Below are 57,671 nucleotides of genomic sequence, written 5' to 3' on the forward strand. Positions count from 1 at the left end.
CTGATCACCGTCGCATTCGACGTGCGCCTCAAGTCCTGAAGCGATTCGGCTTCAGTGCCTCACAAACGCCAAAGGGCGACGCCGCTCACGCAGCCGTCGCCCTTCGTTTTTCCAAGGCAATCACCCCAGCATTGCTGCGGCGATCACCCCGCCATCAGACCGCCTGTTCGCCCTCTTCGCCCGTGCGAATGCGAATCACGCGTTCGACATCGGTCACGAAGATCTTGCCGTCACCGATCTTGCCGGTGCGGGCCGCGCCCAGCACGGCATCGATGACCTGCTCGGCCTGCGCCGCGCTCACCACGACTTCGATCTTGATCTTCGGCAGGAAGTCGACGACATATTCCGCACCGCGATACAGCTCGGTGTGGCCCTTCTGGCGGCCGAAGCCCTTCACTTCCGTGACGGTCAGCCCGGTCACGCCGACTTCGGCCAGCGCTTCACGGACTTCGTCGAGCTTGAAGGGTTTGATGATGGCAGTTACGCGTTTCATTGTCGCCTCGATATCTTGATTGGAATGTTCTGCAATTTCGCCCGGCTATTGTACCGGGCCGGGAACGGCACGCCGATGACAGCGCGCCCCGCCCGCCCCGCTTACCGAATTACGCGTGCGGATCGTCAGGCACCGTGTCCAGATCCGCCAGCCACACGACCGACTCCGAATCGCTCGGCGCACGCCAGTCGCCTCGCGGCGAGAGCGAACCGCCCGTGCCGACCTTCGGCGCATTCGGAATGCACGAACGCTTGAACTGGCTCGTACGGAAGAACCGGTCCAGGAAGATGCGCAGGTTGCGCTTGATAGCAACCAGATCGTAGGCGTTGCGCGACGCGTGCCCCTCGTCCGGCCAGCGCCCCTGCGACGCATCGTGCCACGCGCTCCATGACAGAAACGCCACCTTGCGCGGCGCATAGCCGAAGCGCAACGTGTAGTAGAGGTTAAAGTCCTGCAACTCGTACGGGCCGATGAAATGCTCGGTGCGCTGCTCGGGCGCGCCGTTGGCCTTGCCCGGCACGAGTTCCGGGCTGATTTCCGTCTCGAGAATATCGATGAGAACGTTGCGGCGCTGTCCTTCCTTGCTGCCCTTTGCATCCTTGGCGTCCTTCTGCGCTTTGGCCGACGCCGCGCCCCCCAGTTGCCCCGTCTCCGCGACCCAGCGCACGAGGTGCATGATGAGCGTCTTGGGCACGCTGGCGTTCACGTTGTAGTGCGACATATGATCGCCCACACCGTACGTGCACCAGCCCAGCGCCAGCTCGCTCAGGTCACCCGTGCCGATCACAATCGCCCCGAGATGGTTCGCCAAACGGAACAGGTGATTGGTCCGCTCGCCCGCCTGCACGTTCTCGAACGTGACGTCGTAGACTTCCTCGCCCTTCGCGAACGGATGATCGAGGTCCTTCAGCATCTGCATGCAACTCGGACGAATATCGATCTCGCGCGCCGTGCATCCCACGGCTTCCATCAATTCACGCGCCTGACGCAGCGTACGCTCGCTCGTCGCGAAACCCGGCATCGTGTACGCCAGAATATTCGTACGCGGCAGGCCGAGCCGGTCCATGACCTTGGCGCAGACGAGCAACGCATGCGTCGAGTCCAGCCCGCCGGACACACCGATCACGACCTTCTGAATCTTCGACGACGCGAGACGCTGCATCAGCGCCTGCACCTGAATGTTGTAGACCTCGTGGCAGCGCTCGTCGCGACGCACCGCATCGGACGGCACATAAGGGAAGCGCGCAATGGCGCGCGCAAGCGGCAGTTCGGCGTCGCGCGGCAGGGTGACGTCGAGCTTGATCGTGCGAAAGCGTGCCACTTCGTCGGCATGACGGCGCACCGACACACCGAACGTCGTCTGATGCATGCGCTCGCGAGCGAGGCGCTCGAGATCGACGTCGGCGAAGATCAGATGCGACTCGCTGGCGAAACGCGCCGACTCGGCGAGCATGTCGCCGTTCTCGTAGATGAGCGCCTGTCCGTCCCACGCGAGGTCGGTCGTCGATTCGCCCTGCCCGGCCGAGGTGTACAGATATGCCGCGAGGCAACGGGCCGACTGCTGGGCCACCAGTTGATGACGATAGGCCGACTTGCCCACGACCACGTTCGATGCCGACAGGTTGACGAGCACCGTTGCGCCCGCGAGCGCCGCAAACGACGACGGCGGCACCGGCACCCAGACGTCTTCGCAGATCTCGCAGTGAAAGCGCAGCAGCGGCTGATCGGCGGCTTCGAAGATGAGCGCGCCGAACGGCACGTCGTTGCCCAGCAGGGTGACGGTATCGACGCCTGCGTCATCCGCTGCATTGAACTGGCGCGCTTCGTAGAACTCGCTGTAGTTCGGGAGATACGTCTTGGGGACAACGCCGTGAATGCGACCGCGCGCCACTACGACGGCGCAGTTGAACAGGCGCTGCTGCACGCGCACCGGCATGCCGACGATCATCGCGATGCCCAGCTCCCGGCTCGCGGCTACGATCTCGGCCAGCGCAGCGTCGCAGGCATCCTGCAAGGCGCGCTGCTGGAACAGGTCTTCGCAGCTGTAGGCAGGAATGCCAAGTTCAGGGAAGGCGACGAGTACCGCGCCCTCGGCGTCGGCCTGGCGGGCCAGCGCGATGGTCTGAGCGGCGTTGAAAGCGGGATCGGCGACGCGGCACTGCGGCACTCCGACGGCCACACGCGCGAAATCGTGATTGTAGAGATTGAGAAATCGGTTGGTCATGTCGGCGGCTACCATGCATCGCCCTTGTGCCGTGACGTCGGCAGGCATACCTGCAGGCGTTTGCAGCGATGAAGCGGGGCGTAAGAATCGTCAGTATATTACGCGAGGCCCCGCAGTGCCGGGGCCTGCCTTCGACGGCACGATGTCCGGAATACGTCTCGATATGCCCCGAAATCTCTCAGGACGTCGGTCGCTTGAACGGCGTATGCGCTTCCAGCTCACCGATGTGCTCGTCCATCGCAGACGTCTCCCGGTCGAGAAAATCTTCGATGGCCTGCGCGAATCGTTCGTCGGCAATCCAATGAGCCGACCACGTAGGCGTGGGTAACAGACCGCGCGACATCTTGTGCACGCCTTGCGCGCCACCTTCGAAACTGCGCAGCCCGTGCGCGATGCAGTACTCGATGCCCTGCGCATAGCAGGTCTCGAAATGCATGCCGGAGACGAAGTCCGTCGTCCCCCAGTAGCGACCATACATGGTGTCGCCGCTCACGACATTGAGTGCGCACGCGAGCGGCTGGCCATCACGCTCCGCCATGACGAGCAGCAGCGCGTCGGGCATCGTCGCGTGCACCTGCCCGAAGAACGCACGACTCAGATACGGTGAATTCCAGTGCTCACGATAGGTGTTTTCGTAGCACCGATAAAAGAAGTCGAGCGCTGCGTCGTCGATCTGCTCGCCGCGCAGCCAGCGGTAGGTCACTCCGGCCTCGCGCACGCGCCGACGGTCCTGTTTCAGCTTCTTGCGCTTCTCCTGATTCATCTGCGCGAGAAAGTCGTCGAACGTGGCGAAGCCCGGATTTTCCCAATGAAATTGCACGCCCTCGCGCAGCATGTACCCGGCTTCGGTCAGCGCGGCCAGATCGTCGTCGTGCGTGAACAGCACGTGGATGGACGACAGCTCAAGTTGCCGGGCGAACGCAATTGCCCCGCGCGCCAGCGCCACGCGATCCGCCTGTGTGCGCGCAAGCAGGCGCGGCCCGGTCACGGGCGAGAACGGCACGGCGCACAACAGCTTGGGGTAGTACTCGAGACCGTGACGTGCGAAGGCGTCGGCCCATGCGTGGTCGAAGACGTATTCACCACGGGAGTGCGACTTGACGTAGAGCGGCATCGCGCCGACAAGGACATCCTCCGCATGCATGAGCAGATAGGCTGGCTGCCAGCCCGTACGCTTGGCAGCGCATCCCGTCTCGTGCATCGCGTGGAGGAACGCGTGCTGCACGAACGGGTTGTCGCCCGCGAGCGCGTTCCACGCGTCGGCCGGCACGTCTTCAATCGATTGCACTACACGGATGACTGCGTCGCTGCTCACTTCACACCTCGTCTGCGAACCGGCGGCTTGCGTGCGGCCTGCGTGCCGCTTGCTTCCTGCCACTCAGCATTGTCGCCGAACTTGCCATTGGCTTCAGGACGAAGATGTGATGAAAACATAACCTACCAAAAGTAAGTTACCATTGGTAAGTTATTTTTTGAGGAGGAATCAGTCATGCATGCACTCGTTGTCGTCGCCCATCCCGACCCGCACTCGCTCACCCACGCCATCGCCCGACGCGTCGCCGAGACGATTGCGTCTTCGCCTGCCACCAACGGCATCTCACACACTGCCGAGATCGCCGATCTGGCCGCCGAAGGCTTCGATCCTCGCTTTAACGCGGCAGACCTGGCGTTGTTCAACAAGACGCTCGCGGCCCCCGCCGACGTGGCCGCCGAGCACGCCCGTCTGAACCGCGCCGACGCGCTGGTGCTCGTCTACCCGATCTACTGGTGGTCGTTCCCCGCGCTGCTCAAGGGATGGATCGACCGTGTGTTCTCGCAGGGTTGGGCGTACGAAGACGTGGCGCTCGGCAAGTCGGTGAAGAAGCTGCAACGTCTGCGCGTTCATCTAGTCGCCATCGGGGGCGCAGACCAGCGCACGATGGCCCGCCACGGCTACTTCGGCGCAATGAAAACACAGATCGATCACGGGATCTTCGACTATTGCGGTGCCCAGGTGGTCACGTCGGAGTTGCTCCTTGCCTCCGACACGGGCTACCCTGAAGCACATCTCGAGACGGCGAGGACCATCGGACAGAAGGTCTTCCCGTCTCCCACGTGATAACGATGTCTCCGCCCGCGCCCCGGCCCTCAGGTCCGGGGCATTAGCCATTTCGTACGACGACCATGACCCCAACCGCAGACGCCTCGTCGCGCCGACGCATGCCCCGTGAAGCCCGCACCCGACAACTGCTCGACGTCGCGTGGACGCTGATCGGCAACGAGGGCACGGATGCGCTCACGCTCGGACGTCTGGCGGAGGATGCCGGGGTCACGAAGCCGGTTGTGTACGACCACTTCGGTTCGCGCAATGGGTTGCTCGCAGCGCTGTATCAGGACTTCGACGCCCGTCAGACCGTCATCTTCGACGCGGCCGTTGCGGCGGCAAAGCCGACGTTGCAGGACAAGGCCCGCGTGATCGCATCGAGCTATGTGACGTGCGTGGTGACGCAGGGCCGCGAAATACCGGGGGTTCTCGCGGCGCTCGGCGGCTCGGCTGAACTGGCCGCTGTGAAGCGCGAGTACCAGCAATCGTTCATCGCCAAATGCGCGGCGATCTTCGCGCCGTTCGCCAGCCCCGACGGCATCCCGGCCCCCGCCTTGTGGGCGATGCTGGGGGCGGCCGACGCGCTGTCCGATGCCGCTGTCACCGGTGAGATCACCGCCGACGACGCGCAGATGGAATTACATCAGGTCATTCTGACGATGGTGAAGCGCCACAAGCCGTGATGCCAATGCCGCGCTCGTCCCCATAAAAAAACCCGGCACACGGCCGGGTTTTCTTTGCGTCGACGAACGACGCGGCAAGCTTGGCGAAGGGGCAATTACTTCTTCGCGTTCGCAACGCCTTCAGTGATTTCCTTGTGGGCGGCTTCGATGCCTTCCCAGCCTTCGACCTTGACCCACTTGCCCTTCTCGAGCGCCTTGTATTGCTCGAAGAAGTGCTTGATCTGGTCCTTCAGGTAGCCCGGGACGTCGTCGATCGACTTCATGTGTGCCGTCATCGGGCAGATCTTGTCGACCGGCACGACCACGAGCTTGGCGTCCACGCCCGACTCGTCGGTCATGTTGAGCATGCCGAGTGCGCGGCAGCGAACGACCGAGCCAGCCAGCAGCGGGAACGGCGTGACGACCAGCGCGTCGACGGGGTCGCCGTCGCCAGCCAGCGTTTGCGGAATGAAGCCGTAGTTGGCCGGGTAACGCATGCCCGTGCCGATGAAGCGGTCAACGACCAGCAGACCCAGATCCTTGTCGGCTTCGTACTTCACCGGGTCGCTTTGCGCCGGGATCTCGATGATGACGTTGAAATCGTTGGGGAGGTCCTTACCGGCAGGCACGTGGTTGAAGCTCATGATGGCATTCCTGTGAATGAAAATTGGCATGCTGCCGCGCGGCGCGCATGCCCCGCCAACCGGCCGGATGCCACGCCGCCCGACGGCAATCGGGCGCGGAACATTATAGCGGGTTTGCCTGAATCGCCCCGCCGGATCGGTTCTCGTGCAACGACGGCAGCCGGGCCAGCCGTTCAGCCGTCAACGTGCCCACGTTTGCGCAGCCGAGCAGCTGCATCGTCGTGCGCAATTCGTTCAGCAGCAAGGCCAGCACCCCATCCACACCCTGAGCGCCGCGCGCGGCCACGCCATACAGCGGCGCGCGTCCCAGGAGCACGCCCTTCGCGCCCAGCGCGACGGCCTTGGCGACGTCGGCCCCGCGCCGCACGCCACCGTCCATGAACACGGAGATTGCGGGACCGCCCGAACCTGACGCGCCAACGGCGTCGACGATCATCGGCAACGCTTCGACCGGGGCGAGCGTGCTGCCCAACTGGCGTCCGCCGTGATTGGAGACGATGATGCCGTCCGCGCCATGGGCCTGCGCCTGACGGGCGTCGTCCACCGTCAGAATGCCCTTGACCAGCACTTCACCCGGCCAGTGCTTGCGCACCCACGCCAGGTCGTGCCAGCCGAGCGACAAGTCCATCTGACGACTCAGCATCGCCGCGTGACGCGCCAGATCCGCCCGCTCGCCTACGCTCTGGGCGATGTTGCGAAGCTGCGGCGCCCCGCCCACCAGCATCTGCCAACTCCAGTGCGGATGCCGCATGCAGTCCGCCACAAGTCGCGGCGTAAAGCGCAGCGGCAGCTTGAAGCCGTTGCGCGTGTCGTGATCGCGCTTTCCGTGCACCGGGGTATCGACGGTCAGCATGAGCGTTCGAAACCCGGCCTCGCGCGCCCGGCGCATCATGCTCTCGGCAATGCGCCGATCCTGCTGCACATAGAGTTGCAGCCAAAGCTCGCCGTCAGGCACCGCAGCGCGCACGTCTTCGAGCAACGAGGTCGATGCCGTCGACAGCACAAACGGCAGTCCGGCATCGGCGGCTGCACGCGCGAGCAGTTCGTCTGCGCGCGGCCAGAACAGGCCGTTCAGGCCGGTCGGGCCGACGACCATCGGGGCGGCGGCCGACCGTCCCCAGAAATTCGTCTCGCTCGATGTGGCGGAGATGTCCGTCATGACGCGCGGCGCGAAGCCCCACTGCCCGAACGCGTCCCGATTGCGCCGCAGCGCCTCCCCGTCCTCTGCACCGCCTTCCAGATAATCGAAAGCCAGCTTCGTCAGACGGCGCCTGGCCGCCTGGCGGTAATCCTCCACGCAGGAAAACGCGTGCATTGCTCCCCCTGTCTTGATGTTCCGGCGTGCCCCACCGCATGCCCTTGCGCATGCCCTGAAATTGGGCAAAGTTCGCTACTTGGGCACAAACAATTGCATTACAATCACAATCATTACAATCCGAACAACCCGCACACCCATGCCGCGTTCATCCGCCGGGTCGTCGCGCTCTGCCACAGACGCCACCCAATCCACCAGCGACACCGCTTCGAGCACCGCCGCCCCGCGTTCCTCGCTCTTCGTCGGCTCGACCGAGAAGACGTTTCAGGTGCTGCACGCCTTCGACGGTCCTGCGCGGTACATGACGCTGGGCGACATCGCCAAAGCGGCGGATCTGGATCGCAGCGCCACGCAGCGGCTCGTGCATACGCTCGAAGCGCTCGGCTATCTCTTTCGCGTGCCGGAGACGCGTACCTACGGGCTGACGACCAAGGTGTTGCAGTTCTCGTACAACTACATCCGCGCCAACGAACTGGTCGACAAGGCGTCGCCGTATTTGCTCGACATCAGCCGCCGTGTGGGCGAGACGACCAACCTGCAAGAGCTGGACGGTCACGAGATCGTGTTCGTCGCACGCTTTCCCGGACAGCATCTGGTGAACATCGATATCGTGGTCGGCGCGCGTCTGCCCGCGATGTTCACGGCGTCGGGCATTGCAATCCTGTCGCGTCTGCCCGAAGCACGCGTGCGTGAAATACTCTCGGGCACGGCGCTCGAACCGATGACGCCGTACACCCTCATCGACGAGAAAAAGCTGCTCGAACGGATTGCGCAGACCACGCGTCGTGGCTACGCCATCGTCGAAAACGAAACCGTGATGGGCGACATCTCGGTCGCGGCCCCGATCACCGATCACGACGGTCACGCCGTCGCGGCCATCAATATCTCGGTGCCGACCTCGCGCTGGACGCGTGAGCGCGCAGAAGCCGAACTCGCCCCGCACATTCAGGTCGCCGCAACCTCGATCTCGAAGTCACGGCTGTCGACGTTCCGACGCTAAGCGCGCTCAGGTGCTATCAGTTGCCATCAATTGCAATCGGGCGGTGACACGCGTCACCGCCGTCACACTTCAACGTCCTTCAAAAATCGCCAGCTGACGCGCCAGTTCCTCGCGCAGTTCGGCCGACAGCGCCGGTGCAGGCGGCACCAGCGGTGCGAGCATCGCCGGTGCGTTCACCCCGATCAGATCCATCACCGACTTCATCGGCCCCGGGTTCGTCTCGGCGAACGCCAGATTCATCAGCGGAATCAGCGAGCGGTGCAGCGCCAGCGCGTCGGCCGTCTTGCCTTCGGACGCGAGCGAGAAGATGCGTTGCCACGCCGTCGGCAGCAGCGACGCCGTCACCACGATCCCGCCGCGTGCCCCTGCGGCCACATGCAGCGGGAACAGCGTGTCTTCGCCGCTCAGTACGGCAAACGACTCGTCGACACCGGCGATGGTGCGCAGGAAATGCCACATGTCGGTGTTGCAGGCCTTCATGCCGATGATGTTCTCGTGGCGCGACAGCTCATGCAGCACTTCCGGTGCAATCGCGATACGCGTGCGATACGGGATTTCGTAGATGAGGATCGGCAGCGGCGACTCGTCCGCGTAGCGCAGGAAGTAGTCGCGAATACCGGCTTGCGTCGGGTTCGTGTAGTACGGCGTGAGAACCAGCAGACCGTCGGCACCGGCAGCGGCGAAGTCGCGGCCCGCTTCGATGGCGTCGTGATAACCGGGATCGAGCACACCGGCGATCACCGGCACGTCGCGGCCGTGTTCACGCACTTCCTGCGCCGTGAGTTCAGCCATGCGCACGCGCTCGGCGCGCGACAGTGCACCGTACTCGCCCGTGCCGCCCAGCGGCACCACGCCGTCGATACCCTGCGCCAGCAGGTAACGCATGAGCGCGCGTGCGCCTTCGATGTGGATCGTGTCGTCGGTGTGTACCGGCGTGGGGATGGCCGGGAAAATGCCCTTCAGTTGTGCGGAGCGAAGCATGAGTTAAACGTCCGTGAATCGTGAGTTTGTTGGGGCGGATACCGCATCCGGGCTTCAGGTCGCGAGGCTGCGCCGACGCAGTCGCTCGGCCACCCAGATCAGTGCGGCGATAAAAAGGAACAGGCACGTGGAGACAGCGGCGATCACCGGCGAGATCTGCATCGTGATCTCATCCCAGAACTGCTTGGGCAAGGTGGTCGACAGGCCACCCGACGTGAACAGCGCAATCGTGAGTTCGTCGAACGACGTCGCGAACGCGAACAGGAACGACGACAGCAGACCTGCACCGAGAATCGGGAACGTCACCCGGCGCAGCGTCGCCCACGGGCGAGCGCCCAGGCTGTACGCCGCCAGATCGAGACGCGTGTCGTAGTTGCGCAGCACCGCCATCATCGTAATGACGACGTACGGCACCGCCACCACGGTGTGCGCGAGCGTCAGCCCTACGCTGGAGCCGACCAGACCGACCTTCGCGAAGAAATAGAACACCCCGACGGCGAGGATCATGCGCGGCACAACAATCGGTGCGAGCACGAAGGCGAGCATCGCCGACTTGCCTCGCATGCCACCGCGTACCAGCAGGAATGCCGCCGGTGTGCCGATCAGCATCGACAGCAAGCCTGCACCGATGCCCACGAGCATCGAGCGCGTGACCGCCTGCATCCACAACGGCGAATCCCAGATCTGCTGATACCACTGCAACGAGAAGCCCTTCGGCGGCCATGCCAGACCCGAGGCCGAATCGAACGACATCGGAATCATCAGCAACGCGGGCGCCGCGAGAAACACGACCAGCAGGAAGACGACCACGCGCAACACAACACCGTCGCCTTGTTCCGCTTGCGCTGCGCGCCCTTTCGGGAATGCGCGCAGCAACAGATCGGTCGCGGTGCCGAGCGTCGCAAGCACCTTCTCGCCGAGCGTGCGTGTCCAGCCGCCACGGCGCTTGCCTGCCTTCACATCCCCAGCGCCACCGGCCATCGTCGACAGACCGACCATGCGGTCGTAGACGAAGAACACCACCAGCACCACCGCGAGCAACAGCACCGAGATCGCACCGGCGAAGCCCCAGTTCAGCGCCTGCATCACCTGATCGATGATGAGCTGCGTGATCATGGTTTCGTGACGGCCGCCCAGCAGCGTCGGCGTAATGAAGAAGCCGATGGACGTGACGAACACCATCAGCGCACCGGCGGCCACGCCCGGCAGCGACAACGGGAAGTACACGCGCCAGAACACCGTGCCGGGACGCGCACCCAACGTCGAGGCCGCGCTCGGCAGACGCCGGTCGATGTTCTCCATGACGGAGAGCATCGTGAGCACAGCCAGCGGCATGAGCGCATGCACCATCCCCAACACCACGGCAGGGAAGCTGTAGAGCAGCGACAGCGGCTGATCGATTAGCCCGAGATCGAGCAAGGTGCGGTTCACGACGCCGTTACGGCCGAGCAGTACGACCCAGGCGAACGTGCGCACGAGAAAGCTCGTCCAGAACGAGAGCAGCAGCCAGAACAGCAGGCGTTGCTTGCGCGCGCCACTGAGCGTGGAGAGCCGGTAGGCAATCGGATACCCGGTGAGTACCGCGAAGAAGGTCGTGTAGAGCGAGACCTTGAGCGTGATGAGCAACACCTCGACATACACCGACGAGGCGAACAGCCGCTGATATTCGGCAAGCGTGAAGCCGCTCTCACCGCGAATGCTCAGCAGCAGCAACTGGCCGACCGGATAGATCAGCATGACGGCCAGCAGAATGACGATCGGTGCTGCCATCAGCAGCGGACGCATGCGCGCGCGCCAGCGCGCCCGGCGCGGGGCCGGTTGAGCGGGTTGTGAGGACGAAGGACGGACCACGGCAGATGCACTCATGGCTTACCCCGCAATCGCCACGGCGTCGTCGGCACGCCACGCGAGGCCGAGCGTCTGACCGATTTCGAAACGGTTGCCCTGGCGGCGCGTCGGGAACGCGGCCACGAGCGACTTGCTCGCGTCGCCGCCCGTCACCGTCGATTGCAGATACAGCTTCGTCATGCCGCCCGTGACCATGATGTCGGTCAGCTTCGCCGAGATCGTCGCCATGCCTTCACCGGCAGCGTCCGTATCGTGCAGATGCAGGTTCTGCGGACGCAGCATCAGCTTGACCGTGCGGCCCTGCTCGACTTGCGGATCGTAGACCATCGCGCCTGCGCCGTTCGCGGCCGTCACGCCCGGCATGGCCACGCGCACCTGATCGCCGGTGCGCGTGAGCACCGTCGCATCGAGCAGGTTCGACTCGCCGAGGAAGTCGGCCACGAACACGCTCTTCGGACGGAAGTACAGATCGTCGGGCGTACCGAGTTGTGCGATCTCGCCCGCGTTCATCAGGCAGATGCGATCGGACATCGTCATCGCTTCTTCCTGATCGTGCGTGACGTAGACGATGGTGGTGCCCAACTCCCGGTGGATGCGCTTGATTTCGAGCTGCATGTGATCGCGCAGCTTCTTGTCGAGCGCGCCCAGCGGCTCGTCCATCAGAATGATCGACGGCCGATAGACCATGCAGCGCGCGAGTGCAATGCGCTGCTGCTGACCACCGGAGAGTTCGCGCGGATAGCGCTCCGCCACATGCGGCAGATGCACCATTTCCAGCGCGTTCATGACCATCTTGCGAGCCTGGGCGGCATCGGTGCGACGCATCTGCAACGGGAACGCGATGTTCTCCGCCACCGTCATGTGGGGGAACAGCGCGTAGTTCTGGAACACCATGCCGATGTCGCGCTCGTACGGCGCGCCGTACGTGACATCGGTCCCATTGATGCGGATGGCGCCCGCATCGGGCTGCGACAAACCGGCGATGAGCGAGAGCAAAGTGGTCTTGCCCGAGCCGCTGGGGCCGAGCAAGGTCAGGAATTCGCCCTGGGCGACATCGAGGTCGGTCGGCGCGAGAGCGACGAAATCGCCGTAACGCTTGGACAGGCCCGAAACTTGAAGATTGGCAACGGTCATGAGATCAGCACCCCAAAAAACATGAAACGGAACGGCAGGTGAGGATCAGGTCAGGATCCAGCGGTTAAAACGTTCGAGCGCAACGCTCTGGTTCTGTTGCCAGAACTGGGCGTTGATGTGCACACCGCTCTTCATGTTGTCCGGGAAGGTCGGGCAGTTCTTCGCGATTTCCGGCTTCACGTAGTTGAACGCTTCCGGTTGCGTCATGCCAGCCGGGAAGAACTTGACCAGTTCCGCCTGATGCTTCGGATCGCTCGCGAACTTGATGAACTCACGGCAAGCGGCGGCGTTGGGCGTGCCCTTGAGAATCGACCAGTTGTCGACACCCCAGATGTTCTGGTTCCACACGATCTCGACCGGCACGCCATTGGCCTGTGCCGACTGCGCACGCGAGGCCCACGTAGCGACCATGTCTACTTCGCCCGAGCCGAGCATCTGCTCGACCTGCGCACCGGTCGTCCACCACACGGCGACCTGCTTGGCGATCTTGTCCAGGCTCTTGAAAGCGCGGTCGAAGTCGCACGGATATACCGAGCCCGGCGCAACGCCGTCGGCGAGCAGGGCTTGCTCGATGGTGTCGAACGGATACTTGCGAATCGAACGGCGGCCCGGGAAGTCTTTCACGTTCCACAGGTCGGCCCATGACGTCGGCGCCTTGCGGCCCTTGAACGCGTCGGTGCGATAGGCGAGCACCGTCGAGTAGACGTTGGTTCCCACGCCGAACGGCGACATGTATTGCTTCGGAATCTTCGCGATGGTCGGGTCCGATTCCAGACCGTGACGCTCCAGATACTCCTTGCCGCCCGACGTGAGCAGCAGAATCGCGGGCTGGCTGATCTTCGCCATATCCCACGTATAGCTGCCCGCTTCGACCATGCTCTTGATCTGCGCGGTCGGCTCCGCATTGGCCTGCACGCCGACGACCTGGATGCCCGTCGCCTCGGCGAAGGGCTTGTAGTACACGGCGTCGTACGCCTTGGTGTAGATACCGCCGTCGTCACGCACTACGATGCGCTTGGAGGCGGCGCGCGAAGGCGTCCACACGAACGGGAAGGCGACGGCAGCCGCGCCGACGATGGCCGTCTTCATGGCCGTGCGACGGCCCGGTTGTGCGAGCGTCGCTTCGCCTTTCTTGGTGGTATCGAGCGGGCTTGCGGAGGTCTTGCGTTTCATCATGGTCTCCGGACTTGACTGGGAGGGTGGGCGCGGCGACGGACAGCGGGCTTGAAGAGACAGCCGCCGCCGCGCGCGCAGTTATGGCAAAACAAACAGCAAAACTTGAAAAACGTGTGTGTGTGAATTCGTGCGCGATGCTTACGGAACGAGACGCCCCGGATTGAACAGCTGGTTCGGATCGAGCGCCGCCTTTACCGTGCGCATCAGCGCCAGTTCGGCGGGCGCCTTGTAGCGCTGCATCAGCGGCAGGCCCGTTTGCCCGACGCCATGCTCGGCGCTGAACGTGCCCGACAGACGCGCCGCGACATCGTTGACCGCAGCGCGCATCGCGTCGCCCATGGCCGCGCTGTCGGTCAGCGCCGCCCACGCATCGAACGAGAACATCGGAATGAAGTGGACGTTGCCGTCACCCATGTGGCCGACGATGGCGATGTCGAGCCCCGGCACGATGGCGTGCACGGCGCGCGTCGACGCGTCGATGAATTCGGGCACGCTCGACACCGGCACGGCACAGTCGGTGGTGAGACCGATGGCAGCCTTCTTGTTCGCCTCGCTCACGCTGTGGCGCACTTCCCAGAGATCGGCGCGCTGCGTTTCGTTCGCGGCGATGACGGCGTCTTCGACCAGCCCTTGTTCGATGGCTTCGCCCAGCGTTTCGGTAAGCACCGCTTCGAGGCCCTCGGCATCGCGCGTGTCGCCCAGTTCGACAAGCACATGCCAGGCATGGGCACCGCTAAGCGGATTGCGGCGGTTCGGCACATTCGCCAGCACCAGATCGAGCTGGTGACGGTTCATGATTTCGAACGCGGACAGACGTGAGCCGCAGGTGTTCTGGAACATGCCCAGGATCTGTTGCGCGGCGGCCGGATCGCGCGGCGCGAACCACGCGAGCGAGTGATGCGTAGGCAGCGGATGGAGCTTGAGCGCGGCCGCCGTGACGATGCCGAGCGTGCCTTCCGCGCCGATGAACAGATGCTTGAGATCGATGCCGGTGTTGTCCTTGCGCAGCGCGCGCAGACCGTCCCAGATCGTGCCGTCGGCCAGCACGACTTCGAGACCCAGCACGTTCTCGCGCGTGTTGCCGTAACGCAGCACGCTCGTGCCGCCCGCATTCGTCGAGAGCGTGCCGCCGATCTGGCACGACCCTTCCGCCCCGAGACTCACGGGATACAGACGTCCGACGTCGGCCGCAGCATCCTGCACGGTTTTCAGAATGCACCCAGCCTCGACAACCATCGAGCCGTTGGCCGCGTCGACCTGACGGATATGGCGCATGCGCGCCAGATTCAGAATGACCGGTGCCGGGCCGTGGGTCGGCGGCACTGCGCCACCGCACAGGCTGGTATTCCCGCCCTGCGGGAGGATCGATACACCGGCTGCGGCGCACAGCTTCACAATGTCGCTGACCTGTTCGGTGGACGAAGGCAGCACGACACACAGCGCCTCGCCCCGATAACGGCCGCGCCAGTCTTCCGTGTAGCCCGCGGTATCCGACTCGCTCGTGAGCACGGCGTCCGCGCCAAGCGTGTCCAGCAATCGGGTCAACAGCGTCTCTTGGGTCACAGCGTCGTTCATCACCTGCCTGCTCCTGAATGCTTCGGTTCGACTGTGTCGCCGGGTCTGTCCGTGATTGAACCGACGCGCCGCAGCGAGCTGTACTGCCATGCCAGACGCCCGTCTGGCGATTCGATGTGATCAAGGATAGGCGAGAAAAAATTGCAATAAAATATCTTTAATTGCAATGCGCTCATTTTAGGTGTTTATGCGGATGCGACCGATACGACGGTCAATGGCCTCGTGAGTTAAGTGATAATGGCCCCACCCTTTACACGAGGTGCAGTCGACATGCCCGAAGCCACACACTTCATCGGCAATCGCTGGGTCGCCCCCGCCAAGCGCGGCGGTACTTCCGCGATGTCTCCGCTATCCCCGCTATCCCCGCTGTCGGCCAATACGGCCAATACCGTCATTGCCGTCATCGATCCCTCCGACGGCCTGCCCTTCACCGAAATCGCCCGCGGCGACGCCGAAGACATCGACCGTGCCGTGAGTGCGGCGCGCGCCGCCTTCAACGGCGACTGGGGTCGTACCGCCGCCGCCGAGCGCGGGCGCACGCTCTACGCATTCGCCAGCCTGCTCGCCCGCCATCAGGAAGCACTCGCCCAACTCGAAGCCCGCGACACCGGCAAGCCGCTGAAACAGGCCCGCGCCGACGCCGCCGCCATCGTGCGTTACTTCGAGTTCTACGCCGGAGCCGCCGACAAGCTCCACGGCGAGACGATTCCCTATCAGCAGGGATTCACCGTCTTCACGGTGCGTGAGCCGCACGGCGTGACCGGTCACATCATTCCGTGGAATTACCCGTTGCAGATCTTCGGACGCAGCGTGGCCGCCGCGCTCGCGACAGGCAACGCCTGTGTGGTCAAACCGGCGGAAGACGCATGTCTCTCGCTGCTGCGCGTGGCGGATCTGTCGCTCGAGGCCGGGTTGCCGCCGGGCGCGCTCAATATCGTGACGGGCTACGGGGCCGAAGCCGGTGCAGCGCTGGCACGGCATCCGGGCATCGATCACATCTCGTTTACCGGCTCGCCCGCCACCGGCACGCTGATCTCGCAGATGGCCGCAGAGAACCACACGCCGGTGACGCTCGAACTCGGTGGCAAGTCGCCGCAGATCATCTTCGCCGACGCCGATCTGGACGCCGTGATGCCGGTCGTCGTGAACGCCATCGTGCAGAATGCAGGGCAAACCTGCTCGGCGGGCAGCCGCCTGCTGGTGGAGCGCGATGCGTACGAGGTCGTCCTCGCACGACTGGCCGAAGCGTTCGCGCATCTTCGCGTCGGGCCGTCGCATGACGATCTCGACCTCGGTCCGCTCATCAACGCGAAACAACAACAACGCGTGTGGGACTTCCTCTCCGAAGCACAGCACGACGGGATTGCCGTGATGTCGCAGGGTGAAGTCGTGGGCAGCGCGCCGGAGGCGGGCTTCTATCAGGCCCCGACGCTGCTGCGCGACGTCCCCGACACGCACCGCCTCGCACGCGAGGAAGTCTTCGGTCCGGTGCTCGCGGCGATGCCGTTTGCCGATGAAGCGGACGCCGTGCGACTCGCCAACGGCACGCTCTACGGACTCGCGGCCGGTGTCTGGACGCGCGACGGCGCACGTCAGATGCGCCTCGCCCGCGACATTCGCGCCGGTCAGGTGTTCATCAACAATTACGGCGCAGGCGGCGGTGTGGAACTGCCCTTCGGCGGCATGAAGCACTCCGGCCACGGCCGCGAAAAAGGATTCGAAGCCCTTTACGGATTCACCACGCTCAAGACCGTCGCCATCCGGCACGGGTAATTTGCTTCCTTTGCGCTTACTTCGCACTCACTTCGCACTCACTTCGCACTTCGGAGACAAGGCATGCGTTTGCAACAGAAAGTGGCTATCGTGACGGGCGCCGGATCGGGATTCGGCGAAGGCATTGCCAGGACGTTTGCGCGCGAAGGCGCGGCGGTCATCGTGAACGATCTGAATCGTGAAGCGGGCGAGCGTGTGGCCGGAGAGATCGTCGAGGCGGGCGGACGGGCGGTTTTCGTCTACGGCGACGTGTCGCGCGAGGAAGATCACGTCACACTGCTTACCGAGGCGGTGGCGCGCTTCGGCAAACTCGATGTCGTTGTGAACAATGCGGGCACCACGCACCGCAACAAGCCACTGCTCGAAGTCACCGAAGCCGAGTTCGACCGCGTCTATGCGGTCAACGTCAAAAGCATTTTCTGGAGCGCACGCGCCGTCATCCCCTACTTCCAGCAACACGGCGGCGGCGTGATGATCAACATTGCCTCGACGGCGGGCGTGCGTCCTCGCCCGGGCCTCGTCTGGTACAACGGCAGCAAAGGCGCGGTGATCACCGCAAGCAAGGCGATGGCCGCCGAGTTCGGCCCGCAGAACATTCGTGTCAATTGCGTCAATCCGGTCATCGGCGACACGGGTCTGACCGCCGAATTCATGGGCGTGCCGAATACGCCCGAGAATCGCGCCAAATTCCTCGCAGGCATTCCGCTCGGCCGCTTCTCCACGCCGCAGGACATCGCCAACGCGTGCCTCTATCTCGCCAGCGACGACGCCGCCTTCATCACCGGCGTGTGTCTCGAAGTCGACGGCGGCCGCTGCATCTAGCGCAGCTGCATCAATCTGCGCGCATACCGTTTCCAGCAGTCCGTAGCACCCGTAGTTGTCGCACCACAACATAACGACAGACAACACAACGTCAAACCGGAGGAGATCCGTATGAACAGCGTTCCGACGCCCCCCTCGCCCATGGCCGACATGGCCTCGGCGGACTTTGAAGCGGCCACCTACCGCAAGGTCGGCTGGCGGCTGATTCCGTTTCTGCTGCTCTGCTATGTCGTCGCTTATCTCGATCGCGTGAACGTGGGCTTCGCCAAGTTGCAGATGGTGGGCGACCTGCAATTCTCGGAGACCGTGTTCGGTCTCGGCGCGGGCATCTTCTTCATCGGTTACTTCATCTTCGAAGTGCCGAGCAACGTGATCCTGCATCGCGTCGGCGCGCGCGTGTGGATCGCGCGCATCATGATCTCGTGGGGCATCATCTCCGGCGCGACGATGTTCGTCACCACGCCGTCGATGTTCTACGTCATGCGCTTCCTGCTCGGCGTGGCCGAAGCGGGCTTCTTCCCCGGCATCATCCTTTACATCACCTACTGGTACCCGGCTTCGCGGCGCGGACGCATGACGGCATGGTTCATGACGGCCGTGGCGCTCTCGGGTCTTATCGGTGGTCCGCTCTCGGGCTGGATCCTGAAGGACATGAGCGGCGTGAGCGGCCTCGCGGGCTGGCAGTGGATGTTCCTGATCGAAGCGATTCCGTCGGTGATCATCGGTATTGCGGTGCTGTTCGTGCTCGATGACCGGATTCGCGACGCCAAGTGGCTGAACGACGCCGAGAAGTCGATGCTTGAGCGCAACATCGCGAGCGACGTGCTCACCAAGGAAGACCTGCCGCTGCGTCAGGTGTTCTCGAGCCCACGCGTGTGGATGATGAGCCTGATCTACTTTTCGTTCGTCATCGGTCTCTACGGTGTGGGCTTCTGGCTGCCCACGATCATCAAGAGCACCGGCGTGACCGATCCGTTGCAGATCGGTTTGCTGACGGCGATCCCGTACTTCTTCGCAGTCATCGCAATGGTCGTGGTGGGCCGCCGTTCGGATCTGAAGGGCGAGCGTCGCTGGCACATCGCGATTCCGGCGTTCCTCGGCGCAATCGGCCTGTTCCTGTCGACGGTGTGGAGCCACAACACGCAACTCGCCATGGTCGCGCTCACGCTCGCTACGATGGGGATCATGATCGTGCTGCCGCTGTTCTGGAGTCTGCCGACGGCATTCCTCGGTGGCACGGCAGCGGCCGCCGGGATTGCGATGATCAACTCGCTGGGCAATCTGGCGGGCTTCGTCGGCCCGTATCTGATCGGCTTCCTTAAGGACGCCACGCAGAGCACCAACAGTGGCATGTTCCTGCTCACCGTCTTCATGATTCTGGGCGGATTGCTGACGCTGGCAGTGCCTGCGCGGCTGGTGAACAAGTAGCAGGCGTGGCCGATAAGGCGGTGGCGAACGGGACAGATCACCTGACAAAACGTCGTCTCAATCGTCGAGACCGAGGCGCCGAGGGGCTTCTGGCCGCGTGGCGCTTGCGGGAGTAACATACTTGGCACATTTAGCGTGAATCAGGCCGTCCCTACCGGGGCGGCTTGTTTTTTGCTCCCCCAAGCATTCGTCATTCTCCGCTCGTATGTCCGCCAACGACTCACAGACGACGCCGGCCGGCGTCTCGCTCACGCCCGCCGAGGTCAAATCGATCCTCACCGGTCTGCTGCTGATCATGTTTCTGGGTTCGCTCGACCAGACCATCGTCGCGCCCGCACTGCCGACCATCGCGCGAGACCTCGGCAGTTTCGACGCCGTGTCGTGGGTCGTCACCGCCTACCTGCTCTCGTCCACGGCGATTACGCCCATCGTGGGCAAGCTCTCGGATTTGTTCGGACGCCGTGTCGTCATCGCCGCGAGCGTGACCGTCTTTCTGGTCGGATCGGTGTTGTGCGCACTCGCCCCCTCGATGCTCGCGCTGATCGTCGCGCGCGGCGTGCAAGGGCTGGGCGGCGGCGGATTGATCGCCCTGTCGAACACGGTGATCGCCGATATCGTCTCGCCGCGCGAGCGCGGTCGCTATCAGGGCTATATCTCGGGGATGTTCGCGGTCTCCGGTGTGGCCGGGCCTGTCACCGGCGGGGTGTTCGCCCAGTACCTCAACTGGACGCTCATCTTCTGGATCAACATCCCGCTCGGTCTGCTCGCGATCTATCTGAGCGATCGTGCACTGCGACGCCTGCCGCGACGCGAAGGCAAACCGAGCATCGACTATCTCGGCTCGCTCCTGCTGATCGTGTCGACAGTCTGTCTGCTGCTTGCACTCACATGGGGTGGACACCGCTACGCATGGCTGTCGGCGGAAATCGGCGGTCTGGTCGCCGCGACGGTGATCGTGGGCGCGGTGTTCCTACGTCATCAACGTACGGTGCGCGAGCCGCTGCTGCCGGTCGCACTGCTCGCCAACCCGGTGTTTCGTATGACGTCGACCATGGCCGTGCTGGTGATGATGGTCAACATCAGCATCGGCATTTACGTGCCGCTGTATCTGCAATTGCAGCGGGGCGAGTCGGCCAGCAGCTCGGGGCTGATGTTGATTCTGCCGTTGCTGGGCATCGTTGTCGGTGCGCTGAGTTCCGGGCACTACATGCGTCAGACGGGGCATTACAAGCGTCCGCCGCAGATCGGTTTGCCAGTGGCGTTCGCCGGGCTCGCGATCATCGCACTCGGTGTGCAGTCGCTGCCGCTCACGGTGATCGGCATTTGCCTCGGCCTCGTGGGCATCGGCTTCGGCTCGGCGATGCCGGTCATGACCGTGGCGACGCAAAACGCCGTCGCGCCGCGCGACATCGGCATTGCAACCGCCGCGCATGCGTTCTTCCGTGCCTTGGGCGGGATGATCGGCGTGGCGATGTTCGGCGCGCTGATCGTTGGCCTGCTGGTCGCGGGCGACAACGGCAGCGCACCGCGTGAGTTGACCGACTTCCTGCGCCCCGGCGGCGCCCCCGCCGGGATGGAAGACCATCTGCGGCTGGCGTTCGGTGCGTTCTTCGGCGGCAGTGCCGTGATCGCCGCACTCGCCATCGTCGCCCTCGCACGACTGCCGGAACTGCCGCTGCGCCAAAGCTCGGGCAACGAAGCGACCGCCATCGAGTAAGTCGCCCGCCCGCGATTGCCGATACAAACTGTCGGTACAAACCGTCGATACAAACGACAACGCCCGCTGTACGCGGGCGCTGAGGCAACTCCTTTGCAAACCGGGCCGTTGCAGGCCCGACAACATTCACGCCGTGGCACACGCCCGGTAGTGACGATTCGCCTGATCCATCTGACCCAGCCCTTCGAAAAGCTGTGCGAGCGCCAGATGCAGACGCTGTTGCAGGTGTCGGTCGTCCGTATGACGCAGCGCCCCTTCGAGGAACGTTTGCGCCTTGCCCCACAGACGCTGATGCTGGCACAGCTTGCCCAGCGCGTAGAGCAGATCGGGATCGTTCGGATGACGCTGCTGCCACGCCTCCGCCTTCTGGATGAGCGGCAAGGCGTCGGCACCGGCGCACTCGGCATAGCGGCGCAGCAGACGACCATCCCAATGCTCGGCCAGCGCAGCTTCGACGATGTCGCGTGCTTCGCGCGGACGATCCAAAGAAATCAGCAGTTCAGCGGCAACGTCGGCGGTCCGCGACGAGGTACGCGCGTCGGCAGGCAGTTCTTGCCAGCATTTGAGCAATGCATCCGCATCATGGCGATGGTCGCGCAGAATGCCTTCGCTGGCCGTCTGCTTGAGCTTCGCCGCCAATGCCGGGTGCAGCGCCTCGCGCTTTTCCAGCACCTTGAGCAGATTGAGCACCTCGGGCCAGTGCTTGAGATGCTGATGGGCACGCAGGGCGACGAGCTGCGCCTGCATGCGACGTGCGCCCTGCGCACGCATTTCCGTCAGCGCTTCGAGCGCGCCCTCGGCATCGCGCGTGTCGACGCGCAATTCGGCCGTCTGCAACAGGCGTGCCTCTTCGAGATTCGCCCCTTGCGCTTCCGTCAGCCACGCATCGCGTCGTGCGAACTCGCGCATGCGATGCGCCGCACGTGCGCCGATGATCGCGGCCACGCCACGATTGTCGTCCTGTTCGGCCGCTTCGCGTGCCGCCTTCTCTGCGCGCGTATAACGTCCCGCAAAGAGGTTCGCCACGGCATCGCGCAGCGCAATGTTCGCGCGACGACTGCGTTGGCGATTGCGATACGCGGCCACGCGCTCCGGCATCTTGTAGATGTTGCGCAGCACGCGAATGATCACGTACAGCGCCACGAACAAGGCCAGCAACGCCAGCACGAACAGGTTCAGCGACACGTCGATACGGTACGGCGGCACCAGCATGACCACCTGTCCGTGATTGAACGTGGCCAGCACCGCGAAGCCGGCCGCTACCGCAAACAGGAGCGTCAACCAGATCAGTCCTCGCATGCCCGGCTCCTTACGGCTTTTCCTTGACGTCCTTGACCTGACCGATGGCGGTCAGGCTGGCGTCAAGGGTCGGCAGTTCGATGGTGCGCGAGCCCGAGTCGACCTGATCGAGCAGCGTTTTGACGGCGGCGATGCGGCGCGACTTGGCATCGAAATACTTGTCGAGCGCAGCCTCCGCGACCTGCACGTCGCTATGCACAGCCGACGCGTTGCGTGCGAGCAGCGCCAGACGGGCGTTGAGCAGACGCAGCTTCAGGTTCGCACGCAGGAACGCGCCCTGCTCAGGCGCCACGAGCATCACGTCCGGATCGTCCAGACGGCGCACCTGCACCAGTTGCTTCAGGCTGCCGAGCATTTCGCCGCTCAGGCGGAGCCACGTCGCTGTCCAGCCGGTCTCGCCCGCGCCGCTGGGGCCGGTGCCGTCCGCCTTCGGTGCCACACGCTGCTCCTCGGCCTGCAACGGCAGCGTGTCGATCATGGCGATGGCCTGATCGAGCTTGCCCGTGAGTTGCGGCAGATCGGCGGCCGGTACGGCCTTCAGGCGGTCGATGTCCTTCTTCAACGCATCACGCACACCGGCGAGTTGCGGTGCCCCCGTGCGGGCCAGACGCGCGTCCGCTCCTTCGAGCGCAATCAGCGCCCCGCGCACGTTGCCCGTCAGTTGAAGCTGTTGATTCGCACTCGTGACGATCTGCTCGGTCTCGGCCAGCACCCATTCGTCGCGGTTGTGCGCGAGTTCCTGATAAAGCTGTTCGAGCGCCGCCTGCTGGCCACGTGCGTCGGACACGCGTCCCTCCAGCGCGGTGAGCCGGTTCTGAAGATCGCGCTGATTGTCGAGCGCCTGCGCGGTGCGTACCTGCGCCTGCATGACTTGCGAGTCGCCCGCTTGCTGACGACGTGCCATCTCCTGTTGCACGCGGTCGAGCTTTTGGTTGAGCGACCAGCCGCCGATACCGGCCCCCGCCGCGACGAGCACGAAGAGCAGCCAGGGCAACGCCGCCCCGGAACCTCGACGCTTCTGCGGCGGCTCGGGTGGCTGCCACGCAGGCGGGCTGCCGGCCGTGCTGTACGTCGCACCGCCGGTCGCTGTGGAATGTGCCGTCGGGCCGGTCGACGCCGACGGGTTCTGGGAAGACTCTGGAACGCGATTATCTGTCGTCATGCTTGACTTGAATGGGATCCGCCCATGTTTTGAGTGCGGCCAGCAAGTTGTCGTCGCCGGGCGCGCACTGCGTAATCCTATCAAACCCCGCGGAACGCGCGGCATCCGCGATGCGGGTATGTGATGTAAAGCACGGTGCACTAAGGATCTGCGCGAGCACCTGCGGGGTGCCCGGCGTATGCACGCCGTCGCGGGTGCCGTAGCGTGCAGCCAACAGTGTGCTCAGATGCCGGACCGCTTCGGAGCTGGTCAGCACCCACGCGCACCGCTGTGGCGAGACGAGCCGGGCTTCGAGTGCGGCCCACGTGGTGGCGTCCGGTTCGGGGGCTCGACGCGTGTACGCGCTCACGATATCGACCTGCGTACCATTGGCCCGCAGCGTGTCGGCCAGCAACTCGCGCCCGCCGTCGCCGCGCACCAGCAGCACGCGGCGACCGGCCAACGCCGGCAGATCCAGCTGTTCGAGCAACGCTTCCGAGTCGAAGCGTGCCTCCGGACCGCCCGGCGGGACGATCACGCGATGCATCGGGGCCGCAATACCCGCTTCGGCCAGTGCCTGCGCACTGCCAGGGCCGACGACGGCCACCGGCAGCGTCTCGGGCCAGCGCACGGCGGTCTCGCTATTGTCTGCCCCACCGCCAGGGGATTGCAGTTGCACTCGTCGCGCCAGCGCGTGCGACACGGCGTTAGGTGAGACGAAGACGGCCAACGCGTACGACGCCAGCGAGCGCAGCGCATCGTCCAGCGCTGCAAGCGCCGCCGGATCGGCCTGCGCCGCAATGTGCAACAGGGGAAATTCGAGCGTATCGATGCCCTCGGCGTGCAGCCGTGCGGCCAGCGACTGCGCTTGTCCGTCCGGCCGCGTCAGGATCGCGCACGGCGCGACCGGCGATGCGACGGCCCGAAGGTCGGTGCCAGCAGCATCGACGTTGGAGGACGGAGCCGGCGCACGCGGCGCTCGCGACGTCAAACGGCTGCGTCCTTCGGCTCGGACGGCGGCACCAGCGCCAACCCGCCCGCGTCGATCAGTTCCTGCGCCACGCGCTGCCCCAACGCCTCGGCACCCGCCACGTCACCCTGTGCGATGCGCCCGGCGCCTTGCGCGCGAAGCACGGTCGCCCCGTCCGTCGACGCAATGAAGGCACGCAGCGCCAGTTCGCCCTGCGGCGAGAACTCGGCGTAGGCGCCCAGCGGCACCTGACACGAGCCGCCCAGCGCTCGCGAGACGGCGCGCTCGGCACTGACCGCCAGCGTAGTGTTGGCATCATGCAACGGTGCGAGCCATTGCAAGATTTCGGGACGTCCGGCGCGCACCTCGATGCCCAGCGCCCCCTGACCGGCGGCTGGCAGGCTCGCTTCGGTCGGGATGATGGCGCGGATGCGGCCGCCCAGCCCAAGGCGCTTCAGGCCTGCCGCCGCAAGGATGATCGCCGCGAAGTCGCCCCGATCCAGCTTGCCCAGACGGGTGTCCAGATTGCCGCGCAACGGCGCGACCTGGAGATGCGGATAGCGGGCGCGCAGGCTCACCTCACGGCGCAGGCTCGACGTGCCGACCACCGCCCCGGCGGGCAATGCATCAAGGCTGTCGTAATCGTTGCTGACGAAGGCGTCGCACGGGTCTTCGCGCTCAAGCACAGCAGCCAGCGTGAAGCCGTCCGGCAGTTGCATCGGCACATCTTTGAGGGAGTGGACGGCGAGATCTGCGCGACCATCGGCCAGCGCCAATTCGAGTTCCTTGACGAATAGCCCCTTGCCGCCGACCTTTGCGAGCGAACGGTCGAGAATTTGGTCACCGCGAGTGGTCATTCCGAGAATACTCACGTGACACTGCGGATATAATTTGTGCAGCGCGTCACGCACGTGTTCGGCTTGCCACATGGCAAGACGGCTCTCGCGCGATGCGATCACCAGGGTTTCAGGAGCAGCGAAGTTCATTCAGCAACCGCGTGAAGACCAAAAGAAAAAATGGTAACACGCTTGACCGGCCCGAACGGCTGGTCTCGAGAGGAGCGACATGAAGAGCAGCGCAAAGGCGAAAGCCCCGAAAGAGGGCCTGGCCAAGTCGGTCGGCAAGACGTCCCCCGCGAAGGCAGTAGCCGCGGTTTCATCCCCCCCATCCAAGCGCTCGGGCCAGAAGGCCAACGGGCAGGACAAGTCCATCTCCACCGCTGCTGCGCCCAAAGCGCGCCGCTCGCGTGAGGACAAGGACGCGCCGCTGCGTGAGGACATCCGCTTTCTCGGCCGCCTGCTGGGCGACGTGCTGCGCGAGCAACAGGGCAGCGATGCCTTCGATCTGGTCGAAACCATCCGCCAGAACGCGGTGCGCTTTCACCGCGAAGGCGACCGCAGCGCCGCCAAAGCGCTTGATTCGCTGCTCAACGGGCTGACCAACGAGCAGGCCATTCAGGTCGTGCGCGCCTTCAGCTACTTCTCGCACCTCGCGAACATCGCCGAAGACCGCCACCACAACCGCCGCCGCCGCGTGCACGCGCTCGCGGGCAGCCGTGCCCAGCAAGGCAGCCTGAGCGCCGCGCTGCAAAGCCTGAAGGACGCCGGGCGCGACGACCCCGCCACGCTGCAAGCCTTCTTCGCCAGCGCGCTCATCGTGCCGGTGCTCACCGCTCACCCGACCGAAGTTCAGCGCAAGAGCATTCTCGACGCCGAGCGCGAAATCGCCCGTCTGCTCGAACATCGCGACGACGCCCTCACGGAGCGCGAGTCGTCACGCAACACCGATTCGATGCGCGCGTACGTCACGACGCTGTGGCAGACCCGCATGCTGCGTAGCTCTCGTCTGACGGTGGCCGACGAAATCGAAAACGCGCTGTCGTATTACCGCAGCACGTTCCTGTCCGAAATCCCGGCGCTGTACGACGACGTTGCCGCAGAGCTGCACGATGCCGTACCGAGCGTGCGCTCCGAGGGGCTGGGCCGCTTCCTGCAAATGGGTAGCTGGATCGGCGGAGACCGCGACGGCAATCCGAACGTGACGGCGCAGACGCTGCAGTTGGCGATCACGCGTCAGGCGACGGAAATCTTCGCGCATTACCTCGAAGAGGTGCACTTGCTGGGGGCGGAGTTGTCCGTCTCGCAATTGCTTGCAGGTGCGAGCGATGCACTGCTCACGCTGGCCCGCCGCTCGCCGGACGACTCGCCGCACCGCACCGACGAACCTTATCGACGCGCCCTCATCGGCGTGTACGCGCGACTGGCAGCGACTGCGCGCGACTGGGTCGGCCACGTGCCACATCGCGGCGCCGTCGGCAACGCCAGTCCGTATCACGACGCCAGCGAGTTCATCTCCGACCTGAATACGGTCGTCGCCTCGCTCATGGCGCACCACGGCAGCGCGCTGGTCTCGCAGCGCCTCGGGCCGCTCGTGCGCGCCGCCGAAGTGTTCGGCTTCCATCTCGCGAGCATCGACCTGCGTCAAAGCTCCGACATTCACGAAGCGGTCATTGCCGAGTTGTTCGCGAAGGCCGGCGTCCAGGCGAATTACGCCAAACTCGACGAGAACGAAAAGCTTGCGCTGCTGCTGCGCGAACTGCGCGAGGCGCGTCCGCTTTTCTCGCCGTACCTCGACTACTCGCAACGCACCCGCGACGAACTTGCCGTCTTCTCGGCGGCGCGCGACATCCGCGCCCGCTTCGGCGCGCGGGCGGTTCGCAACTACATCATCTCGCATACGGAAACCGTAAGCGATCTGGTCGAAGTGATGCTGCTGCAAAAGGAGACGGGACTCTTTCAGGGCGCGCTCGACAGCGACGGCGGCGACGGTGCGAAAGCCATCGCGTCGAAGGTCGGCCCGATGGTCATCCCGCTGTTCGAGACGATTGCCGACTTGCGCAACGCGCCCGTCATCATGCGGGAGTTCTTCGATATCCCCGGCATGTCGAACGTCGTAACCCAGCAAGGCGGCGAGCAGGAAGTGATGCTCGGCTACTCCGACAGCAACAAGGATGGCGGCTTCCTCACGTCCAACTGGGAGCTGTACAAGGCCGAACTGGCGCTGGTGCATCTGTTCGAGGAAAAAGGCATTCGTCTGCGTCTCTTCCACGGCCGGGGCGGTACCGTCGGCCGTGGCGGTGGCCCGACCTATCAGGCCATTCTCTCGCAGCCGCCGGGCACCGTGAACGGCCAGATCCGCCTGACGGAGCAAGGCGAGATCATCGCCAGCAAGTTCGCGAACCCGGAGATCGGACGCCGCAATCTCGAGACCATCGTCGCCGCCACGCTCGAAGCCACGCTGCTGCCAAGTCTGAACCAGCCGCCGCGTCTGGCCGCGTACGAGCAAGTCATGCAGACGCTCTCCGACACGGCCTTCAAAGCGTATCGCGATCTGGTCTACGAAACGCCGGGCTTCACCGACTACTTCTTCTCGGCCACGCCGATTGCCGAAATCGCCGAGCTGAACATCGGTTCGCGTCCGGCGTCGCGCAAATTCTCCGATCCGAAGAACCGTCGCATCGAAGACCTGCGTGCGATCCCGTGGGGCTTCTCGTGGGGGCAGTGCCGCTTGCTGCTCACCGGTTGGTACGGCTTCGGCAGCGCCGTGAGCGCGTATCTGGACGGCGACGGCAGCAAGGCAGACGCCGCCGGTCGCGACAAACGTCTCGACACGCTGCGTCAGATGGTCAAGCGCTGGCCGTTCTTCGCGAACCTGCTTTCCAACATGGACATGGTGCTCGCCAAGACGGATCTGGCCGTGGCATCCCGCTATGCCGAGCTCGTGGCCGACGAAAAGCTGCGCAAGCGCGTGTTCAACCGGATCGTCGGCGAGTGGCAGAGCACGTCGCAGGCACTGGCGCTGATCACCGGGCACGACGAGCGCCTGGCGGACAACCCGATGCTCGCGCGCTCGATCAAGAACCGTTTCCCGTATCTCGACCCGCTCAATCACTTGCAGGTCGAGCTGCTGCGGCGTCACCGCGCCGGAGAGTCGGACGAGCGCGCGCGTCGCGGCATCCATCTGTCGATCAACGGCATCGCAGCGGGCCTTCGCAATACAGGCTGATCCGACGTCGATCTCCCCTGCACCGGCCCCGCCTGCGAGGCCGGTGCAGGCAGTTTGCATGGGGGCGCACGGCCGGTGGACCTGCCGCTCCTTGGGAATCTCCCCAACGACAGGCGTCCGATAGGACGTTATATTTCGACCCATTCGACCAGATTGCCGGGGGGCAACCATCATGCATACCGATTCGATCGGGCGATCCAAACACGTAACCTTCACACGACGGGCAACGTTGTTCGTCACTTCTACCTTGCTGGGACTGGGTGTGGCTACGCACGTGGCGTATGCGAACCCGGCCTTAGTTGTCACCCCAGCCGTCACCCCAGCCGAAACGTCAGCGCCATCGCTCACTGAGTCGAACGCCAGCGCCCCGCCTTCGCATACGCTGGCGGCCGCGCCGCATGGCGTACGCGGCTTCGCAGTGCGTCTGGTGTCGCAGGCGATGGCGGGTGCGCCCGCTCATCCGTCACGCGAAGCAAAGCCGCGCCCTGTCGTCGACCCGGTGCTCGATCCGCTGATGAACGGCATTCTCAAGCGACTGGCGATCGGCGAGGCCGTGGCACGTAACAAATTCGGCACGGGCAAAGCCGTGCAGGACACAGCGCGCGAACAGGCGCTGCTCGACAGCATGGCCGAGCAGGCCCCCCAGTACGGCCTCACACCTGCGCAGGCCCGCACCTTCTTCCGTCTCCAGATCGACGCGGGCAAGCTCGTGCAGACGGCGTTGCTGGCCCGCTGGGCGCGTGACGGCCATGCGCCGGGCGAGCCGGTGGACCTTGGCACGCGCCTGCGTCCGGCGCTCGACAAGCTGGGCACCTCGTTGCTGCACGACCTCGGCCGTCTGTGCGCCCTGCCCGACGACCCGACGCGTCTGGCGCGCATCCATCAGGCCCGCGAACGCATCGCCCGCGCGGCGAAGCTCGAAGCGCTGCAACGGGCGGCGTTCGACGAAGCGACGTCCGGCCTGTGTCTATCGGCCCCGCCGCGTCTCTGGACGCTCTCGATGGTAGCCACGTCCCACTAGACCGAACGGACAAGATCGCCGCGCCCGCCAGTCGTGGCCCGGGCGCGGCGGCTGTATAATCGCGGTTTGCCGTGCTTTGCCACGGTTCCGCTACGTTCCACGTTTGGCCACGCTACGACAATGACCTCCCAACTCCACAAGAAAGGCGAAGCCTGGTCGGCACGCTTTTCCGAACCCGTTTCCGATCTCGTCAAGCGCTACACCGCGTCGGTGTTCTTCGACAAGCGCCTCGCGCTGTTCGACATCGAAGGCTCGCTCGCCCACGCCGACATGCTGGCGGCGCAAGGCATCATCAGCGCACAGGATCTGGCCGACATTCAGCGCGGCATGACGCAGATTCGCGGCGAGATCGAAGGTGGTCAATTCGAGTGGCAACTGGATCTCGAAGACGTCCACCTCAATATCGAAGCACGCCTGACGGCCCTGATCGGCGACGCTGGAAAGCGCCTGCACACGGGCCGCTCGCGTAACGATCAGGTCGCGACCGACATCCGTCTGTGGCTGCGCAGCGAGATCGACAACATCGGCACGCACCTCGGCGACCTGCGCCGCGCGCTGCTGGATCTGGCCGAACAGCACAGCGCCACGATCCTGCCAGGCTTCACCCACCTGCAAGTCGCACAGCCGGTGACGTTCGGTCATCATCTGATGGCCTATTTCGAGATGTTCAGCCGCGATGCCGAGCGCATGCTCGACGTGCGTCGTCGCGTAAACCGTCTGCCGCTGGGCGCGGCGGCGCTGGCCGGCACGAGCTACCCGATCGATCGTGAGCGCGTGGCTGCAACGCTGGGCTTCGAAGAGGTCTGCACGAACTCGCTGGACGCCGTGTCGGATCGCGATTTCGCCATCGAATTCACCGCCGCCGCCGCGCTCGTGATGACGCACGTCTCGCGCTTCTCGGAAGAACTGGTGCTGTGGATGAGCCCGCGCGTGGGCTTCATCGATCTGGCCGACCGTTTCTGTACGGGCAGCTCGATCATGCCGCAGAAGAAGAACCCGGATGTGCCGGAACTGGCGCGTGGCAAGACCGGCCGCGTCAACGGCCATCTGATCGCCCTGCTTACGCTGATGAAGGGCCAGCCCCTCGCGTACAACAAGGACAATCAGGAAGACAAGGAGCCGCTGTTCGATACGGTCGACACCGTGATCGACACGCTGCGTATCTTTGCGGACATGGTGCCGGGCATCAAGGTGCGCGAAGCCAATATGCGTAACGCAGCGCTGCAAGGCTTCTCGACGGCAACCGATCTGGCCGACTACCTCGTGAAGAAGGGTCTGCCGTTCCGCGACGCCCACGAGATCGTCGCTCACGCCGTGAAGATCTGCTCGGACCGCGACATCGATCTGGCCGATCTCTCGCTCGCCGAATTGCAGAAGTTCTCGCCGCTCGTCGGGGAAGACGTCTTCGAATACCTCACGCTCGAAGGCTCCGTCGCCAGCCGCAACCACATCGGCGGCACCGCCCCGGCGCAGGTGCAGCGGGCGATTGCTGCCGCACGCGCGAAGCTCGCGAAGTAAGCGGAATTACAGCAGCTTCAGCGTCTATCGGCGCTCAGCAATGAAAATGCCACCCTCGGGTGGCATTTTTTTATGGGCCGGACGACACGCCTCTTCAGAATAACGGTAACGACAGGAAGCCCTTGATGATGAGCGCGTTCAGGATGTCAATGAAGAACGCCCCCACCATCGGCACGATCAGGAACGCGAGGTGCGACGGGCCGAACCGCTCCGTCACCGCCTGCATATTGGCAATCGCCGTCGGCGTCGCGCCCAGCCCGAAGCCGCAGTGCCCCGCGGCGAGCACGGCCGCGTCGTAGTTGCTACCCATCACCCGGAACGTGACGAAGATGGCATACGCCGCCATCGCCACCGCCTGCGTCACGAGAATGACGATCATCGGCACAGCCAGCGTCGACAGGTCCCACAGTCGCAGGGCCATGAGCGCCATCGCAAGGAACAACGACAGACTCACGTTCCCCAGCACGGACAGCGAACGGTCGAAGACCTCGTAGCGCACGAGCGACAACAGGTTGCGCACGACCACGCCCGTAAAGAGCACACAGACGAACGTCGGTAATTCGAACGGTGTATCCGAGAGCCATGCCGCGATCAACTCGCCACCGAGCAGACAGATCGCGATCATCGCCACCGTCTCGACCAATGCCTGCGCCGTGATCAGGCGCACCGTATGCGGTCGCTCGAAACCCTCCGGTGCTGCATCCTTCGTCGCATCAAGGCCAGGGACATTGCCGCCAAGGCGGCGTCCGACCAGATAGCGCGCGACCGGCCCGCCCAACAAACCCCCCATCACCAGCCCGAACGTGGCGCACGCCATCGCAATTTCGAGTGCCGACTGGACGCCGTAGCGCGTGGTGAGCGTCTCGCCCCAGGCGGCGCCCGTGCCATGCCCACCGGCGAGCGTGATAGAGCCTCCCAGCAACCCGATGCCCGGCGCCAGTCCCATCGAGACAGCCAGCCCGACACCGATGGCGTTCTGCATGATCAGCATGCCCGCCACAACGCCCACGAATAGCACCAGTTGCTTGCCGCCCGCACGCAAACTCGCGAGATTCGCCGACAAGCCGATGGTCGCGAAGAACGCCAGCATCAGCGGGCCTTGCAGGGAGGTGTCGAAACGCAGTTCGAAGTGTCCGAACTGACGCATCGCCAGCGTGCCGAGCGCAACCAGCAGGCCAGCCGCGACCGGCTCAGGGATGCTGTACGTGCGCAGCGGCGCGATCCATTCGACAAGCTTGCGCCCCAGCAGCAACACCAACGTGGCGCACACGAGTGTGCCGTAGGTGCTGAACACCAGTTCCCTCGTGACGTCCATGACCTCTCCCCCCACTCGAAAAATGCGACGAGTGTAGCAATGACATCCCAAGAAGATGATGGGAAAAATCCCAAAAATGACGCGTTCGAGTGCAACCACTAAATTACCGTTTTAGGCCATGACACGGACGTTTGCGAGGTTTTCGCGGGAATTCACAGATGTTTATGGAGATTTGCGGCGATTGAAGTTGTGACGGCAGCACCTATGAGCGGATTACGCAAGTTGCACGCCGCCAATCGGCGTATGCGACGGCACCGCCTCAACGTTGCTCGCCGGGCTCATAAAAAAACGGCCCCATGTTTTCACATGGGGCCGTCTCATTTTGACGCTTGTCGACCGAAGGATCCGGCATGTGGCAAATGGACTTACTGCCGCACGCAATCCACGAAGTACTCGGGACGGCCGTCGACCTCCTCGACCACCAGACCGTGAATGTCGGTGTGGAAGCCGGGGAAGCGCTCGTTGAAGTCGCGCGCGAAACGCAGGTATTCGATGATCGCGGCGTTGAAGCGCTCGCCCGGGATCAACAGTGGAATGCCCGGCGGATACGGCGTGAGCAGCACGCTCGTGACACGGCCTTCGAGTTCGTCGATAGGCACCCGGTCGATCTGGCGGTGCGCCAGCTTCGAGAAGGCATCCGTCGGCTTCATCGCGGGCTGCATGTCCGAGAGGTACATCTCGGTCGTCACACGCGCCACGTCGTTCGCCTTGTACACGCTGTGGATCTGATCGCACAGATCACGCAGACCGATGCGCTCGTAGCGCGGGAACTGCGCCACGAACTCCGGCAACACACGCCACAGCGGACGGTTGTGATCGTAGTCGTCCTTGAACTGCTGCAACTCGGTCAGCATCGAGTTCCAGCGGCCCTTGGTGATACCGATCGTGAACATGATGAAGAACGAGTACAGGCCGGTCTTCTCCACGATGATGCCGTGCTCGGCCAGATACTTCGTCACGATGGCGGCCGGAATGCCGCTCTCGCCGAACTCGCCGCCCACGTCCAACCCCGGCGTGATGATCGTCGCCTTGATCGGGTCGAGCATGTTGAAACCGTCGGCCAGATCGCCGAAGCCGTGCCAGCGGTCGTTCGCCCGCAGCACCCAGTCCTCGCGCTGGATCGGGCCCTCGTCGCCCAGATTCTCAGGGCCCCAGACCGAGAACCACCACGAATCGCCGTACTCCAGGTCCACCTTGCGCATGGCGCGGCGGAAATCGAGCGCTTCGACAATCGACTCCTCGACCAGCGCCGTGCCGCCCGGCGGCTCCATCATGGCAGCAGCCACGTCGCACGACGCGATGATCGCGTATTGCGGCGAGGTCGACGTGTGCATCAGATACGCTTCGTTGAATCGATACGTATCGAACGTGCGCGCTTCCGAATCCTGCACCACGATCTGCGACGCCTGCGAAATCCCCGCCAGCAGCTTGTGCGTGGAGTGCGTGGCGTAGATGGTCGCCTCCGACGAGCGCGGCCGGCCTTCACCGATGGCGTGCATGTCGCGGTAGAACTCATGGAACGCCGCATGCGGCAGCCAGGCTTCGTCGAAGTGCAGCGTGTCGATGTTGTTGCCCAGCACGTCCTTGATCATTTCGACGTTGTAGATCACACCGTCGTACGTGCTTTGCGTGATCGTCAGAATGCGCGGCTTGGCGTTCGGGTCTCGCTCCAGCACTTCGCGGGCGAACGGATTGGCTTCGATCTTGGCGCGAATGACGTCCGGCTCGAATTCCGACTTCGGGATCGGGCCGATGATGCCGAGGTGGTTCCGCGTAGGCGTGAGGAACACCGGCACGGCCCCCGTCATGGTGATCGCGTGCAGGATCGACTTGTGGCAGTTGCGGTCGACCACGACGATGTCGCCCGGCGCCACCGTGGCGTGCCAGACGATCTTGTTCGACGTCGACGTACCGTTCGTCACGAAGAAGAGGTGATCGGCGTTGAAGATGCGCGCAGCATTGCGCTCGGACGCCCCGACCGGACCGTTGTGGTCGAGCAACTGGCCGAGTTCTTCCACGGCGTTGCAGACGTCGGCGCGCAGCATGTTCTCGCCGAAAAACTGGTGGAACATCTGACCGACCGGGCTCTTCAGGAACGCCACGCCGCCCGAGTGTCCCGGGCAGTGCCACGAGTACGAACCATCGGCCGCGTAGTGCGTGAGCGAGCGGAAGAACGGCGGCGGCAGCGAGTCGAGGTACGACTTCGCTTCACGGATGATGTGACGCGCCACAAACTCCGGCGTGTCTTCGAACATGTGAATGAAGCCGTGCAGCTCGCGCAGGATGTCGTTCGGAATGTGACGCGACGTGCGCGTCTCGCCGTACAGGAAAATCGGAATGACTGGATTGCGACGGCGCACTTCCTGCACGAAGGCACGCAGGTTGATGATGGCCAGCGCGAGTTCGCCTTCGCCTTCACCGCCCGCTTCGCTGGAGAACGTGCCGAACTCGTCGTCGTCGATGGACAGGATGAAGCTCGACGCGCGGCTCGCTTGCTGCGCAAACGAGGTCAGGTCGCCGTAGCTGGTGAGGCCGTTGACCTCCATGCCCTCGGCTTCGATAGCCTCCGCCAAAGAGCGAATCCCGGACCCGGAGATGTTTTCGGAGCGGAAGTCCTCGTCGATGATGACGATCGGAAAACGGAATTTCATTGGCGTTCCTTCGACAAAAGAACGAGCCACGGTCCGACATGCCCGTGGCTCTGGGGCATTGCGATGTATGGGGTGCTCACCGGCGGGCGAGTCGCTAGCCTAGCAGGCTAGGTTTTCGGCAGCGTGACACCACGCTGTCCCTGATACTTACCGCCGCGATCCTTATACGACGTCTCACAGACTTCGTCGGATTCGAAGAACAGCACCTGAGCCACGCCTTCGTTGGCGTAGATCTTGGCCGGCAGCGGCGTCGTGTTCGAGAATTCCAGGGTCACGTAGCCCTCCCATTCGGGTTCGAACGGCGTTACGTTCACGATGATGCCGCAGCGGGCATACGTCGACTTGCCCAGACACACGGTCAGTACGCTGCGCGGGATGCGGAAGTACTCGACGGTGCGCGCGAGCGCGAACGAGTTCGGCGGAATGATGCAGACATCGCTCTCGACGTCGACAAAGGACTTCTCGTCGAAGTTCTTCGGATCGACGATCGTCGAGTTGATGTTCGTGAAGACCTTGAATTCAGGCGCACAGCGAATGTCGTAGCCGTAGCTCGACGTGCCGTAGCTGACGATCTTTTGCCCGTCCTGGGAATACCGGATCTGCGACGGCTCGAAGGGCTCGATCATGCCGTGCTCCTCGGCCATACGACGGATCCATTTGTCGGACTTGATGCTCATGTGTGGGCCTGAATTGGGGTAGTACGTAAAAAGTGGGCATATTTTACGCGAATGTTGCGGTGCGGTGATGTTTTCACTCGCGGCGCCCCGTGCCGGGCCTTCCAGCCCGGCACGACGGGCTTTGTGAGGTGCCTACCCCTCCTTCATACCGTTCTCGTGCGTTCTTACGTGTTCTGCACGACGATCGACGGGAATTTGCTCGTCATGTCCTTCTGGCGCGCCGCAATCTTCACCGCGACCTTGCGGGCGATAGCCTTGTACAGCTCGGCCACACGTCCGTCCGGGTCGCCCACCACGCTCGGCATACCTGCGTCTGCGTGCACACGGATGCTCATCTCCAGCGGCAGCTTGCCCAGCAGATCGACGTCGAAATCATGGCTCATGCGCTCGCCACCGCCCACGCCGAAGATCGGCTCCTCGTGGCCGCAGTTCGAGCAGATGTGCAGGCTCATGTTCTCGATCAGCCCCAGAATCGGCACGCCGACCTTCTCGAACATCTTGAGACCCTTGCGTGCGTCGAGCAGCGCCAGATCCTGCGGCGTGGTCACGATCACCGCGCCCGTGACCGGCACCTTCTGCGCGAGCGTAAGCTGAATGTCGCCGGTGCCCGGCGGCATATCGACGATCAGATAGTCGAGGTCGTGCCAGTTGGTCTGATTAAGCAGTTGTTCGAGCGCCTGCGTGACCATCGGGCCGCGCCAAACCATGGGATTGTCCGGTTCGATCAGGAAACCGATGGAACTCGCCTGCAGGCCGTGACCGTTCATCGGTTCGAGGGTCTTGCCGTCCTTCGATTCCGGCTTGCCGTGAATGCCCAGCAGGGTCGGCAGCGACGGGCCGTAGATGTCTGCATCGAGAATGCCGACATTCGCGCCTTCGGCCGCCAGCGCGAGCGCAAGGTTCACAGCCGTGGTGCTCTTGCCCACGCCGCCCTTGCCCGAAGCCACGGCCACGATGTTCTTGACATTGGGAAGAAGCTTCACCCCGCGTTGTACGGTGTGCGCTACGATCTTTTGGCCGATTTCGACGGCCACGCGCTCGACCCCGGGCAGCTTGCCGACGGCCTCGGTGATGCGCGTGCGCATGGCTTCGAACTGGCTTTTGGCGGGATAACCGAACTCGATCTGAATGCCGACGTGGCCGTGCTCGGCGGCGACTTGCTTCACATACTTTCCGGCGATCAGGTCCAGGCCGGTATCCGGGTCGACGATACCACGCAGCACTTCATTGATTTGGGCGACTTCCATATGGGTCTCTCGCTCTGTCGGGGCGCACCGGGACAGCCCGGCGTAGCGCTAACAACTTGTAACAACCGTGGCGCACGCTCTCGACTAGCATTCGAGGCGCGCGTGTTATGGGGAACCAGCCGTCGCGGCAAGATGTCCTTGCCTGCGGTTGAAGCTCAGCGCTATTGTAAAAGACGTCGCGCCGTCAGGCTCAAAACCCCTGCGGCGCGCGCGTGCTTCAACGAAGTGCTTACGCGTGTTTCATCACAGCTAGCTAATCGATAAGGAGCCTCAAATGAACAAGAACACTCTGCGCGTTTCCGCGCTCGTCCTGGTCTCGGCCGCTATGCTGGCCGGATGCCAGACGCAGCAAGGCACCAACACTGCCGTAGGCACCGGTGTCGGCGCAGCGGTCGGGGCGGGGCTGGGCAACCTCATCGGCGGCAACACCACCGGCACCCTGATCGGCGCGGCGGTCGGCGCAGCCGCGGGCGGTGCCACGGGGTACAACTGGCAGTCCATCAAGAACACGCTGGGCGGTCACACGGCCGGCACCGGCACTCAGATCTCCGAGCGTCCGGACGGTCAGCTCCAGGTCAACGTACCGAGCGACGTGACGTTCGACACGAACCAGTACGCCATCAAGCCGAACTTCGCCGCCGTGCTCACCGATCTGGCGAACTCGCTTAACCAGAATCCGGGCATTACGGCCCGTGTGATCGGCCACACCGACAGCACCGGTGGTGATCGCATCAACATCCCCCTCTCGCAAAATCGTGCCAATGCGGTCATTCAGTATCTGACCTCGCGCGGCGTCGATGCCCGCCGTCTGCAAGGTGTAGGCGTGGGCTCCAGCCAGCCCGTCGCCTCGGACGCCACGGCAGAAGGCCGCGCACAGAACCGTCGCGTGGAAATTCTCCTGCAGGCGCCGCAGCAGCAAGCGCCGCGCTAAGCGGCTCGCCGCGCCCGATCGGACTGACATTCGTTCAGTCCGTCCAAACGCATGCCCGGTCCGCCGGGCATGCGCGCTTCTGAGCTTCTGCATTTCTGCGCTTCGGCCGAGCTGTATGTTGCGACGCAGCATCGAAAGTCGGCACATCGGTTGAACTAATCCCCTACCCCGTCGCTCAGACCCTTCGGAAGTGCCTACCGTGGGCGCTTTCATCTCCTCTTTGTTATTGACGTTACGTGTGCCTAGTTATGCCGGAACCTCGTTCCGGCTTTTTTTTGGCCGCGCGCTTTTCCACGACACACCCCTGCCCGGACGTCCGTTTGGGCGCGGGCGGCGCCCGCCTGCTAGAATCGTCCTTTCCCGCAACCCTCAACCCACATAGTCAAACCACATGTCCCGCCGCATTCTTGTCACATCCGCACTGCCGTACGCCAATGGCCAGATTCACATCGGCCACCTGGTGGAATACATCCAGACCGATATCTGGGTACGGTTCATGCGAATGCAGGGCCATGAGGTCTACTACGTTGGCGCGGACGATACGCACGGCACGCCGGTCATGCTGCGCGCCGAGAAGGAAGGCCTCACGCCCAAGCAACTGATCGAGCGCGTGTGGACGGAACATAAGCGCGACTTCGACAGCTTCAACATTTCGTTCGACAACTACTATTCGACGGACTCTGAAGAGAACCGCGAATTGTCCGAAAACGTCTATCTCGCCCTGAAGGAACAGGGCCTGATCGAGGCGCGCGACATCGAACAGGCCTACGACCCGGTCAAGGAGATGTTCCTGCCGGACCGCTTCATCAAGGGCGAATGCCCGAAGTGCGGCGCGAAAGATCAGTACGGCGATTCGTGCGAAGTCTGTGGCTCGACCTACGCACCGACCGACCTGCTCAATCCGTACTCGGTCGTCTCGGGCGCCACGCCGATTCGCAAGACATCGACGCACTACTTCTTCAAGCTCTCGGACAAGCGCTGCGAGCAGTTCCTGCGCCAGTGGGTGTCGGGCCTCGCCCAGCCCGAAGCCGCGAACAAGATGAAAGAGTGGCTCGGTGAAGATGGCGAGTCGACGCTCGCCGACTGGGACATCTCGCGCGATGCGCCCTACTTTGGCTTCGAGATTCCGGGCGCGCCGGGCAAGTATTTCTACGTGTGGCTCGACGCACCGGTCGGCTATTACGCCAGCTTCAAGAACCTGTGCGCCAAGCGCGGTCTGAACTTCGACGAGTGGGTCAAGCCCGGTTCCACGACCGAGCAGTACCACTTCATCGGCAAGGACATCATGTACTTCCACACGCTGTTCTGGCCGGCGATGCTCGAATTCTCGGGCCATCGCACGCCGACCAACGTGTATGCCCACGGCTTCCTGACCGTGGACGGCCAGAAGATGTCGAAGTCGCGCGGCACGTTCATCACGGCCCAGAGCTTCATCGATACGGGGCTGAATCCGGAATGGCTGCGCTATTACATCGGCGCCAAGCTCGGCAACACGATGGAAGACCTCGACCTGAACCTCGATGACTTCATCGCCCGGGTGAACAGCGATCTGGTCGGCAAGTACGTGAACATCGCCAGCCGTGCCGCCGGCTTCCTGATCAAGCGTTTCGACGGCCGCGTCTCGGCGCACGCCATGAACGCACCGCTGCTCGCGCAGGTGCGCGCCGCCGCCCCGCAGATCGCCACGTATTACGAAGGTCGCGAGTTCGGCAAGGCGCTGCGTCTGGTGATGGAACAGGCCGACGCGATCAACGGTTACGTCGATACCGTCAAGCCGTGGGATCTGGCGAAGGATCCGGCGCAGGCCGCGGCGCTTCACGAGGCGTGCTCGGTGTGTCTGGAAGCCTTCCGCTTGCTGACGCTGTACCTCAAGCCGGTGCTGCCGACTACATCGCAGGCGGTGGAGCAGTTCCTGAACATCGCCCCGCAGACGTGGCAGGACGTGAACCGTCCGCTCACCGCCGATGCCGCCATCAATGCGTACAAGCATCTGATGACGCGCGTCGAAGGCAAGCAGGTCGAAGCGCTGCTCGCCGCCAACCGCGACTCGCTGCAAGCGACGGCTCCAGTAGCCGACGCCGCAGCGGCGAAGGGGAAGGACAAGGCAGCCAAGGCAGAGAAAGCTGAGAAAGCGACCGAGAAGGCCGACGACGGCATCATCACCATCGACGACTTCGCCAAGATCGATCTGCGTATTGCGCGCATCGTCGATTGCAAGGCGGTAGACGGTTCGGACAAGCTGCTGCAACTCACGCTCGACGTGGGCGAAGCGCAAACGCGCAACGTCTTCTCCGGCATCAAGTCGGCGTATCCGCAACCGGAAGTGCTCGTGGGCAAGCTCACGGTGATGGTCGCGAATCTCGCACCGCGCAAGATGAAGTTCGGTCTGTCGGAGGGCATGGTGCTTGCCGCTTCGGCCGCCGACGAGAAGGCAGAACCGGGCATCTACATTCTTGAGCCGCACAACGGCGCGAAACCCGGCATGCGTGTGAAGTAAAACGCGTAGTCCCGAAAGCGAAACACCCCGAGCGCCGGCGATCCGGCCTCGGGGTGTTTTGTTTTTGAACGTCGGCGGACTTGCTTACCGCAAGTGGTCCACCGGCAACGCGGTGGTGAACTTCACCGTTTCCATCGAAAAGCTGGCGCTGATGTCCTGAAGATCGGCCACGCGGATGAGCTTTTTGTAGAAACGGTCGTAGGCCGCAATGTCGGGCAAATAGACCTTGAGCAGATAGTCGATTTCGCCCGCCATGCGATGAATTTCGACGATTTCGGGCAATTCCCGCGCCCCCGCGACGAAACGGACCATCCAGTCCTCACTGTGCGTTGCCGCCTTGATGAAGACGAACGCTGTAACGCGCAGGTCGAGTTGCTGCGGATCGCACAGCGTCACCTGTCCGGTGATCACGCCGCTTTCGCGCAGACGCTGCACGCGCCGCCAGCAAGGCGTAGGCGACAGATGCACCGCTTCGGCCAGTTCACCAAGTGAGCGCGAGGCATCGGATTGCAGATTTTCAAGAATTGCGAGATCGGTTTTGTCCACGATGGCCGCCTGGGAGGAAAATTTTTCCAAATCCTACTCCATTCGAGGGAAGATTTGGAAGCCTTTACCTGGCAACGGCAAGTAGACTTCAGAAACATTCCGAAAACAACGCTCGCCATGAAAATCTTCACTCAACATCCTGCTTCAGTCGGCGAAAACTATCTCCAGCATCTGGGGACGTCGCTGTCGTTCGCCCTGCCCCTGCTCGGCGCATGCCTTGCGTGTCTCGTCCATGCGGTGCTGCCGTTCATGTTCGAGAAGACCGGTAGCCGGATCATCACGCGGCTGCACGACCGGATGGTGACGCATCGCGATCGCCGCGCGGGTCGTCAGACGCAATCGCCGCACGCCGCGCAGTAACGCTGAACCGTCACGGCCGCTCCGACGCCGGGTCCGGCGAGCGCGACGTCACCGTGACGCGGCCATCCGGGCCGAAATGGGCGTTGAACATGCCCGGCGTGTTCACGCCGTCCTCAAGCCAGCGCCAACTCCACACCGTCTCCTTCTTCAGACGATATTCCGCGACGGTGGTCGGCTTGCCGAGCAGGCGCCGCACGTCGTCCTGCGACATGCCCGGCTGCACCTGCTGGAAGTTCTCCGCCGAGAGCGCCTGCGTCACGCTGCGCAGCTTGCCATCGGCGGCGATGTCGACCATATAGGTCCGCAACCCTCCCGGTGAACGCGGATATTCGAGACGGCGCGAACCATCGTCGTTCTCCCACACGATCTCGGGCTTGCCCATCTGATCGCGGACCTGCGCCTCGGTCGTGACGCCCGGTTTGAGGTCGCGCAGCATCAGATCGTCCGGCTTGACCGCGTTGAATGTGTCCCGCGCCTTTTCACGCACCTTGTCGATTTGCTGCTGATCGCAGCCGAACAGTCCCAACAGACTCGCAAGCAATCCCATAGCGACTCCCCAACGAAGGCCCCGGCGCACACCTGATTCGCGCGCCTCAAGTTCGAAATCGAGCGACGTTTTCATCGTTACCCTCCTTGTCTCTGTTGTCGGCCGTGCGCCCGCATCACCGGCGCTGCGACGTCACTGCATCAGTCGAAGCGTCGGTTGAACAGCACATCGAAACCGGACAGCGAACCGGTGCGCAGCGCCAGTTGCCAGCGGCGCGACACCTGCCACGTGATTTTCACGATACTCGCGGCGCTTGTCAGACTTTGTTCGTATCCCAACGAGAAGTTGTCCGAGATCGCCTTGCCGAGCTTGACCACCTGCTCATCATCGGCCAAACCGGAATCGCTGGTGCCGATGCTGAATTCGTCGATCCCCAGATCCTTGATGATGCGCTTACCGCCCGAGGCACCGAGCAGTGCAGTGGCTGCACCCGCCATCGCCTGACGCTGGCCGAGACCCGCACCATCCGGGCCATGTCCGAACATCAGCCACGACAGCTTCTCTTCATCGGACACGTTCGGCTCGGAGACGAGCGTCACACGCGGCTGACGCACCGTGCCCGTGACCAGCACCCCGGCGGCCACCTCCTGATTGCGACGCATGGCCTGAATGTAGATGTTCGGGTTGCCCAGCGGGCCGACGAAGTTGATTTCCCCACGCTCGATGGCGAGCTTGCGGTCAAACGCTTCGTACGTGCCCTCCGCCACCGTGATCGTGCCCGTGCCGCGCATCGGTGTGAGCGGATCGCTTTGCACGCGCATACTGCCGCGCAGCAGCAGATCGGCCCCCGCCCCAATGAAGCGGAAATCGCGTCCCAGATTCACTTCGACGTTGATGTGCGGCGAGAACTGACTGGTCGGCTTCTCGCTGATGCGCGCCGCTTCCTCCTTCGGATCGAGCGGCTTAGCCCGTGCCTGAGCGCCGCCGCGCACCACCACGACGTCGTCGCCCAGCTTCGGCGCGGTCGTGGGCGGCAACGCGAAGCGCGCGCGGTCCACAGTGAAACTACCGTTCACGGCGATCGCTTCACCGCTGCCCGTGGCCTTGGCCTCGCCCGTGAGCGACAACTGACGGTCAGGTGCGGCGAACAACTGCAACTTGTCTGCGGCAAGCGTGATGGCGAGCGTCGGCTCCGGCGTGTCGAGACGAATATTGCCCGTCGCACGCGCCGTGCCGCCGCCACCGCCGGTCACAACCACGTCGCGCAGCACGATCTCGGTCGGCGTGAGCGCGATGCGCATCTTGCCGTCCTTCACCCTGACGCCCGTGTCGAACATCTGCACCGAAAGGTCGTCGGCCGTCAGCTCCCCGGTCGGACGCGGCTTCGCCACCGTGCCCGCCAGTGCCACCTGCAAGTTGGCGCGCCCCCTGAAGGCGAACTGTGCCCCGGCGAGGGCTTCGAACTTGGAGAGGTTCGGAATCGAGACGGCGATGCGACCGGTGAGCGGCGCATCGTCGGGCACTTCCGGAATGCCACCCTGCACGCGCAACCCGGTTTGTACGTCGGCGTCGACCGTCCCTACCAGCGAGGACACCGCTTTGAGCGTGGTGCGCGCCGTCTGGCCAGACAGGTCGATACGCGTGCGCAACTCCGAGATGCCTAGCGGCACGCGTGCGCCCACGCCGCCTTTCTCTGCACTCAGGCCGGGAATACCGGTCACCGTCACCTTGACGTGATCGTTCACGCCACCGCGACGCAGCGTGACGTCACCACTACGACGCACGACTTCCACGAAGCCGTCCGCGCGCTGACCGGCGCTCACATTCCACTTGCCGTCGAGCACGAGGTCGCTGGCAATCGACGACACCTCGCCAGTGAATGTTTGTACGACACGCAGCACCTGCGCGACGTCAAGCGTGTCGATCGTGCCAGCCGTCTTCAGTTGGCCGCCACCGTAATCGAAGTTCGCAAGCGAGAGCGAACCGGCCCCCGTCACGAGTTTCGCTGCCCCCAGATGCACGCGCTGCGCGCTCGCTTCGATCTGCCAGGGCGACGCGAGCGTCAGCTTCGGCACGCCGCGATTTTCGAGCGTCTGGATCGTACCCTTCCAACCCGGCTTGCCGCCTGCGTTGGTTACTGCACCCGATGCGTCGAGATTCATGTCGAGCGGTGCTTCGCGCAACTTGCCCGCAGCCTTCAGATGCAGGGTGTGTGCGCCACGCGTGCCCGCCAACGCCAGCGACAGTTTGTCGAGTCGTGCGACGTTGCTGGCGAAACCCTGCCCGTCGAGCGTGACATTCAGACGATCGCTCGCGACGCCCGGGAAACCGCCGCTGACATCCACCTTACCGCTCAGATGCTCGAGCTTTTGCGCGCCGAACACGAGTTTGTCGGCGGCCAGTGTTGCGACAACCACCGGACGCTCCATCGTGCCCGAGACCTGACCGTCCAGTTGCAGGCGGCCTGCCAGACCGAAGCCCAGCTTGTCGAGCGACGGTGCGTCGACATTCACTGCCATTCTGTCGCCCGGCGCACCGAAGCTGCCGCGCAGCACGACCTTGTTCCCTGCGACGAGCAGGTTCGCATCGCTCGGCAACATGCGCGTGCCCGCCAGTCTCACCGTGCCCTCACCGCTCATCGGCAAGTCGGCGTAGACACTGTCCTGCAACGCGAACTTCAGCGCCAGACCGAAATCGGGACGCAGCGCGCCCTGTGCATCGAACTGACCGGTGACACTGGCGACCGGCGTCTTCGCGCCGGGCTTTTGCGGGCCGTAGAGGTCGTACCATGCGGCGGGATCGAAACGCGTCAGTTTGATCTGCGCCTTGTAAGCGCCGGTGTCGCCGTTCTCCAGCACGCCGGTTGCCGTGACCTTGCCGTTGCCCGCATCGAGCGACAGCGCGTGAATCGTGGTGCCCTTTGCGTCGAGACCGACGTCCGCGAGCACGCGGCGAGCTGCGTCGCGCCAGTCGAGCACGATGCGCTGTCCGGTCGCGTCGAGCTTGACGTCGAGCGGGCCGCCGAGCTTCGTCGCGGGCAGCTTGCCGTGCAACGCGCGCAGGTCGAGGTCACGCATCGTGAAAGCAAAACCGCCGACGGTCGCTTCGGCATCGGCCGTAGTTTCGTTCGCGGCCATCGCAGCGCTTGCGGCACTGGCCACGCCTGCGGAAGACGTCGCCGGAGCAGCCGGTGCGGGCGCGCTTGCCGTCGACGCCACCTTCTCCCGTCGCAACTCACCGCTGCCGGTCAGCACGGCCCGGCCTGCGAGTTTCAACTCGATGCCGGTCAACGCCTGACGCGTCGCATCAAGCAACACTTGCGTGCGCAGACTCTCCACCGGCAGCCAACCGGCATCGATCGCGCCGGGTTTCGCATTGGTCACCGACACCGGCCCCAGCACGCGGAATTCCTTTGCCCCCGGTTGCGGCCGCAAGTCGGCCTGCACGGAGAGATCCGCCTGCGGCGCCCCCGATGCGAAATCGCGCGGATTGAGGTGGTCGAGCGCAATCTGCGCGCGAGAGAGCGGCACCGGACCGAACGGCGACGCCGCGATGTGCGCCGTCCCGTTCAGCTTCTCGCCGCTGGCCGTCAGGTCGACGACAAGGGCGTCGAGCGAACCGGACAAATCGGCCTTGAGCGCGACGGGAATGTCACCCGCCTTCGCCTGCAATCCGACGTTGCCGTTCAGCGCAAACGGCCGCCGCCCGTTCAGTTGCAAGCTGGCCTGCGCTTCACCATACGGTGTGCCAAGATGTTCGATCTGCAACGTGTGCTGCGTGCCATCGCTACGACCTGCGACGCGAATGTCTTCGAGCACGAGTGCAGGCGAGTGCAGCGTGAGCTTCGCCACGCGCACGTCGTTCAGCGTCAATCCCAACGGCAGACGCAGGCTTGTCGGCATCGTCGTCGGCGTGTTCGACGGCGGGGACGGCGCGAAGGCCAGATCCACCTCCCCCGCATGGAGCTTGTCGACGGTGAAATGCAGCGGACGCAGGCTGAGATCCCAACGGCTTTCGAGTCGGCTGACCGTGATGCGGGTCGCACCGTCCACGTAGCGCATGTCGTTGAGCGTGAAGCCGTGCAACACGCTGCCGCTGCGCCATTCGCCGGAGAGCTTGCCGCCGAGCGTCGAGACGGCCGTCTGCCATAGCCAGCGGCTGCCGCGTTCGTTCGACATGGCCCACACCAGCGCGCCGATGGCGAGTACGACGATCAGCAGCAGCGCGAGGACGATGGCCGCGAGTGCGCGTCCCCAGCGTCGGCGCCGTGGCGGCGGTGGCGGTGGTGTCGAGGCATTATCTGGCGGTGGATTCCCGCTACCGTCTGCGCCTTGCGCACCGTGGCGCGTCAATGTGGGCTCCGTGGTCGTTTCGCGTCCGGCATCCGGTGCGCCGTGGCCGCGTTGACCCGCACTGCGAACATCGGTCATGGCGGTCGTCGGCATCAACGTATCGAGCAGCATCTTCATCATCAGAAGGCCACTCCCAGCGAGATCGACGGACGGAAGCGCCGGTCACGCACGCCATATCCGAGATCGAGGTTCACCGGGCCGACAGGGCTGCGCCAGCGCACCCCCAAACCGACACCGTGATAGAGCGGTGTGGGATGTCGGTAGTCGTCGGTCGCCGTCCCCACGTCCCAGAACACCGCGCCGCCCCAATCGCGCGTGACCCAGCGCTGATATTCGAGACTTGCTGTCGCAAGGTACTTCGTCGGGAAGGTCGTGCCGTTCTGCTGACGACCGATACTCTGATAGGTGTAGCCGCGAATCGACGAGGTGCCCCCCGCGAAAAACAGCAGCGACGACGGAATGCGGTTGCTGTTGCCGTTCGTCAGCACTGCGCCCAGCTCCAGGCGCGCCAACACGAGATCGCGCTGTCCGACCGGGAAGTACTGGCGAATACGGCCGTATAGCCGCGCGAAACTCTGATCGGTCAGCAGGGGCTTTGCGGCGAAGCCGAGCTGCGTGTTGATGATGTTGCCCTTGCGCGGAAAGATCAGGTCGTCGACATCGCGACGGTTCCACGAAAACGCGGGCACAAGGGCCTTGTTGAGGAAACGCTCGCCACCGTCCGGACGCTCGTCCGTACGATAGAAGTCCAGCGTGTAAGCCCAGTCGTAACGCTCGCGCGAACGCGCACGCTTGATGCCGACCTGCGTCGAGCGCTGGTCAAGACCGTTCAGATACGTCCGGTCGAACGACCCGCGCAGGCTGTTGGTGTACGCGCTCTCGTCCGGTGGCATGCCGATTTCGGCGTAGCCGCCCTGCCGGTACTGTTCGAGACGCGCTTGTGAGTCGAACGTCCATGCCTTGCCGAACAAGTTGTAGTGCGAGTAGCGCCCGTTGATGCTCGCGCCCGTGTCCGTTGTGTAGCCGACACCGGTTTGCACGCGCTGCTGGGGAAATTCGCGCACTTTCACTTCCACCGGCGCGAGTTCGGCCTTCGACGGGTCTTCCGTCACCGAGATGATCACGTTGGAAAAGTACGGCGTGGCCTGAATCTGGCGTTGCAGCTCCTGCAAGCGGTCGGCGTCGAAGGCCTCGCCCTCGGACAGCGGATTGACATTGCGGATGATCTGCTCGGGATAGCGGCGCGTGCCGGTGATCACCAGCGGCCCGAGCGTGAACGGCGGACCGCTCTCGTAGGTCGCGGCGAGCGAGGCGGCATCGTTATCGGCGTCGACCACGGCACGCGAGAACGTCATCTTGGCGGCGTGGTAGCGCTTCTGTCCCAGTTGGAACAAGGTGTCGTTCTTCGCCTTGTCCCAGTCGGACTGGCGAAAAGGTGCGTCTGCCGGTAGTTCCCAGGCGTTGCGCAACTGCTCGACGCGCTGCGGATCCTGCTCGGCAACCGGACCCGTGAACTTGAGATCGACGTCCTTGATATGGGTGCGAGGGCCAGCCTCGACCTTGATGTCGACGTCACGCTTGCCGTTGATGGTCGCCACATCCACATGGGTGACGGGCGAGAAATAGCCTTCCGTGGACGTCAGTTCCTGCACCTGCTCACCAATGGTGGCCACGATGTGCTCGAACTGGGCCTCGCCGATGTCGTCGCGCGAGGCGAAGCGCACCACGTCGAGGTTGTCCTTCAGGAGCTTGGCGATGTCTTTGGGCGCGTCGACACGCACCCGATAGTCGGCTTGGGCCAGACCGGGTGCGCACAGGCCGCAAGCCAGCGCCGCCAGGCTCACCAGCCGGGTGGGCAGGGAATACGGAAATGGACGTGCTAATGGACGTACTAATGAGCGAACAAACGGGCGTACTGAAATGCGCACGCCAAAGCGACGGCCAACGTCGTGTCCGGATTTGATCTGCGAGACGGTCAAAACCTTCCTTGGAAATATCGCCGCCGGTGGTCCGGCGTGCCGTAAGGAGTGCTCAAACGCACGATGCCCGCCAGCATGGCACAACGAGACACCGCGCATTGCGTATGTGACGCGTATTTGAACATATCCGGGAGTGCGGTTCACCCATAAGGGCTAAATTCGAGCAAATGGCCCAAAACGCCAAAACACCGAACGGCGACGTGTTTGCGGTAGAATCTGCGTCGATTGGCACCGTCGCGACGGTGCCGCTTTTGCCTATTTTTCAAGCAATCGACCATGTACGAGTCCGACATTACCCAATTCATCAAGCAACTCAAGACCGAGAAGCCGACGCTGGAAGCGGAGCAACGCAAGGGTCGCTCGCTGCTCTGGGACAAGCAACCGATTGATATGGACGAGCGCAGCCGCGCCCAGCAATCGCGTGTAGCCCAGCAGCCGTACGTCTACCAAAGCGAGTAAATCGCCGTTCTCCGGCGAGTTCCGCATTGAATCCGAGTACGCCCGACGATCCGTCGCTCACACCCGACCCGATCCCCGAGATCGCGCCGGTGCCTGAGCACGTCGATCCGGTGGCGAGCGGTGCTGTCGATGCGACGCCGGACGATGGCCGAAACGACGGTTCGCAGGAGATTCCGGCCCAAAGCGGGTCTGTAGACCCCATCGGCCCTGTCGAGACGGATGCCATCGCCCCCGAAAGCGCAACCGGTGAAGCCGCACCCGCCGCAACGTCGCGCTCGGGAGGTGCGAGTGGTTCCGCTGGATCGACCACTGAGCTGCCAGCGCCGCACGACGGGCAGGACTCCACGCCCGATACGGTTGACGGTGTGGCGCGCGCACGTCTGTACGGCGAGCCGTTGTTTGCGCTGCCCAACGATCTCTACATCCCGCCGGACGCCCTCGAGATCTTCCTCGAAGCCTTCGAAGGCCCGCTCGACTTGTTGCTGTATCTGATCCGCAAGCAGAACTTCAACGTGCTCGACATTCCGATGGCGCAGGTCACGAAGCAGTACCTGCTCTATGTGGAACAGATCCGCCGGACCAATCTGGAACTGGCGTCCGAGTATCTGCTGATGGCGGCGATGCTCATCGAGATCAAGTCGCGCATGCTGCTGCCGGTGAAGAAGGCAGACACCGGCGAGGAAGCCGAAGATCCGCGCGCCGAACTGGTGCGTCGTCTGCTGGAGTACGAGCAGATGAAGCTCGCCGCGCAAAAGCTCGATACGCTGCCGGTGCTCGGCCGCGACTTCCTGCGCTCGCAGGTCTACATCGAGCAAAGCCTTCAGCCGCGCTTTCCCGATGTGGACGCCGAAGATCTGCGCGCCGCGTGGGCCGAGGTGCTGCGTCGCGCCAAGCTGGTTCAGCATCACAAGATTTCCCGTGAAGAATTGTCGGTGCGCGAGCACATGAGCCAGATTCTGCGACGCCTGCAAGGCGCGCGTTTCATGGAGTTCACCGAACTCTTCGACGTCACGCGCGGCGTGCCGGTCGTGGTAGTCAACTTCATCGCCATGCTCGAACTCACGCGCGAGTCGCTGCTCGAGATCACGCAGGCCGAGCCGTTTGCGCCGATCTACGTCCGCCTGACTTACACCCCAAACTGAGCGCCCCATGAAAGTCATCCCCTCGATTCACGAACTGCGCGACCAACTGCGCGGACAGAATCGCGTCGCCTTCGTGCCCACGATGGGCAATCTGCACGAAGGCCACCTCTCGCTCATGCGACTCGCACGCCAGCACGGCGATCCGGTCGTGGCCAGCATCTTCGTGAACCGTCTGCAATTCGGGCCGAACGAGGACTTCGACAAGTACCCGCGCACGATGTTGGACGACATCGAGAAGCTCACGCGCGAGAACGTCTACGTGCTGTTTGCGCCTGACGAGAAGGAGATGTACCCGGAGCCGCAGGAATACCGCGTCGAGCCGCCGCACGATCTGGGCGACATTCTCGAAGGCGAGTTCCGCCCCGGCTTCTTCAAGGGCGTGTGCACGGTCGTGACCAAGCTGTTCTCGTGTGTGCAGCCGCGCGTGGCCGTGTTCGGCAAGAAGGACTACCAGCAACTGATGATCGTGCGCAGCATGTGCCGTCAGTTCGCACTGCCCATCGAAATCATTGCCGCTGAGACGGTACGTGCCGACGACGGCCTCGCCCTGTCCTCGCGCAACCGCTATCTGTCGGACGCCGAGCGCTCGGAAGCCCCGCAGTTGTATCGTCTGCTGAACGAAATCCGCGACACTGTGAACGGTGGCAACACCGATTACGCAGCACTCGAAGCGTCGGCGATGAAGACACTGACCGAACGTGGCTGGAAGCCTGACTACGTCTCGATCCGCCAGCGCGCCAATCTGCGCGTGCCCGCCCCCGGCGCGGCACCAGCAGAGAGCCTGGTGGTGCTCGCCGCGGCCAAGCTGGGCGCGACACGTCTGATCGACAACCTCGAAATTTGAGCGCCGGGCCCGCCGCGCACGGTGCAACGACCGGCGCGAACGGCTCCAGGCGCAAGCCGTGCGCGTGTCGGCGCTTCGCCGATTCCGCGCGCACATTCTTCGTCGCGCAGTGTGCGCGGCATCGCAACACATCGCAACACAAGAGGCACGCCATGTACCGCACCATGCTCAAGTCGAAGATCCACCGCGCCACCGTAACGCATTGCGAATTGCATTACGAAGGCTCGTGCGCGATCGACGAGAACCTGCTCGAAGCCTCGGGCCTTGTCGAAAATGAGCAAATCGACATCTTCAACGTCAACAACGGTGAACGTTTCACGACCTACGCCATTCGCGGCGAGCGCGGCAGCGGCATGATCTCGCTCAACGGCGCGGCCGCACGTCGCGCGCAGCTTGGCGACATCGTGATCATCGTGTCGTACGCACAAGTCGAGGAAAAGGAAGTGCTGGCAGGCTTCAAGCCCAAGCTGGTGTTCGTCGACGAGAAGAACGTGCAAAAGGGCGAGCGCGATCACGTTCCGCTGCAAGCGTGGGAAGAAACCCGCGCCTTCGAAGCCGCTGAGGCTGCGAAGTAAGGCGACGCGCCGGACACTGGCGCAGCCAAAAGAAAAAGGGACCTGCGGGTCCCTTTTTTTGTCTCTGCACGCGCTGTACGTGCTGCACGATCACGCAGACTTCGTCACTTCGCCACGAACTCGGTGATGCCGTCCCACTGCGGCAGGTCGCGCTCGACGCGTCCTGGTGCCACATCCCACAACGTCAGCCCATGCGCGGCGAGTTGCACGTAGTTCTGCGTGTTGCGAAGCATGCCGAGCACCGGCAGGCCCGCCTCCTCGCAGTAGCGCGAGAGCTGATCGGCCGCCCGGGTGCGGGCGTCCACTCGCATCCCGACCACACCGATGCGCACGTCGCCCTGACGCACTGCCTTTTCTTCGCCCAGCTTCTGAAGAAAATCGCGCGTGGCGAGAATATCGAAGATCGACGGCTGCAGCGGCACCAGAATGTGATCCGCGAGCTTGAGGATCGAGTCGAGACGCTTGCCATGCAAACCCGCAGGCGTGTCGAGCACGGCATGCGTGGTGCCCTTAGGCGGACGTGCCACCTCGTTGTGGTCGACATCCCAGGTGGCGATCGGACGCAGCGCCGGTGGACGCAGCCCCAACCAGGCGCGCGAGGACTGCTGACGATCCGTGTCGCCCAGCATGACGGCTTGGCCCTGCGCGGCGAGATAGCCCGCCAGATTCGTCGCCAGCGTGCTCTTGCCCACGCCACCCTTTGGATTCGCCACCACAATCACCGGCATTGCAGACTCCCCGAGGTCGATTTTCGCCAATATTACAACGGGTCGATGACGGCCCCCCTTCCGACCGATCCCGGCAACGCCTCAGCCCGGCGTCGAGACGAAGGCAGACGCACGCGGACCCGCCTCCCCGCTAGCGCAGGCACGCCCACACGCGCGGCAAATCCAGATGCTCGGCAAACGCGTCGGCCAACCGGTCGAGCGACGCCTCGCGCAGCGCGTTGTAGTCCTGCGCCACCAGATCGCGTGCGCCCGCCCACGCGAGCAGCGCTTGCAGCGCATCAGGGGTGTCGAACAGACCATGCAGATACGTCCCCATGACCTGGTCGTCGACAGAGCGGGCGCCATCGGCGACAGGGTCATGTGCGTCTGCGTCCAGCCAGACCGCGGGACGCTCAAGCGCCGCCCCGCGCGTCACCCCCATATGGATCTCGTAGCCGTTCACCGGCGCGTCGCCAGCGGTGAGACGTCCGGTCACCACGCGCAGCTGCTTCTGGGCTTCCATTGTGGTTTCGATCTCCAGCCAGCCGAGGCCCGGGGTCGTGCCCGCATCGCCTTCTAACCCAAGCGGATCGTGAATCGCGGCGCCGAGCATCTGCAAGCCACCGCAGATGCCCAGCACTTTGCCGCCATAGCGTAGATGCCGCGCGATCGCCGACTCCCAGCCTTGTGCGCGCAACCACGCAAGATCGGCGCGCACGTGCTTGCTCCCGGGCAAGATCACGAGATCGCTGGGAGGCCACGCCTCCCCCGCACCGACATAACGGAAATCGACTTGCGGATGCGCACGCAAGGCGTCGAAATCGGTGTGATTGCTGATGCGCGGCAAGGCGGGCACGGTGACGCGCAGACGTGTCTCGCCGCTCGCGGCCTTGTGACGCTCGCCGGGCAGCATGTCCTCGCCGTCGAGATGCAGCCCGTGCAAGTAAGGCAACACGCCCAGCACGGGGATGCCCGTCTTCGTCTCCAGCCATTCCAGCCCGCCCGTGAGCAGCGACGGATCGCCGCGAAAGCGATTGATGACGAAGCCCTTGATACGCACACGTTCGCTGTCCGACAGACACGCCAGCGTGCCGATCAATTGCGCGAAAACCCCTCCCCGGTCGATGTCGGCGACGAGCAGCACCGGGGCGTCGACCGCCTCGGCGAAGCCCATGTTTGCGATGTCGCGCGAGCGCAGGTTCACCTCGGCCGGGCTGCCCGCGCCCTCGACCAGCACCGCGTCGTACCTCGTGCGCAGACGCTCGTACGCGGCCAGCACCGCCGCCATCGCGCGCGGCTTGTACTCGTGATACGCACGCGCATCGAGATCGGCCACGACCTTGCCGCCGATGATGACCTGTGCGCCCCGGTCGCTGCTCGGCTTGAGCAGCACGGGATTGAAGTCGGTATGCGGGGCGATGCCTGCCGCTTGCGCCTGCAACGCTTGTGCGCGCCCGATCTCGCCGCCGTCTGCCGTCACGGCACTGTTGAGCGCCATGTTCTGCGGCTTGAAGGGGGCGACGCGCACGCCCTCGCGCAACAGCAGACGACAAAGACCGGCAACGACCGTGCTCTTGCCAGCATCCGACGACGTCCCCTGAATCATCAGGGTGCCACGACGCGGGTTGGCGGGCGCTTCGAAATTGACAGGGATTTCACTCATGACGCGGATTATCGCATCGGGCGCTCGTACAATATCCGCCATGACCGACCTCGTTCCGAACTCCCCCGATCTCACCTTCATCCTCGGCGGTGCGCGCTCCGGCAAGAGTGCATTTGCCGAACGCCTTGCCACGCAGAGCGGCCTGCCCGTGACCTATGTCGCGACGGCCGCCGTGACCGGCGAGCCCGAGATGGAAGCACGCATTGCGCATCACCGGGCGAGCCGTCCGGGGCATTGGGAGACGGTGGAGGCCGGACGCGAACTGGCGCGCACGCTGAGGGAAGTCGCAAGGGACGGCCATTGTGTGCTCGTCGACTGTCTGCCGCTGTGGCTGGCCGGCTGGCTATGCCCGCCGGACGATCATCCCGACGGACCGGCGACGCAGGCGCAGTGGCAGAGCGTCGTCGACACGCTCGCACAGACGCTGCTGTCGCTGCCCGGCAAGATCATCGTCGTCAGCAATGAAATCGGTCTGGGCGTGATCCCGATGGGTGCGCTCACGCGGCGTTATGTCGATGAGCTCGGACGTCTCAACCAGCGTGTCGCTGCGCTGGCACCGCACGTGCGTTTCGTCGTCGCCGGGCTGCCGATGGCCGTCAAGGGATAAGAGAAAAAGGAGTCACTCGCCGATGCTCACAGGACTCGCGCCCGAATCGCTCTGGCTCGCCGCATTGATCGGCGTGTTGCTCGACGCCTGGCTCGGCGAGCCGCGACGCTGGCACCCGCTGGTCGGCTTCGGCTATGTCGCCAACGGTGTGGAGGCATGGCTCAACGATCCCGAGGTGCGCGACAAGCCGTTCAGCGCCACGACGCGTGGCGCGTGGGCGTGGTGCATCATGCTCGTGATTCCCGTACTGATCGCGTGGGCGCTGACGTTCCTGCCCGGCTGGGGCAGCATCGTCTGGCAAGCGCTGGCGTTGTATGCGGCGCTCGGTGCCCGAAGTTTGCGCGAACACGTCATGCCCATCGCTCACGCCCTGCGCGACGGCGATCTGACACAGGCACGCGCACTCACGGCGCGCATCGTCTCGCGCGATACGGAAGACGCTAACGCCTCCGATCTCGCGCGCGCCGCCGTCGAATCCACGCTGGAGAACGGCAACGACGCCATCTTCGGCGCGCTCTTCTGGTTCGCGATTGCCGGTGCACCTGGCGTCGTGCTGTTCCGTCTGGCCAATACGCTCGACGCGATGTGGGGCTATCGCACCGACAAGTTTCTGTACTTCGGCCGACCGGCGGCGCGCATCGACGACATCCTGAACTGGATTCCCGCACGATTGACGGCAGCGAGCTACGCGATCTTCGGCGACGTGGCACGTGCCATCGATTGCTGGCGCACGCAGGCCAGCGCCTGGTCCAGCCCCAATGCAGGTCCCGTGATGGCCGCCGGCGCGGGTAGCCTGGGCGTTCAGCTCGGCGGCCCCGCGCGATATCACGGTGAGTGGGAGACGCGTCCGCCGCTCGGCTGCGGCACGGAACCCTCCGCACAACACATCAAGGCCGCGTGGCGGCTGATCTCCCGTTCCATGTGGATGTGGCTGATCGTTACTGGCGCGCTGGCGTTGTTCGCCGCGTCGCAAGCCGATGCCATGCCCACCACATTGCTGTAATCCGCTTTCCGATCGTCATGTCTGCGTCATCCGCTGCACCCGCACCGTCACCCTCAGCGTCTACCTCGAACGCCCCGCGCCACGGTGGCAATCTCGGCGAAGCCATCCGCAGGTTTGGACGTCCTCGCGAAGACTGGCTGGATCTGTCGACCGGCATCAATCCCGTGGGGTATCCGGTGCCGATGCCACCCCCAAGTGTCTGGCGCGATCTCCCCGACACCTTCGACGACCTGCGCGATGTCGCCGCCCGCTATTACGGCGTGCCGGTCGAAACCGTCGTGCCCTGCTCCGGTTCGCAGGCGGTCATCCGCACGCTGCCCGCGCTGCTTCGACCGGGACGCGTCGCCGTCGCATCGCTCACGTACAGCGAGTACGCACCGGCATTCGCGCGCGCCGGACACACACTCGTCTCGTGGCTCGGACCGGAAGCTGGCTTGCCGGATGTCGACTACCTCGTCTGGGTCAATCCCGACAATCCCACCACGCGATCCGTCTCGCGCGAGACGCTCGCTCAATGGCAAGCACAACTGACGGCGCGCGGCGGCATGCTGATCGTCGACGAAGCCTTTGCGGACCTATCCCCCGCCACGTCGATGACGCCTCACGCGGGCGAAGACGGCCTCGTCATCCTGCGCTCGATCGGCAAGTTCTTCGGACTGGCGGGAATCCGCGCGGGCTTCGCGTTATGCCCGGAAGAGCTTGGCAAACGTCTGACCGAACGGCTCGGTGCATGGACGGTCAGTGGCCCGGCAAGATTCGCAGTGCGAACGGCCCTGTGCGACAGCGCATGGCAACGTGCGGCGCGGGAACGTTTGTTGCAGGAAGGTGAACGACTGTTGTCGCTGTTGCGCGATCAGGGCTGGCCAACGGTTGGCACACCGCTATTTGCCTGGACGCCGCATGCACTTGCGCCGCAATGGCACGCGCGACTGGCTGAACAAGGCGTATGGACGCGTCTGTTCGATGCGCGTCCGATCTCATCGGCGGATACCATCCAAACGCTGCCAAGCCTGCGTCTGGGCCTGCCCGCGACCGAGGACGAATGGCAGCGACTTGCGGGCGCGCTGACGGCACTGCGGCCCGGATTCCGTCCTGAATAACGTTTTCGGGAACTGACGCAGACCGGACCCATCCAATTTCCCCGTTATGCTTCAGAACGGGTGTACGTTGCCCGGGGACATCCAAAGCACTGCCGAGAGACTGCTTACGCAGTATTAAATAACGGGTGTTCCTGCCATTTTCGTTACAAATTGAAGCATTTCTGCAACAAATGCACACAGTCATCGCCGAAGGGCGCCGCTAGACTGAAGGTTCTTTCGCAAGGGCTTTCCCAATCAAAAGGACGACCAAATGAAAAAACTGCCTCTGTTGCTCGCCACGCTTCTGACCGCCACTGTCGTGACGGTGGGTTGCTCCAAAAAAGAAGACCAATCGGCCGCTCCGGCAGCTGACACGACAACGACCGCACCGGCTGCGGCCAGCGATGCAGGCGGCGGCGCAATGAGCGCTCCGGCATCGGACGCAGGCGCCACGGCCCCCGCTCCGGCATCGAACTAACGCAGCACCGCGTTAGACACTGCGCCCCCTGAACGCTCCGGCGTCAGGGGGCGCAGTCGCTTTGGTACGTTGGCACGTTGGCGCGTTACCGCACCACGGCCACACCGGCGTCGAGCACGCCGTAGGCCTGCACTTTGCTAGTGCTCGTTGCACTGGTTCCCGAGCCAGCCCCGCCGCCCGGCGCAGCGCATCCGGCGAGCATCGCGACTACCACCAGCGCCGCAGCGCCCACTATTCCCATGTTTCGTTTCACGACATCGACTCCTTCAGTTCTATCCGGCACGGCTGACATGCCGCCAAATGCCACGCATCATTCGACAGCCCTTGCGTGACATCGGTTCGCAGGACGGTCTTTCAAATGCTTGTCGTCGCGCCCCAACCCGCAGAAAATGGCGAGTCCGTGGCGGGAATGATCTCATTTTTCGACGTTTCCTTTGTTGACGCGTCTCACACCCGCCAGCCCTTACACCCGCCTCGCTTCGCGCTCATCGAACGCATCGTCCCATGTCGCTGATATCGCTGCCCCGCCCGGCCATGCTCACCCGCCTGCGCACTCAAACGCTTGCCCTCGCCTTCGCTTGCTTCGCAGGCGCGCCTCTGTCGGGCGCGCACGCCGCTGTCTCCGTGAAGGACGACTCCGGCGCGACTGTCACGCTGCCCGCCCCGGCGCAGCGCGTGGTGAGTCTGTCGCCGCACGCCACGGAGTTGCTGTTCGCCGCCGGTGCGGGCGACAAGGTCGTAGGCGTGGTGAAGTACTCCGACTATCCGGAGGCGGCGCAGCGCTTGCCGCACGTGGGCGACAACAGCGCACTCGATCTCGAACGCATTCTCGCGCTCAAGCCCGATCTGCTCGTCGTGTGGATGCACGGCAATTCGCAGCGTCAGGTCGAGGCGTTGCGCCAGTTGAAGTTGCCCGTGTTCTATTCGGAGCCGAAGCATCTGACGGATCTGCCTGCGGCCATTGAAACGCTCGGCACGCTGATGGGCACGCCTGCCAAGGCGAAGGTATCGGCCGAGGCCTTCCGCGCGCGCTATGAGACGTTGCGCAAGCAATATGCGTCGCGCGCGCCGGTGCCGGTGTTCTATCAGGTGTGGACGCAGCCGCTCATGACGCTGAACGGCACGCATATGGTGAGCGACGTCATCCGCCTGTGCGGCGGCGTGAATGTCTTCGCGGACGAAC

48 protein-coding genes (2 of these 48 only partly in view) are annotated in these 57,671 nt (G+C 64.1%); 23 read left to right on the forward strand and 25 right to left on the reverse strand.

The annotated features are described in order from the left end of the window. On the forward strand, nucleotides 1-39 hold the 3' portion of the coding sequence (locus NA29_RS17455) for a trimeric intracellular cation channel family protein (protein WP_039403915.1). It extends 582 nt beyond the left edge of the window; 39 of the gene's 621 nt are visible here — the last part of the coding sequence; its start codon lies beyond the left edge, outside the window; its stop codon occupies nucleotides 37-39. A gap of 115 nt (nucleotides 40-154) precedes the next feature. Here NA29_RS17455 and NA29_RS17460 read toward each other — a convergent pair whose 3' ends face one another. The 3 genes from NA29_RS17460 to NA29_RS17470 form a co-directional block, all read right to left on the reverse strand. Next, the gene (locus NA29_RS17460) at nucleotides 155-493 is read right to left on the reverse strand and encodes a P-II family nitrogen regulator (protein WP_010805431.1); all 339 of its coding nucleotides are present in this window, start codon (nucleotides 491-493) and stop codon (nucleotides 155-157) included. Between the two features lie 109 nt (nucleotides 494-602). Continuing rightward, the gene (locus NA29_RS17465; RefSeq protein WP_039403917.1) at nucleotides 603-2,717 is read right to left on the reverse strand and encodes an NAD(+) synthase; all 2,115 of its coding nucleotides are present in this window, start codon (nucleotides 2,715-2,717) and stop codon (nucleotides 603-605) included. 178 nt (nucleotides 2,718-2,895) lie between these two features. Then, nucleotides 2,896-4,032 carry a GNAT family N-acetyltransferase gene (locus NA29_RS17470; RefSeq protein WP_039403919.1) on the reverse strand — a complete coding sequence of 379 codons (1,137 nt, stop codon included), beginning with the start codon at nucleotides 4,030-4,032 and terminating at the stop codon, nucleotides 2,896-2,898. Between the two features lie 174 nt (nucleotides 4,033-4,206). Here NA29_RS17470 and NA29_RS17475 point away from each other — a divergent pair, with 174 nt between their 5' ends. Both NA29_RS17475 and NA29_RS17480 read left to right on the forward strand, forming a co-directional pair. Further along, complete coding sequence (locus NA29_RS17475; protein WP_039399936.1) at nucleotides 4,207-4,815, forward strand: NAD(P)H-dependent oxidoreductase; 609 nt, start codon at nucleotides 4,207-4,209, stop codon at nucleotides 4,813-4,815. 65 nt (nucleotides 4,816-4,880) lie between these two features. Then, nucleotides 4,881-5,483, forward strand: a complete 603-nt coding sequence (locus NA29_RS17480) for a TetR/AcrR family transcriptional regulator (RefSeq protein ID WP_039399941.1) — start codon at nucleotides 4,881-4,883, stop codon at nucleotides 5,481-5,483. Nucleotides 5,484-5,578: 95 nt separating this feature from the next. On the opposite strand, the gene ppa is transcribed toward NA29_RS17480, so the two are convergent. Both ppa and NA29_RS17490 read right to left on the reverse strand, forming a co-directional pair. After that, the gene (ppa, locus tag NA29_RS17485) at nucleotides 5,579-6,106 is read right to left on the reverse strand and encodes an inorganic diphosphatase (protein WP_039399943.1); all 528 of its coding nucleotides are present in this window, start codon (nucleotides 6,104-6,106) and stop codon (nucleotides 5,579-5,581) included. Nucleotides 6,107-6,209: 103 nt separating this feature from the next. Continuing rightward, the gene (locus tag NA29_RS17490) at nucleotides 6,210-7,421 is read right to left on the reverse strand and encodes an alpha-hydroxy acid oxidase (RefSeq protein WP_039399946.1); all 1,212 of its coding nucleotides are present in this window, start codon (nucleotides 7,419-7,421) and stop codon (nucleotides 6,210-6,212) included. A 139-nt stretch (nucleotides 7,422-7,560) separates the two neighbouring features. On the opposite strand from NA29_RS17490, the gene NA29_RS17495 reads away from it, so the two are divergent. Continuing rightward, nucleotides 7,561-8,421 (forward strand): IclR family transcriptional regulator, encoded by an 861-nt coding sequence (locus NA29_RS17495; RefSeq protein WP_039399949.1) that lies wholly within the window; start codon nucleotides 7,561-7,563, stop codon nucleotides 8,419-8,421. 69 nt (nucleotides 8,422-8,490) lie between these two features. Here NA29_RS17495 and NA29_RS17500 read toward each other — a convergent pair whose 3' ends face one another. From NA29_RS17500 to NA29_RS17520, 5 genes are all read right to left on the reverse strand, one after another. Next, entirely contained in the window at nucleotides 8,491-9,402 is a 912-nt protein-coding gene (locus NA29_RS17500; RefSeq protein WP_039399952.1) for a dihydrodipicolinate synthase family protein, read from the reverse strand. Nucleotides 9,403-9,456: 54 nt separating this feature from the next. Next, nucleotides 9,457-11,172 (reverse strand): ABC transporter permease subunit, encoded by a 1,716-nt coding sequence (locus NA29_RS17505; protein WP_095178558.1) that lies wholly within the window; start codon nucleotides 11,170-11,172, stop codon nucleotides 9,457-9,459. Between the two features lie 99 nt (nucleotides 11,173-11,271). After that, nucleotides 11,272-12,384 carry an ABC transporter ATP-binding protein gene (locus tag NA29_RS17510; protein ID WP_039399960.1) on the reverse strand — a complete coding sequence of 371 codons (1,113 nt, stop codon included), beginning with the start codon at nucleotides 12,382-12,384 and terminating at the stop codon, nucleotides 11,272-11,274. Nucleotides 12,385-12,429: 45 nt separating this feature from the next. After that, complete coding sequence (locus NA29_RS17515; RefSeq protein ID WP_052253295.1) at nucleotides 12,430-13,473, reverse strand: ABC transporter substrate-binding protein; 1,044 nt, start codon at nucleotides 13,471-13,473, stop codon at nucleotides 12,430-12,432. Between the two features lie 225 nt (nucleotides 13,474-13,698). Beyond that, nucleotides 13,699-15,135: an FAD-binding oxidoreductase gene (locus tag NA29_RS17520; RefSeq protein WP_039399964.1), complete on the reverse strand. Its 1,437-nt coding sequence runs from the start codon at nucleotides 15,133-15,135 to the stop codon at nucleotides 13,699-13,701. Nucleotides 15,136-15,405: 270 nt separating this feature from the next. Here NA29_RS17520 and NA29_RS17525 point away from each other — a divergent pair, with 270 nt between their 5' ends. The 4 genes from NA29_RS17525 to NA29_RS17540 all read left to right on the forward strand — a co-directional run bounded on the left by NA29_RS17525 (nucleotide 15,406) and on the right by NA29_RS17540 (nucleotide 20,875). After that, nucleotides 15,406-16,908 (forward strand): aldehyde dehydrogenase family protein, encoded by a 1,503-nt coding sequence (locus NA29_RS17525; protein WP_039399967.1) that lies wholly within the window; start codon nucleotides 15,406-15,408, stop codon nucleotides 16,906-16,908. 63 nt (nucleotides 16,909-16,971) lie between these two features. Then, nucleotides 16,972-17,730: an SDR family oxidoreductase gene (locus NA29_RS17530; RefSeq protein WP_039399970.1), complete on the forward strand. Its 759-nt coding sequence runs from the start codon at nucleotides 16,972-16,974 to the stop codon at nucleotides 17,728-17,730. Between the two features lie 111 nt (nucleotides 17,731-17,841). Continuing rightward, on the forward strand, nucleotides 17,842-19,158 hold the full coding sequence (locus NA29_RS17535) for an MFS transporter (RefSeq protein WP_052253024.1): 1,317 nt from the start codon (nucleotides 17,842-17,844) through the stop codon (nucleotides 19,156-19,158). A 205-nt stretch (nucleotides 19,159-19,363) separates the two neighbouring features. After that, on the forward strand, nucleotides 19,364-20,875 hold the full coding sequence (locus NA29_RS17540; RefSeq protein ID WP_039399974.1) for an MDR family MFS transporter: 1,512 nt from the start codon (nucleotides 19,364-19,366) through the stop codon (nucleotides 20,873-20,875). Between the two features lie 126 nt (nucleotides 20,876-21,001). Here NA29_RS17540 and NA29_RS17545 read toward each other — a convergent pair whose 3' ends face one another. The 4 genes from NA29_RS17545 to hemC are packed head-to-tail and all read right to left on the reverse strand — an operon-like array spanning nucleotide 21,002 to nucleotide 25,271. Continuing rightward, nucleotides 21,002-22,174, reverse strand: a complete 1,173-nt coding sequence (locus tag NA29_RS17545; RefSeq protein ID WP_039399977.1) for a heme biosynthesis HemY N-terminal domain-containing protein — start codon at nucleotides 22,172-22,174, stop codon at nucleotides 21,002-21,004. 10 nt (nucleotides 22,175-22,184) lie between these two features. Beyond that, entirely contained in the window at nucleotides 22,185-23,336 is a 1,152-nt protein-coding gene (locus tag NA29_RS25545; protein ID WP_052253025.1) for a uroporphyrinogen-III C-methyltransferase, read from the reverse strand. Further along, entirely contained in the window at nucleotides 23,323-24,306 is a 984-nt protein-coding gene (locus tag NA29_RS25550; protein ID WP_052253026.1) for a uroporphyrinogen-III synthase, read from the reverse strand. The genes NA29_RS25545 and NA29_RS25550 overlap by 14 nt, the downstream gene beginning before the upstream one ends. Then, a complete protein-coding gene (hemC, locus tag NA29_RS17555; protein WP_039399980.1) occupies nucleotides 24,303-25,271 on the reverse strand; it encodes a hydroxymethylbilane synthase in 969 nt (322 codons plus the stop codon). Before hemC ends, NA29_RS25550 begins: the two co-directional genes overlap by 4 nt. A 79-nt stretch (nucleotides 25,272-25,350) precedes the next feature. Between hemC and ppc the strand changes: the two genes are divergently transcribed. The 3 genes from ppc (at nucleotide 25,351) to argH (ending at nucleotide 30,889) form a co-directional block, all read left to right on the forward strand. Then, the gene (ppc, locus tag NA29_RS17560) at nucleotides 25,351-28,350 is read left to right on the forward strand and encodes a phosphoenolpyruvate carboxylase (RefSeq protein ID WP_039399983.1); all 3,000 of its coding nucleotides are present in this window, start codon (nucleotides 25,351-25,353) and stop codon (nucleotides 28,348-28,350) included. Between the two features lie 229 nt (nucleotides 28,351-28,579). Beyond that, on the forward strand, nucleotides 28,580-29,371 hold the full coding sequence (gene aroQ / locus NA29_RS17565) for a gamma subclass chorismate mutase AroQ (protein WP_157744782.1): 792 nt from the start codon (nucleotides 28,580-28,582) through the stop codon (nucleotides 29,369-29,371). Nucleotides 29,372-29,491: 120 nt separating this feature from the next. After that, the gene (argH, locus tag NA29_RS17570; protein WP_039399986.1) at nucleotides 29,492-30,889 is read left to right on the forward strand and encodes an argininosuccinate lyase; all 1,398 of its coding nucleotides are present in this window, start codon (nucleotides 29,492-29,494) and stop codon (nucleotides 30,887-30,889) included. Between the two features lie 94 nt (nucleotides 30,890-30,983). Here argH and gltS read toward each other — a convergent pair whose 3' ends face one another. From gltS to apbC, 4 genes are all read right to left on the reverse strand, one after another. Further along, a complete protein-coding gene (gltS, locus tag NA29_RS17575; RefSeq protein ID WP_039399989.1) occupies nucleotides 30,984-32,204 on the reverse strand; it encodes a sodium/glutamate symporter in 1,221 nt (406 codons plus the stop codon). Between the two features lie 365 nt (nucleotides 32,205-32,569). Next, the gene (locus tag NA29_RS17580) at nucleotides 32,570-34,855 is read right to left on the reverse strand and encodes an arginine/lysine/ornithine decarboxylase (protein WP_039399991.1); all 2,286 of its coding nucleotides are present in this window, start codon (nucleotides 34,853-34,855) and stop codon (nucleotides 32,570-32,572) included. A 107-nt stretch (nucleotides 34,856-34,962) separates the two neighbouring features. Further along, a complete protein-coding gene (dcd, locus tag NA29_RS17585) occupies nucleotides 34,963-35,532 on the reverse strand; it encodes a dCTP deaminase (RefSeq protein WP_039373928.1) in 570 nt (189 codons plus the stop codon). 164 nt (nucleotides 35,533-35,696) lie between these two features. Beyond that, a complete protein-coding gene (gene apbC, locus NA29_RS17590; protein ID WP_039399994.1) occupies nucleotides 35,697-36,779 on the reverse strand; it encodes an iron-sulfur cluster carrier protein ApbC in 1,083 nt (360 codons plus the stop codon). Between the two features lie 274 nt (nucleotides 36,780-37,053). On the opposite strand from apbC, the gene NA29_RS17595 reads away from it, so the two are divergent. Together NA29_RS17595 and metG are read left to right on the forward strand one after the other, a co-directional pair. Next, a complete protein-coding gene (locus tag NA29_RS17595) occupies nucleotides 37,054-37,710 on the forward strand; it encodes a YiaD family glycine zipper/OmpA-like lipoprotein (protein WP_039399998.1) in 657 nt (218 codons plus the stop codon). 391 nt (nucleotides 37,711-38,101) lie between these two features. Then, nucleotides 38,102-40,207, forward strand: coding sequence for a methionine--tRNA ligase (gene metG / locus NA29_RS17600; RefSeq protein WP_039400001.1), 2,106 nt, complete (start codon nucleotides 38,102-38,104; stop codon nucleotides 40,205-40,207). Nucleotides 40,208-40,291: 84 nt separating this feature from the next. Here the strand turns inward: metG and NA29_RS17605 are convergent, their stop codons facing one another. Further along, complete coding sequence (locus tag NA29_RS17605; RefSeq protein ID WP_039403921.1) at nucleotides 40,292-40,753, reverse strand: Lrp/AsnC family transcriptional regulator; 462 nt, start codon at nucleotides 40,751-40,753, stop codon at nucleotides 40,292-40,294. A gap of 117 nt (nucleotides 40,754-40,870) precedes the next feature. Here NA29_RS17605 and NA29_RS17610 point away from each other — a divergent pair, with 117 nt between their 5' ends. Further along, nucleotides 40,871-41,113, forward strand: coding sequence for a DUF6356 family protein (locus NA29_RS17610; RefSeq protein ID WP_039400003.1), 243 nt, complete (start codon nucleotides 40,871-40,873; stop codon nucleotides 41,111-41,113). Between the two features lie 10 nt (nucleotides 41,114-41,123). Here NA29_RS17610 and bamE read toward each other — a convergent pair whose 3' ends face one another. The 3 genes from bamE to NA29_RS17625 all read right to left on the reverse strand — a co-directional run bounded on the left by bamE (nucleotide 41,124) and on the right by NA29_RS17625 (nucleotide 47,796). Further along, complete coding sequence (gene bamE / locus NA29_RS17615) at nucleotides 41,124-41,660, reverse strand: outer membrane protein assembly factor BamE domain-containing protein (protein WP_039400006.1); 537 nt, start codon at nucleotides 41,658-41,660, stop codon at nucleotides 41,124-41,126. Between the two features lie 140 nt (nucleotides 41,661-41,800). Then, nucleotides 41,801-46,072, reverse strand: a complete 4,272-nt coding sequence (locus NA29_RS17620) for a translocation/assembly module TamB domain-containing protein (RefSeq protein ID WP_052253028.1) — start codon at nucleotides 46,070-46,072, stop codon at nucleotides 41,801-41,803. Continuing rightward, nucleotides 46,072-47,796 carry an autotransporter assembly complex protein TamA gene (locus NA29_RS17625; RefSeq protein WP_231965078.1) on the reverse strand — a complete coding sequence of 575 codons (1,725 nt, stop codon included), beginning with the start codon at nucleotides 47,794-47,796 and terminating at the stop codon, nucleotides 46,072-46,074. Before NA29_RS17625 ends, NA29_RS17620 begins: the two co-directional genes overlap by 1 nt. 411 nt (nucleotides 47,797-48,207) lie before the next feature. On the opposite strand from NA29_RS17625, the gene NA29_RS17630 reads away from it, so the two are divergent. The 4 genes from NA29_RS17630 to panD all read left to right on the forward strand — a co-directional run bounded on the left by NA29_RS17630 (nucleotide 48,208) and on the right by panD (nucleotide 50,951). Beyond that, nucleotides 48,208-48,390 carry a DUF3460 family protein gene (locus NA29_RS17630; protein ID WP_039400008.1) on the forward strand — a complete coding sequence of 61 codons (183 nt, stop codon included), beginning with the start codon at nucleotides 48,208-48,210 and terminating at the stop codon, nucleotides 48,388-48,390. A 314-nt stretch (nucleotides 48,391-48,704) separates the two neighbouring features. Beyond that, nucleotides 48,705-49,532 carry a segregation and condensation protein A gene (locus tag NA29_RS17635; protein ID WP_044457839.1) on the forward strand — a complete coding sequence of 276 codons (828 nt, stop codon included), beginning with the start codon at nucleotides 48,705-48,707 and terminating at the stop codon, nucleotides 49,530-49,532. A gap of 7 nt (nucleotides 49,533-49,539) precedes the next feature. Then, nucleotides 49,540-50,376 (forward strand): pantoate--beta-alanine ligase, encoded by an 837-nt coding sequence (panC, locus tag NA29_RS17640; RefSeq protein WP_039400011.1) that lies wholly within the window; start codon nucleotides 49,540-49,542, stop codon nucleotides 50,374-50,376. Nucleotides 50,377-50,528: 152 nt separating this feature from the next. After that, complete coding sequence (gene panD / locus NA29_RS17645; RefSeq protein WP_039403925.1) at nucleotides 50,529-50,951, forward strand: aspartate 1-decarboxylase; 423 nt, start codon at nucleotides 50,529-50,531, stop codon at nucleotides 50,949-50,951. Nucleotides 50,952-51,055: 104 nt separating this feature from the next. Here panD and NA29_RS17650 read toward each other — a convergent pair whose 3' ends face one another. Together NA29_RS17650 and NA29_RS17655 are read right to left on the reverse strand one after the other, a co-directional pair. Then, entirely contained in the window at nucleotides 51,056-51,679 is a 624-nt protein-coding gene (locus NA29_RS17650; protein ID WP_039400014.1) for a nucleotide-binding protein, read from the reverse strand. 130 nt (nucleotides 51,680-51,809) lie between these two features. Beyond that, nucleotides 51,810-53,321: a cobyric acid synthase gene (locus NA29_RS17655; protein ID WP_039400016.1), complete on the reverse strand. Its 1,512-nt coding sequence runs from the start codon at nucleotides 53,319-53,321 to the stop codon at nucleotides 51,810-51,812. A 40-nt stretch (nucleotides 53,322-53,361) separates the two neighbouring features. Between NA29_RS17655 and cobU the strand changes: the two genes are divergently transcribed. The 4 genes from cobU (at nucleotide 53,362) to NA29_RS17675 (ending at nucleotide 56,488) form a co-directional block, all read left to right on the forward strand. Further along, the gene (gene cobU / locus NA29_RS17660; protein ID WP_039400019.1) at nucleotides 53,362-53,928 is read left to right on the forward strand and encodes a bifunctional adenosylcobinamide kinase/adenosylcobinamide-phosphate guanylyltransferase; all 567 of its coding nucleotides are present in this window, start codon (nucleotides 53,362-53,364) and stop codon (nucleotides 53,926-53,928) included. A gap of 22 nt (nucleotides 53,929-53,950) precedes the next feature. Further along, nucleotides 53,951-54,931 carry an adenosylcobinamide-phosphate synthase CbiB gene (gene cbiB / locus NA29_RS17665; RefSeq protein ID WP_039400022.1) on the forward strand — a complete coding sequence of 327 codons (981 nt, stop codon included), beginning with the start codon at nucleotides 53,951-53,953 and terminating at the stop codon, nucleotides 54,929-54,931. Between the two features lie 17 nt (nucleotides 54,932-54,948). After that, nucleotides 54,949-56,031, forward strand: coding sequence for a threonine-phosphate decarboxylase CobD (cobD, locus tag NA29_RS17670; protein WP_052253029.1), 1,083 nt, complete (start codon nucleotides 54,949-54,951; stop codon nucleotides 56,029-56,031). A gap of 250 nt (nucleotides 56,032-56,281) precedes the next feature. Continuing rightward, the gene (locus NA29_RS17675; protein ID WP_039400025.1) at nucleotides 56,282-56,488 is read left to right on the forward strand and encodes a hypothetical protein; all 207 of its coding nucleotides are present in this window, start codon (nucleotides 56,282-56,284) and stop codon (nucleotides 56,486-56,488) included. 85 nt (nucleotides 56,489-56,573) lie between these two features. Here the strand turns inward: NA29_RS17675 and NA29_RS25835 are convergent, their stop codons facing one another. After that, nucleotides 56,574-56,741 (reverse strand): hypothetical protein, encoded by a 168-nt coding sequence (locus NA29_RS25835; RefSeq protein WP_157127421.1) that lies wholly within the window; start codon nucleotides 56,739-56,741, stop codon nucleotides 56,574-56,576. Between the two features lie 281 nt (nucleotides 56,742-57,022). On the opposite strand from NA29_RS25835, the gene NA29_RS17680 reads away from it, so the two are divergent. Beyond that, nucleotides 57,023-57,671, forward strand: partial view of a cobalamin-binding protein gene (locus NA29_RS17680; protein WP_039403927.1) — the 5' portion only. 278 nt of this gene lie beyond the right edge of the window; 649 of the gene's 927 nt are visible here — the first part of the coding sequence; it begins with the start codon at nucleotides 57,023-57,025; the stop codon falls past the right edge of the window.

Source organism: Pandoraea sputorum, from assembly GCF_000814845.2.
GTDB classification, from domain to species: Bacteria; Pseudomonadota; Gammaproteobacteria; order Burkholderiales; family Burkholderiaceae; genus Pandoraea; species Pandoraea sputorum.

Excerpts from the sequence above, each read along its gene's own strand:
- NA29_RS17465 (WP_039403917.1), bottom strand. The coding sequence starts at position 2,717 with ATGACCAACCGATTTCTCAATCTCTACAATCACGATTTCGCGCGTGTG.
- NA29_RS17535 (WP_052253024.1), top strand. The coding sequence starts at position 17,842 with ATGAACAGCGTTCCGACGCCCCCCTCGCCCATGGCCGACATGGCCTCG.
- NA29_RS17620 (WP_052253028.1), bottom strand. The coding sequence starts at position 46,072 with ATGATGAAGATGCTGCTCGATACGTTGATGCCGACGACCGCCATGACC.
- NA29_RS17655 (WP_039400016.1), bottom strand. The coding sequence starts at position 53,321 with ATGAGTGAAATCCCTGTCAATTTCGAAGCGCCCGCCAACCCGCGTCGT.
- NA29_RS17545 (WP_039399977.1), bottom strand. The coding sequence starts at position 22,174 with ATGCGAGGACTGATCTGGTTGACGCTCCTGTTTGCGGTAGCGGCCGGC.
- NA29_RS17530 (WP_039399970.1), top strand. The coding sequence starts at position 16,972 with ATGCGTTTGCAACAGAAAGTGGCTATCGTGACGGGCGCCGGATCGGGA.
- NA29_RS17475 (WP_039399936.1), top strand. The coding sequence starts at position 4,207 with ATGCATGCACTCGTTGTCGTCGCCCATCCCGACCCGCACTCGCTCACC.
- argH (WP_039399986.1), top strand. The coding sequence starts at position 29,492 with ATGACCTCCCAACTCCACAAGAAAGGCGAAGCCTGGTCGGCACGCTTT.
- NA29_RS25545 (WP_052253025.1), bottom strand. The coding sequence starts at position 23,336 with ATGACGACAGATAATCGCGTTCCAGAGTCTTCCCAGAACCCGTCGGCG.
- NA29_RS17675 (WP_039400025.1), top strand. The coding sequence starts at position 56,282 with ATGAAAAAACTGCCTCTGTTGCTCGCCACGCTTCTGACCGCCACTGTC.
- hemC (WP_039399980.1), bottom strand. The coding sequence starts at position 25,271 with ATGAACTTCGCTGCTCCTGAAACCCTGGTGATCGCATCGCGCGAGAGC.
- panD (WP_039403925.1), top strand. The coding sequence starts at position 50,529 with ATGTACCGCACCATGCTCAAGTCGAAGATCCACCGCGCCACCGTAACG.
- NA29_RS17480 (WP_039399941.1), top strand. The coding sequence starts at position 4,881 with ATGACCCCAACCGCAGACGCCTCGTCGCGCCGACGCATGCCCCGTGAA.
- NA29_RS17595 (WP_039399998.1), top strand. The coding sequence starts at position 37,054 with ATGAACAAGAACACTCTGCGCGTTTCCGCGCTCGTCCTGGTCTCGGCC.
- ppa (WP_039399943.1), bottom strand. The coding sequence starts at position 6,106 with ATGAGCTTCAACCACGTGCCTGCCGGTAAGGACCTCCCCAACGATTTC.
- NA29_RS17580 (WP_039399991.1), bottom strand. The coding sequence starts at position 34,855 with ATGAAATTCCGTTTTCCGATCGTCATCATCGACGAGGACTTCCGCTCC.
- apbC (WP_039399994.1), bottom strand. The coding sequence starts at position 36,779 with ATGGAAGTCGCCCAAATCAATGAAGTGCTGCGTGGTATCGTCGACCCG.
- NA29_RS17510 (WP_039399960.1), bottom strand. The coding sequence starts at position 12,384 with ATGACCGTTGCCAATCTTCAAGTTTCGGGCCTGTCCAAGCGTTACGGC.
- NA29_RS17495 (WP_039399949.1), top strand. The coding sequence starts at position 7,561 with ATGCCGCGTTCATCCGCCGGGTCGTCGCGCTCTGCCACAGACGCCACC.
- NA29_RS17490 (WP_039399946.1), bottom strand. The coding sequence starts at position 7,421 with ATGCACGCGTTTTCCTGCGTGGAGGATTACCGCCAGGCGGCCAGGCGC.
- bamE (WP_039400006.1), bottom strand. The coding sequence starts at position 41,660 with ATGGGATTGCTTGCGAGTCTGTTGGGACTGTTCGGCTGCGATCAGCAG.
- panC (WP_039400011.1), top strand. The coding sequence starts at position 49,540 with ATGAAAGTCATCCCCTCGATTCACGAACTGCGCGACCAACTGCGCGGA.
- NA29_RS17505 (WP_095178558.1), bottom strand. The coding sequence starts at position 11,172 with ATGGCAGCACCGATCGTCATTCTGCTGGCCGTCATGCTGATCTATCCG.
- NA29_RS17610 (WP_039400003.1), top strand. The coding sequence starts at position 40,871 with ATGAAAATCTTCACTCAACATCCTGCTTCAGTCGGCGAAAACTATCTC.
- NA29_RS17460 (WP_010805431.1), bottom strand. The coding sequence starts at position 493 with ATGAAACGCGTAACTGCCATCATCAAACCCTTCAAGCTCGACGAAGTC.
- NA29_RS17515 (WP_052253295.1), bottom strand. The coding sequence starts at position 13,473 with ATGAAGACGGCCATCGTCGGCGCGGCTGCCGTCGCCTTCCCGTTCGTG.
- cbiB (WP_039400022.1), top strand. The coding sequence starts at position 53,951 with ATGCTCACAGGACTCGCGCCCGAATCGCTCTGGCTCGCCGCATTGATC.
- cobU (WP_039400019.1), top strand. The coding sequence starts at position 53,362 with ATGACCGACCTCGTTCCGAACTCCCCCGATCTCACCTTCATCCTCGGC.
- NA29_RS17520 (WP_039399964.1), bottom strand. The coding sequence starts at position 15,135 with ATGAACGACGCTGTGACCCAAGAGACGCTGTTGACCCGATTGCTGGAC.
- NA29_RS17540 (WP_039399974.1), top strand. The coding sequence starts at position 19,364 with ATGTCCGCCAACGACTCACAGACGACGCCGGCCGGCGTCTCGCTCACG.
- dcd (WP_039373928.1), bottom strand. The coding sequence starts at position 35,532 with ATGAGCATCAAGTCCGACAAATGGATCCGTCGTATGGCCGAGGAGCAC.
- NA29_RS17650 (WP_039400014.1), bottom strand. The coding sequence starts at position 51,679 with ATGCCGGTGATTGTGGTGGCGAATCCAAAGGGTGGCGTGGGCAAGAGC.
- NA29_RS17525 (WP_039399967.1), top strand. The coding sequence starts at position 15,406 with ATGCCCGAAGCCACACACTTCATCGGCAATCGCTGGGTCGCCCCCGCC.
- cobD (WP_052253029.1), top strand. The coding sequence starts at position 54,949 with ATGTCTGCGTCATCCGCTGCACCCGCACCGTCACCCTCAGCGTCTACC.
- NA29_RS17630 (WP_039400008.1), top strand. The coding sequence starts at position 48,208 with ATGTACGAGTCCGACATTACCCAATTCATCAAGCAACTCAAGACCGAG.
- gltS (WP_039399989.1), bottom strand. The coding sequence starts at position 32,204 with ATGGACGTCACGAGGGAACTGGTGTTCAGCACCTACGGCACACTCGTG.
- metG (WP_039400001.1), top strand. The coding sequence starts at position 38,102 with ATGTCCCGCCGCATTCTTGTCACATCCGCACTGCCGTACGCCAATGGC.
- NA29_RS17500 (WP_039399952.1), bottom strand. The coding sequence starts at position 9,402 with ATGCTTCGCTCCGCACAACTGAAGGGCATTTTCCCGGCCATCCCCACG.
- ppc (WP_039399983.1), top strand. The coding sequence starts at position 25,351 with ATGAAGAGCAGCGCAAAGGCGAAAGCCCCGAAAGAGGGCCTGGCCAAG.